Annotated in this window: 49 protein-coding genes and 1 pseudogene (2 of these 50 running past the window's edge); 28 read left to right on the forward strand and 22 right to left on the reverse strand. The window is 47.8% G+C overall.

Going from position 1 to position 57671, the window contains the following annotated elements; all coding sequences use genetic code 11:
* Nucleotides 1-595 carry the 5' portion of a putative monovalent cation/H+ antiporter subunit A gene (locus tag AB2U10_RS01270; protein WP_367914530.1) on the reverse strand. Its footprint begins 1715 nt before the window's first position, so 595 of the gene's 2310 nt are visible here — the first part of the coding sequence; the start codon lies at nucleotides 593-595; its stop codon lies off the left edge, out of view.
* Nucleotides 596-717: 122 nt separating this feature from the next.
* Nucleotides 718-1506, reverse strand: coding sequence for an enoyl-CoA hydratase/isomerase family protein (locus AB2U10_RS01275; protein WP_367914529.1), 789 nt, complete (start codon nucleotides 1504-1506; stop codon nucleotides 718-720).
* A 230-nt stretch (nucleotides 1507-1736) separates the two neighbouring features.
* Here AB2U10_RS01275 and AB2U10_RS01280 point away from each other — a divergent pair.
* The 11 genes and pseudogenes from AB2U10_RS01280 to AB2U10_RS01330 form a co-directional block, all read left to right on the forward strand.
* A pseudogene (locus AB2U10_RS01280) lies at nucleotides 1737-1880 on the forward strand (tyrosine-type recombinase/integrase); the annotation flags it as partial.
* 111 nt (nucleotides 1881-1991) lie between these two features.
* On the forward strand, nucleotides 1992-2750 hold the full coding sequence (locus AB2U10_RS01285; protein WP_367914528.1) for a class I SAM-dependent methyltransferase: 759 nt from the start codon (nucleotides 1992-1994) through the stop codon (nucleotides 2748-2750).
* Nucleotides 2751-3076: 326 nt separating this feature from the next.
* On the forward strand, nucleotides 3077-3559 hold the full coding sequence (locus AB2U10_RS01290) for a GNAT family N-acetyltransferase (protein WP_367914527.1): 483 nt from the start codon (nucleotides 3077-3079) through the stop codon (nucleotides 3557-3559).
* Nucleotides 3560-3796: 237 nt separating this feature from the next.
* Nucleotides 3797-3961 (forward strand): hypothetical protein, encoded by a 165-nt coding sequence (locus AB2U10_RS01295; RefSeq protein ID WP_367914526.1) that lies wholly within the window; start codon nucleotides 3797-3799, stop codon nucleotides 3959-3961.
* A gap of 228 nt (nucleotides 3962-4189) precedes the next feature.
* Nucleotides 4190-5170 carry a BtrH N-terminal domain-containing protein gene (locus tag AB2U10_RS01300; RefSeq protein ID WP_367914525.1) on the forward strand — a complete coding sequence of 327 codons (981 nt, stop codon included), beginning with the start codon at nucleotides 4190-4192 and terminating at the stop codon, nucleotides 5168-5170.
* A gap of 342 nt (nucleotides 5171-5512) precedes the next feature.
* Entirely contained in the window at nucleotides 5513-5779 is a 267-nt protein-coding gene (locus AB2U10_RS01305) for a hypothetical protein (protein WP_367914524.1), read from the forward strand.
* Between the two features lie 87 nt (nucleotides 5780-5866).
* Nucleotides 5867-6250 (forward strand): hypothetical protein, encoded by a 384-nt coding sequence (locus tag AB2U10_RS01310; protein ID WP_367914523.1) that lies wholly within the window; start codon nucleotides 5867-5869, stop codon nucleotides 6248-6250.
* Nucleotides 6250-6897, forward strand: coding sequence for a sigma-70 family RNA polymerase sigma factor (locus tag AB2U10_RS01315; RefSeq protein ID WP_367914522.1), 648 nt, complete (start codon nucleotides 6250-6252; stop codon nucleotides 6895-6897). The genes AB2U10_RS01310 and AB2U10_RS01315 overlap by 1 nt, the downstream gene beginning before the upstream one ends.
* Nucleotides 6898-6909: 12 nt before the next feature.
* On the forward strand, nucleotides 6910-7575 hold the full coding sequence (locus AB2U10_RS01320; RefSeq protein WP_367914521.1) for an FAD-binding oxidoreductase: 666 nt from the start codon (nucleotides 6910-6912) through the stop codon (nucleotides 7573-7575).
* Nucleotides 7576-7815: 240 nt separating this feature from the next.
* Nucleotides 7816-8391, forward strand: a complete 576-nt coding sequence (locus AB2U10_RS01325; protein WP_367914520.1) for a Crp/Fnr family transcriptional regulator — start codon at nucleotides 7816-7818, stop codon at nucleotides 8389-8391.
* 58 nt (nucleotides 8392-8449) lie between these two features.
* Complete coding sequence (locus AB2U10_RS01330; protein WP_367914519.1) at nucleotides 8450-9481, forward strand: NAD-dependent epimerase/dehydratase family protein; 1032 nt, start codon at nucleotides 8450-8452, stop codon at nucleotides 9479-9481.
* On the opposite strand, the gene AB2U10_RS01335 is transcribed toward AB2U10_RS01330, so the two are convergent.
* The gene (locus tag AB2U10_RS01335; protein WP_367914518.1) at nucleotides 9467-10306 is read right to left on the reverse strand and encodes a hydroxymethylglutaryl-CoA lyase; all 840 of its coding nucleotides are present in this window, start codon (nucleotides 10304-10306) and stop codon (nucleotides 9467-9469) included. The two genes, AB2U10_RS01330 and AB2U10_RS01335, sit on opposite strands and share 15 nt — an antisense overlap.
* Nucleotides 10299-11444, reverse strand: a complete 1146-nt coding sequence (locus AB2U10_RS01340) for an acyl-CoA dehydrogenase family protein (protein ID WP_367914517.1) — start codon at nucleotides 11442-11444, stop codon at nucleotides 10299-10301. Before AB2U10_RS01340 ends, AB2U10_RS01335 begins: the two co-directional genes overlap by 8 nt.
* 153 nt (nucleotides 11445-11597) lie before the next feature.
* On the opposite strand from AB2U10_RS01340, the gene AB2U10_RS01345 reads away from it, so the two are divergent.
* Nucleotides 11598-13205, forward strand: a complete 1608-nt coding sequence (locus tag AB2U10_RS01345; RefSeq protein WP_367914516.1) for an acyl-CoA carboxylase subunit beta — start codon at nucleotides 11598-11600, stop codon at nucleotides 13203-13205.
* A 29-nt stretch (nucleotides 13206-13234) separates the two neighbouring features.
* On the opposite strand, the gene AB2U10_RS01350 is transcribed toward AB2U10_RS01345, so the two are convergent.
* The 7 genes from AB2U10_RS01350 to AB2U10_RS01380 all read right to left on the reverse strand — a co-directional run bounded on the left by AB2U10_RS01350 (nucleotide 13235) and on the right by AB2U10_RS01380 (nucleotide 21902).
* Complete coding sequence (locus AB2U10_RS01350; RefSeq protein ID WP_367914515.1) at nucleotides 13235-13798, reverse strand: glycosyl hydrolase 108 family protein; 564 nt, start codon at nucleotides 13796-13798, stop codon at nucleotides 13235-13237.
* Between the two features lie 173 nt (nucleotides 13799-13971).
* A complete protein-coding gene (locus tag AB2U10_RS01355; RefSeq protein WP_367914514.1) occupies nucleotides 13972-15336 on the reverse strand; it encodes a cation:proton antiporter domain-containing protein in 1365 nt (454 codons plus the stop codon).
* 26 nt (nucleotides 15337-15362) lie between these two features.
* Complete coding sequence (glsB, locus tag AB2U10_RS01360) at nucleotides 15363-16322, reverse strand: glycine N(alpha)-acyltransferase GlsB (RefSeq protein ID WP_367914513.1); 960 nt, start codon at nucleotides 16320-16322, stop codon at nucleotides 15363-15365.
* Between the two features lie 11 nt (nucleotides 16323-16333).
* Nucleotides 16334-17155: a lyso-glycine lipid O-acyltransferase GlsA gene (gene glsA, locus AB2U10_RS01365; protein ID WP_367914512.1), complete on the reverse strand. Its 822-nt coding sequence runs from the start codon at nucleotides 17153-17155 to the stop codon at nucleotides 16334-16336.
* Between the two features lie 15 nt (nucleotides 17156-17170).
* The gene (locus AB2U10_RS01370) at nucleotides 17171-19429 is read right to left on the reverse strand and encodes a GH92 family glycosyl hydrolase (RefSeq protein WP_367914511.1); all 2259 of its coding nucleotides are present in this window, start codon (nucleotides 19427-19429) and stop codon (nucleotides 17171-17173) included.
* 68 nt (nucleotides 19430-19497) lie between these two features.
* Complete coding sequence (locus AB2U10_RS01375; protein ID WP_367914510.1) at nucleotides 19498-19920, reverse strand: hypothetical protein; 423 nt, start codon at nucleotides 19918-19920, stop codon at nucleotides 19498-19500.
* 89 nt (nucleotides 19921-20009) lie between these two features.
* Complete coding sequence (locus AB2U10_RS01380; RefSeq protein WP_367914509.1) at nucleotides 20010-21902, reverse strand: acetoacetate--CoA ligase; 1893 nt, start codon at nucleotides 21900-21902, stop codon at nucleotides 20010-20012.
* A 742-nt stretch (nucleotides 21903-22644) separates the two neighbouring features.
* On the opposite strand from AB2U10_RS01380, the gene AB2U10_RS01385 reads away from it, so the two are divergent.
* From AB2U10_RS01385 to AB2U10_RS01395, 3 genes are all read left to right on the forward strand, one after another.
* Complete coding sequence (locus AB2U10_RS01385; protein WP_367914508.1) at nucleotides 22645-22965, forward strand: hypothetical protein; 321 nt, start codon at nucleotides 22645-22647, stop codon at nucleotides 22963-22965.
* A 68-nt stretch (nucleotides 22966-23033) separates the two neighbouring features.
* Complete coding sequence (locus tag AB2U10_RS01390; protein WP_367914507.1) at nucleotides 23034-24269, forward strand: ATP-binding protein; 1236 nt, start codon at nucleotides 23034-23036, stop codon at nucleotides 24267-24269.
* An 11-nt stretch (nucleotides 24270-24280) separates the two neighbouring features.
* Nucleotides 24281-24610 carry a BRO family protein gene (locus AB2U10_RS01395; RefSeq protein ID WP_367914506.1) on the forward strand — a complete coding sequence of 110 codons (330 nt, stop codon included), beginning with the start codon at nucleotides 24281-24283 and terminating at the stop codon, nucleotides 24608-24610.
* A gap of 25 nt (nucleotides 24611-24635) precedes the next feature.
* On the opposite strand, the gene AB2U10_RS01400 is transcribed toward AB2U10_RS01395, so the two are convergent.
* Nucleotides 24636-25334 carry an MIP/aquaporin family protein gene (locus AB2U10_RS01400; RefSeq protein WP_367914505.1) on the reverse strand — a complete coding sequence of 233 codons (699 nt, stop codon included), beginning with the start codon at nucleotides 25332-25334 and terminating at the stop codon, nucleotides 24636-24638.
* A 69-nt stretch (nucleotides 25335-25403) separates the two neighbouring features.
* Between AB2U10_RS01400 and purB the strand changes: the two genes are divergently transcribed.
* From purB to AB2U10_RS01420, 4 genes are all read left to right on the forward strand, one after another.
* Nucleotides 25404-26747: an adenylosuccinate lyase gene (gene purB / locus AB2U10_RS01405; RefSeq protein WP_367914504.1), complete on the forward strand. Its 1344-nt coding sequence runs from the start codon at nucleotides 25404-25406 to the stop codon at nucleotides 26745-26747.
* Nucleotides 26748-26985: 238 nt separating this feature from the next.
* Nucleotides 26986-27690 (forward strand): LiaF transmembrane domain-containing protein, encoded by a 705-nt coding sequence (locus AB2U10_RS01410; RefSeq protein WP_367914503.1) that lies wholly within the window; start codon nucleotides 26986-26988, stop codon nucleotides 27688-27690.
* Nucleotides 27691-27692: 2 nt separating this feature from the next.
* The gene (locus tag AB2U10_RS01415) at nucleotides 27693-28739 is read left to right on the forward strand and encodes a sensor histidine kinase (RefSeq protein WP_367914502.1); all 1047 of its coding nucleotides are present in this window, start codon (nucleotides 27693-27695) and stop codon (nucleotides 28737-28739) included.
* A 16-nt stretch (nucleotides 28740-28755) separates the two neighbouring features.
* A complete protein-coding gene (locus AB2U10_RS01420; protein ID WP_367914501.1) occupies nucleotides 28756-29502 on the forward strand; it encodes a LytR/AlgR family response regulator transcription factor in 747 nt (248 codons plus the stop codon).
* 138 nt (nucleotides 29503-29640) lie between these two features.
* On the opposite strand, the gene AB2U10_RS01425 is transcribed toward AB2U10_RS01420, so the two are convergent.
* From AB2U10_RS01425 to AB2U10_RS01435, 3 genes are all read right to left on the reverse strand, one after another.
* On the reverse strand, nucleotides 29641-31875 hold the full coding sequence (locus AB2U10_RS01425; protein ID WP_367914500.1) for an FUSC family protein: 2235 nt from the start codon (nucleotides 31873-31875) through the stop codon (nucleotides 29641-29643).
* Between the two features lie 55 nt (nucleotides 31876-31930).
* On the reverse strand, nucleotides 31931-33961 hold the full coding sequence (locus AB2U10_RS01430; protein ID WP_367914499.1) for a protein-disulfide reductase DsbD family protein: 2031 nt from the start codon (nucleotides 33959-33961) through the stop codon (nucleotides 31931-31933).
* Between the two features lie 63 nt (nucleotides 33962-34024).
* Nucleotides 34025-35056, reverse strand: a complete 1032-nt coding sequence (locus AB2U10_RS01435) for a PorP/SprF family type IX secretion system membrane protein (RefSeq protein ID WP_367914498.1) — start codon at nucleotides 35054-35056, stop codon at nucleotides 34025-34027.
* 288 nt (nucleotides 35057-35344) lie between these two features.
* Between AB2U10_RS01435 and AB2U10_RS01440 the strand changes: the two genes are divergently transcribed.
* Nucleotides 35345-37951 carry a T9SS type B sorting domain-containing protein gene (locus AB2U10_RS01440; RefSeq protein WP_367914497.1) on the forward strand — a complete coding sequence of 869 codons (2607 nt, stop codon included), beginning with the start codon at nucleotides 35345-35347 and terminating at the stop codon, nucleotides 37949-37951.
* Between the two features lie 192 nt (nucleotides 37952-38143).
* A complete protein-coding gene (gene rocD, locus AB2U10_RS01445) occupies nucleotides 38144-39382 on the forward strand; it encodes an ornithine--oxo-acid transaminase (protein WP_367914496.1) in 1239 nt (412 codons plus the stop codon).
* On the opposite strand, the gene AB2U10_RS01450 is transcribed toward rocD, so the two are convergent.
* Nucleotides 39351-40832, reverse strand: coding sequence for a DUF6734 family protein (locus AB2U10_RS01450; RefSeq protein ID WP_367914495.1), 1482 nt, complete (start codon nucleotides 40830-40832; stop codon nucleotides 39351-39353). The genes rocD and AB2U10_RS01450 overlap by 32 nt on opposite strands.
* Nucleotides 40833-40970: 138 nt before the next feature.
* Here AB2U10_RS01450 and AB2U10_RS01455 point away from each other — a divergent pair, with 138 nt between their 5' ends.
* The 7 genes from AB2U10_RS01455 (at nucleotide 40971) to AB2U10_RS01485 (ending at nucleotide 45932) form a co-directional block, all read left to right on the forward strand.
* The gene (locus AB2U10_RS01455; RefSeq protein ID WP_367914494.1) at nucleotides 40971-41402 is read left to right on the forward strand and encodes a PqqD family protein; all 432 of its coding nucleotides are present in this window, start codon (nucleotides 40971-40973) and stop codon (nucleotides 41400-41402) included.
* Between the two features lies 1 nt (nucleotide 41403).
* On the forward strand, nucleotides 41404-42378 hold the full coding sequence (locus AB2U10_RS01460) for a hypothetical protein (protein ID WP_367914493.1): 975 nt from the start codon (nucleotides 41404-41406) through the stop codon (nucleotides 42376-42378).
* A 9-nt stretch (nucleotides 42379-42387) separates the two neighbouring features.
* Nucleotides 42388-43053, forward strand: coding sequence for a glycosyltransferase family 2 protein (locus AB2U10_RS01465; RefSeq protein WP_367914492.1), 666 nt, complete (start codon nucleotides 42388-42390; stop codon nucleotides 43051-43053).
* Nucleotides 43050-44174 carry a nucleotidyltransferase family protein gene (locus tag AB2U10_RS01470; RefSeq protein WP_367914491.1) on the forward strand — a complete coding sequence of 375 codons (1125 nt, stop codon included), beginning with the start codon at nucleotides 43050-43052 and terminating at the stop codon, nucleotides 44172-44174. The genes AB2U10_RS01465 and AB2U10_RS01470 overlap by 4 nt, the downstream gene beginning before the upstream one ends.
* 2 nt (nucleotides 44175-44176) lie before the next feature.
* On the forward strand, nucleotides 44177-44962 hold the full coding sequence (locus tag AB2U10_RS01475) for a lipid II flippase family protein (protein ID WP_367914490.1): 786 nt from the start codon (nucleotides 44177-44179) through the stop codon (nucleotides 44960-44962).
* A gap of 149 nt (nucleotides 44963-45111) precedes the next feature.
* On the forward strand, nucleotides 45112-45408 hold the full coding sequence (gene trxA, locus AB2U10_RS01480; RefSeq protein ID WP_367914489.1) for a thioredoxin: 297 nt from the start codon (nucleotides 45112-45114) through the stop codon (nucleotides 45406-45408).
* Entirely contained in the window at nucleotides 45408-45932 is a 525-nt protein-coding gene (locus AB2U10_RS01485) for a TlpA family protein disulfide reductase (protein ID WP_367914488.1), read from the forward strand. The genes trxA and AB2U10_RS01485 overlap by 1 nt, the downstream gene beginning before the upstream one ends.
* A 33-nt stretch (nucleotides 45933-45965) precedes the next feature.
* Here the strand turns inward: AB2U10_RS01485 and AB2U10_RS01490 are convergent, their stop codons facing one another.
* The 6 genes from AB2U10_RS01490 to AB2U10_RS01515 form a co-directional block, all read right to left on the reverse strand.
* Nucleotides 45966-47654 carry a cellulase family glycosylhydrolase gene (locus AB2U10_RS01490; protein ID WP_367914487.1) on the reverse strand — a complete coding sequence of 563 codons (1689 nt, stop codon included), beginning with the start codon at nucleotides 47652-47654 and terminating at the stop codon, nucleotides 45966-45968.
* Between the two features lie 153 nt (nucleotides 47655-47807).
* Nucleotides 47808-49766: a hypothetical protein gene (locus AB2U10_RS01495; protein WP_367914486.1), complete on the reverse strand. Its 1959-nt coding sequence runs from the start codon at nucleotides 49764-49766 to the stop codon at nucleotides 47808-47810.
* Nucleotides 49767-49786: 20 nt separating this feature from the next.
* A complete protein-coding gene (locus tag AB2U10_RS01500; RefSeq protein ID WP_367914485.1) occupies nucleotides 49787-51406 on the reverse strand; it encodes a RagB/SusD family nutrient uptake outer membrane protein in 1620 nt (539 codons plus the stop codon).
* A gap of 5 nt (nucleotides 51407-51411) precedes the next feature.
* Entirely contained in the window at nucleotides 51412-54555 is a 3144-nt protein-coding gene (locus tag AB2U10_RS01505) for a SusC/RagA family TonB-linked outer membrane protein (RefSeq protein ID WP_367914484.1), read from the reverse strand.
* A gap of 45 nt (nucleotides 54556-54600) precedes the next feature.
* Nucleotides 54601-57447 (reverse strand): glycoside hydrolase family 31 protein, encoded by a 2847-nt coding sequence (locus AB2U10_RS01510; RefSeq protein ID WP_367914483.1) that lies wholly within the window; start codon nucleotides 57445-57447, stop codon nucleotides 54601-54603.
* Between the two features lie 178 nt (nucleotides 57448-57625).
* On the reverse strand, nucleotides 57626-57671 hold the final stretch of the coding sequence (locus tag AB2U10_RS01515) for a two-component regulator propeller domain-containing protein (RefSeq protein WP_367914482.1). The gene runs 3992 nt beyond the window's last position; only the last 46 of its 4038 coding nucleotides appear in the window; the start codon falls outside the window, past its right edge — the gene reads right to left on this strand; the stop codon is at nucleotides 57626-57628.

Consider the following 57671-nt stretch of genomic DNA (forward strand, 5'->3'; position numbering starts at 1 on the left):
GGATAGTATCGGCGTGGTTCAGGATATCGCCCAGGCTGTAAGAATCCGCCAGGCTTCCGGCCCATACCAGGCCGGCCAGCAAAAATAACCCTCCCAGACCGGTCACCGACAGGGCCGTCAGGGCGCTCCTGCGCGACTCATCATCGGTATTGTTAAACCCGATCAGGAAAAACGAGCTGATACTGGTCAGCTCCCAGAAAATAAATAAAAGAATGATGTTATTTGACAGCACCAGGCCCAGCATAGACGACATGAAGAGCAGCAGGTAACCGAAAAAACGGTCGAGATACGCATGCCCTTTTAAATAGGCAGATGCGTAAATAAATATCAATGTACCTACGCCGGTGATCAGCAAAGCAAACAGGAGCGAGAGCCCGTCAAGCCTGAAGCCCAGGTTTACCCCTAAGGCCGGCACCCATGACGTACTTTCAAACAGCACCCGCCCTGAACTGATCTCGGGAATCTTTTGAAGAAAATAACAAAAGAGCATGAACGGCACCAACGCCAGTACGATACTTTTATTATTTCTGAAAAATTTTCCAAAGGGAACAAGAAGGCACGCAATAACTAAACCTATGGTAACAGTAAACAGCATTCCGTATGGTCTTGTGAAACCACTAAAATACGAAATCTTTACTTTTTATACAATAATAGGAAGGCCCACCGCCCAAAATTCTTTGAAAAATACAAAAAAAGAAAGGGTGGATCAGCCCTGCTTTATTCATTCTTCCATCCGGGTTCCCGCTTTTCAAAAAGTGCAGTGATCCCTTCACGGGCGTCGTGCGAGTCCCGCAAGCGCTCTAATGCACGCTTCAGGTAATGAAAACGGTCGGCTGCGGGTACCTCGTCCAGCGCTTTCAGCGCTTCAAATCCCCGTGTAACAGCCAGCGGGGCATTCTCTGCCAGCTGGCTAATCAGGCGCTCTGCAGCACCTTCTTCCAGCAGGCCGTCCACGATCCCGTACTCCATGGCCCGGATCGCTGAAAAAGGCTCGCCCGAAATACAGAGCTGCATGGCTTTCTTTTGCGGCATCACCCTCAGGAGCGAGGCCAGCACCTGGAAAGGGAAAATACCGATCTTTACCTCCGGCAATGAGAACTCCGCCTTCGGCAGAGCCAGCACGTAAGTGCACTCAGCCACCAGCAGGAAGCCCCCGGCTATCACATTGCCTTCTACCAGGGCTACGGAGGGCTTGTTCAGCTGCCCCATCACTTCTCCCAAAGAAAGATCCCGGTTTTGAATGGCCGGGTTAAGGCGGTCAGCAGAAGGGTCAGTAAAGGCTTTCAGGTCCATTCCCGCACAAAAAACCGGTCCTTCGGCATCTACCACCACCACACGCACTTCCTTATCGGTATTCGCAGCCTTCAGGGCATGATCTATCTCATTCACCATGGTGGGTGTAAACGCATTCCGCTTTTCGGGGCGGGCCAGGGTGAGGGTGAAAACGTAGCCCTCTTTTCGGATTCGGATAAAATTATAGGTCATCTTCACAAAACTACTTTTCAAAGCTATTCATTAATAGTTCATAAATCAAATGCAAGGGGCGGTTTCTCTTCTTGCCGTTTATTTTGAACGAACCGCAGAACTTATTGCCCGTTTCAAAAAACTGAAAGGTGCTAAATGGAGTAACACTCTTAAAACATGGCACCTGCCAGATTCAGCTGAATATCGTAAACGATTGGGCATTCAACCGGAAAGTGTGTCCATAGAAGTGCTACAGAAAACGGCACAGTTTTGCAACCCACTTACCCGAAGCGGGAACTGACATCAGTTACATCCAAAAACTATTGGGGCATAACGACATAAAAACCACACTAATTTACACAGAGGTAGGCAAAAAGAATTTGAAGAAAGTAAAAAGTCCTTTAGACCGTCTTTAAGTACTTGCGCATTAGGGATATTTTTTCTCAATTTCCTTAGTATTAAGTTTTTGAAATAATGAAACTTTCATATATTTCGGAGTTAGCAGCAAACAAAAACCGACAACCCCAATGAACGAATTTAAGGACAACTTTTCAAAACAAGCAGACGTTTATGTAAAATTCAGACCGACATATCCAAAAGAATTATTTGAGTTTTTGAGCGGTTTGACCTTGGAGCATAAATTCGCTTGGGACTGTGGAACAGGAAACGGACAATCGGCTTTAAAATTAGCCGATTACTATGAAAAAGTTTATGCAACCGACCCAAGTAAAGAACAAATAAAAAACGCTACTTTTCACGACAGAATAGTTTATAAAGTTGAAAATGCTGAAAACCCAAGCTCAATAGAAGACAATTCAATTGATTTAATCACGGTTGCACAAGCAGTTCATTGGTTTGACTTTGACAAATTTTACACGCAAGTAAAGAGAGTTCTAAAAACGAATGGAATAATTGCAGTTTGGGCATACGGTATTCCGACAATTGAGAAAAAATTGGACAACATCATCAAAGACTTTCACGACAATATCGTTGGCGAATTTTGGCTTCCCGAAAACAAACTGATAGAAAAAGAATATGCGACAATACCGTTTCCATTTGACGAAATTAAAACATCAGATTTTTTTATCAGAAAGCAAGTAACCCTTTCGGAAACATTAGGACATTTGAGAAGTTGGTCGGCAACTCAAAAATATATTGACAAGTATAACGAAAACCCAATGGACAACTTATCGAAAAAATTGCAAGAACATTGGGGAAACACAGACACAGAAAAAGAAATGACTTGGAAATTAATCTTGAAAGTCGGAAAAATTGTCAGCTGCTAACAAGGGTTTTGCGTCAGGCGGGTCGAACGTTCCCGTTCGACACTTTTTCGTAAATTTGAACTTTGTCGCTCGCTCGGAATTTTCTGCTGAAAATCCCGCCCGAACGCAAAGCCCCAAAACGTTACCAGCCATTTTAGGGTGTCAGTACAAAAACAAAACTTATCGGTATGAACAAAGAATTTTACTACTTAGACGAAAAGAAACAAAAAGGATTTTTCAGCATTGACCAACTTAAAACCTTACTCATTGGTGTGGACAGACGGATTTGAAAATTGGAAACTGTAAGAAAAACTTATTACAATGAAAAATTTAAAATCGGAGACTAAATGATAACTATATGCGAAGATGATTTATCTAATCAACAAACTCAAGAACTTATTGCCCTGCATTTAGCAGGGATGGAAACTGATGTTCCCGAAGGAGCAATCTTCCTTGGTTTATCAGACCTTCAACAGCCAGGAGTAACTGTATGGAGTGCTTGGGAAGATTTAAAAATAGCTGGTGTAGGTGCGTTGAAATTACTTCCTGACGGTCGAGGTGAGATTAAATCTATGCGAACCCATCCTGATTTCATAGGTCGTAAAGTAGGAGCTCTAATCCTTACGACTATAATTGATGCCGCAAGGGCGAGGGGAATACATCGCCTATCATTAGAAACTGGAAGCGGGTCTGTATTCGAAGCAGCCAGAGCGTTGTATGAAAAATTTGGCTTCAGAAAGGGTGAAGCCTATTCAAATTACGTTCAGACAGATTTTAATCATTTTTTACATTTGGATTTAAACCCAGAAAGTGATGGCTGTTCTGTCTGACAGAATAAAAAATGAAATTATATTTAACAGCTACATAGAAACAAGACAATTAACGAAATGAAAAAAAACGGCTGGTAACAAGGGTTTTGCAATAGTGGGGCGAAACTGCAAAGTTCAACAGTTGTGCTTCGTTTTAACTTTTGTGCAAAATTGAACTCTTGTACTTCGATTGCCCCACCATCGCAAAACCCCGAAACGTTGGGCGAAATTGTTATTACAAAATTCAAAAACCTAACTATGAGCGTATTTGTAAGCTATAATTCCAAGAATGAAGACTTTGCGGAGTTAGTAAAAATGAAGATTGAAAAAGAAGCATTACAGAAAGGTGCTCAAGGTTCTACAAATCGGTCATCTGAGCTTATTGACTTAATCACGACTTACGTAAAACCCGTGAAAGGATAACTTCGCCCAACATTCGGTTTGGCAATATGGCGGCGCGACGAATATATCCTCGGCTTCTGTTTACTAATCAGCTTCAATCCCGGCTGACAAATAACGCCGGGCAATAGAATAAACAATGAACATTTAGTTATATATTTAACAGCGGTACCGGGCAGACGAATCACAGATTTCCGCCACATCGCCAAGCCGTACCGTTAGCGGTCAGCTAAACAAACATCACGCTCAAAAATGAAAGTTGAGAGTTTAAAACCATTTGACGGACAACATTGTGAAACAACAGCGACAGGAACTTTGTTGCGACAACTCGGAATTGAACTTTCCGAACCAATGCTGTTTGGACTTGGGCAAGGACTTGGTTTTATTTTCTGGAATATGAAAACAATGGACTTTCCATTCATTGGCGGACGAGTGAAAACAGACTTGCTGACACAAAACATTGCCAAAAACCTAAATCTTGAATTAACGGTTAAAGAAACATCTTCAAAGCAAAAGGCTTGGGAAGGTGTAAAAGAACTTATTGACAACGGACAAGTGGTCGGGCTTAAATTAGACTGTTATCATTTGGAGTATTTCTCAAATCCGTTTCATTTCGCAGGACACTACGCAGCCATTTACGGTTACGACAATGACAATGCTTTTTTGGTTGACACTCGACAACAAGGGGGACAAGTAAAAACATCTCTAAATAGTTTGGCATTGGCAAGATCTGAAAAAGGTCCAATGTCTTCTAAAAACTTGTATTATACATTACGGCAAACCGATAAAAACTTTAACCTCAAAAAAGCAATTCTGACAGCAATCAAAAACAATGCAACCGAATATCTTAGTCCACCAATTACAAACATCGGATACAAAGGAATTTTAAAAACAAGTTCAGAAATCATAAAGTGGTTTAACAACAGCGGAAACATCGAAAGAGAGTTTAAACAATCCGCAAACATTATGGAAAAAGCAGGAACGGGCGGAGCATTATTTAGAAATTTGTATCGTGACTTTTTGAAAGAAAGCTACGATTTACTGCAACTTGACGAACTCAAAACAGGACACGAAAACTTCTCAGAAATCGCCAAACTATGGACAAACGTTGCTGACTTATTTATAAAGGTTAGTGAAACGAAAGACTTTAATTATATACAACAAGCATCAGACATTTTAAAAACTATATCAGACAAAGAAAAAAAGACAATGGAACTATTGGCAACCAAATAGCCGAACCGCTAACATCGTATTGGCAATAGGCGGGGCGAACGGCTTCGCATCAACGGAAGTGCAAAATTCAACTTCTGTTCTTTGTATCAACAGTAGTGCTAAAAATCCCGCCCATCGCCAATACGCGGCACGTAATATGGACATTCAGACAAGTTGGCCGGACATAAGAAAACATTTTAATAAATGCTTTAGAGCGAATTTCCATGTATCCATAGCTTCGGTTGACAAAGAAGGCAACCCGACTGTAACACCTATTGGTCCTTTATTTCTGAATAATGATCAGACAGGTTTTTACTTTGAAAAGTTTCCATCCATAGTAAAGGCAACAAAAATATCTGTATTTTGGGCGTGAACAGCAGCACTTTATTTTGGTTGACTTCACTTTTCAACGGAAAATTCAAAAGTTACCCTGCAATTAAACTCTACGGACAACTTGGTGATAAAAGAGAAGCTACTGACATTGAAATCCAACGGCTAAATAAAAGAACGAGTACAACAAAACGACTGAAAGGGAATAATTATTTATGGGGTAAAATCAAATCTGTAAGAGAAATAACTTTTATAAAAGTGGAGAAAATTAATTTGGGCAAAATGACAGAAAGTTTATAACACAAAAGCCCGAACCGCTAACATTACATATCTTTTGTAACCTTTCCTTTCTTTAGTTACTCTAAAAGACAGTAACTACTTAAAAAAATGGAAAGTAAAATCAAAAATCAGTCGCTGACACAAACGTTCAACCTGTTAAAGTACACCTTCGGAATTGTGCCAATTGTTGCAGGTGCAGACAAATTCACCAACCTGCTGACCAATTGGGAACAGTACGTTAATCCGACAATCGCAAGCCTGCTGCCCTTTTCCGCTTCGGTTTTTATGATGATTGTGGGCGTTATCGAAATCATAGCGGGTATCATTGTACTGAAAAAAACCGAAATTGGCGGTTACATTGTTGCAGGTTGGTTAACCGTTATAGCATTAACCTTGTTAATCAGTTTTAATTATGCAGATGTGGCAGTACGTGACCTTGTAATGGCTATTGCCGCCCTATCAATGGCAAGAATTTCTAAAATAATTGAATAATGATTCAAGTTGAAAAGTTTACCGAAGCAGAAATTATCTCACGAATTATTAACGGAGAAAAAGCACTCTATGAAATAATCGTCAGGCGGTTCAATCCTTATCTGTACAAAATTGGCAGGTCGTACAATTACACCCACGAAGATACGCAGGATTTAATGCAGGAAACCTTTATTGATGCATATAAAAACCTGTTACAGTTTGAAGGTCGTGCCGGTTTTAAAACGTGGATTATTCGAATAATGATGAACAACTGTTACAGAAAACGAGGGAAATCAAGTTTTAAAAACGAAATTATGCAAGACGTAAACGAACACTCAACGCCAATGTTCACCAATAGAAATAACGATACCGACAAGATAATTCAAAATCGTGAGTTGGGGCATATTATCGAGAACGCACTTGAAAAAATCCCTTTTGACTACCGAATAGTTTTTTCCTTAAGGGAAATAAACGGATTAAACGTAGCAGAAACCGTAGAAATGTTAAACATCAGCGAAGCAAACGTAAAAGTACGTTTGAACAGGGCAAAAACAATGTTGCGAAATGAAATAGAAAGCACTTATTCTGCCAGCGAGCTTTTTGAATTTAATTTGATTTATTGCGATGCAATGGTAGAAAATGTAATGGAAAAAATTAACGAACTTTAATCGCTTTTTACAATGGAACGAGTTAAAATAATAACCATTAACCATCTTACACCCGATGTACTTAAAATTGTTGCCGAAAAACCGGAAGCAATACACTATCAACCCGGACAAGCCGTTGATATATCCATTAACAAAAAAGGCTGGGAACAGGAATTAAGAGCATTTACATTTACTTCATTGCCTGACGATGAGTACATAGAATTTACCATTAAAACCTACCCTGCGCACAACGGCGTTACCCAACAGTTACTCTCACTCAATAAAGGAGATGAGTTGTTTATTCACGATGTTTTCGGAGACATAACTTACAAAGGCGAAGGTATTTTTATTGCCGGCGGAGCGGGCGTTACGCCTTTTATTCCCATTTTAAAACAACTCGAAAAGGAGAATAAAACAGGAAATAACAAACTCATTTTTGCCAACAAAACCAAAGCAGACATTATCCTTGAAGATAAGTTCTGCCAACTTTTAGGCGACAACTTTATCAATATACTATCTAACGAAAAAGTGGCAAATTATGAGTACGGATACATTTCAGCAGACCTGATAAAAAAACACATAAGCGAACGCACCGAATATTTTTATCTCTGCGGGCCAGAACCCATGATGCAGGCCGTAGAAAGACATCTATCCTCTTTGGGAATTGCAGAGGGCTTCATCGTGAAGGAAGCGTTTTAATCCACATACCGCCAACATTCGGTTTGGCCCGGGAAGTTTAATCTTCACTATTGTTCTATAAACCCTGACATTGTAAAAATCCAATTAATTTGCGGGACAGATTAGCAAAAGACGAGAATCTTCGGAGAGAATATGAAAAAATAAATTATGACGGTTAGATAAGCTAAGTAGGACAGACCATAACAATAACCCGGGGCAGAAAAATAGTGTGATGGAAAGTCATTTTTCTATCTTTACAAAATGCATAGACATCTAGTACAACTCATATCGCAAAACGTAACGCTTACCGACAGCGAAAAAACGCTATGCGAAACGTTTTTCGAGCCGGTGCTTTACCCGAAAAACCGTGTGATTGAAGAAGAAAATAAAATACCAAAATACCTGTATTTTGTGGTATCCGGCTTTGTTCGTTTATTTCATTATAACGACAAAGGCGATCAAGTTACGACACACATTAATTGTCCACCCGGTTTTATCACTTCGTATTTCAACTTCGTCAATCAAACCCGCTCAGGCGAGAACCTGGAATGCATTACCGAATGCGAATTATTACGAATAACAAAATCTGATTTGGATTTACTTACACAAAAAAGCCCGGCGCTCAAAGATTTCTACATTTTGGTTTTTCAGCAATCATTGGCCTACAACGAAACGCGCTCAAAAGAACTGGCGACGCTTACGGCCGAACAACGTTACCAAAACCTCATTAAAAACTATCCTGAAATCTTACACAATGTCCCGCTGCAATACATCGCCTCGTTTTTGGGAATGAATGCAAAAAGTTTAAGCCGGATACGCAGGGAAATCATTAAGTAGCATTTGCGAAGTGCTTTTGAAATCGCCCTGCTGAATTTTGTGCCAAAATATCAAAAATATGGCACAGAAAAATTTAGCATTTGTCACAGGTGCAAACGGGCATCTGGGTAACAATTTAGTGCGTTTGCTCATCAGCAAAGGCGTTCCTGTCCGGGCTTCGGTTCGCAACATCAGCCACAAAGAACCTTTTGCGGGTTTGGATTGTGAAGTTGTGCAGGCCGACATCACGAACAAACAATCTTTGATAAATGCTTTGCAAGGTGTTGAAACGTTTTATGCCGTTGGCGCCGCGTTCAAACTTTGGGCAAAAGACCCCAAAAAAGAGATTTATGACGTAAATTTAGACGGCACAAAAAACACCATTGAAGCAGCAGCCGAAGCCGGCGTAAAAAGAATTGTTTATGTAAGTTCAATCGCCGCACTCAATTATTCGCAACTGCCCACCCGCGAAAGCTACGGCTACAATCCCGACCGCAGAGATATGTATTACAACTCAAAAAATGACGGTGAAAAACTGGCGTTTGAGCTGGCAAAAAAACATGCTATTGAATTGGTTGCCGTGTTGCCTGCTGCAATGATCGGAAGCGAAGCATTTGCACCGCTAAACGTTTCCTACAACATTATCTGTGCCATTTTGAAAAAGGAAATTCCTGTTGAAACCAACATCACATTAAATTGGATTGACGTAAAAGACGTAGCCGAAGGCTGTTATCTGGCAGCAACAAAAGGCAGGAATGGGGAACGCTATATTCTGGCCAACGAAAAATGCACGTCTATCCAGGAAACGACCAAAATAGCGCAGGAACTTTTCCCCGAACTCAAAATAAAACTGCCGGTAGCCGTCCCGAAATCCATTTTATTCGCCATTGCGTGGTGTATGGAAATCATAAGCCAGATAAGGGGCAAAGAACCTTTACTAACTACCAAAGACATTTCAATGTTTTCGGGGCTTCAACAAGACTTTGACATTTCAAAAGCACGGACAGAATTAGGGTTCAACCCCAAAAATTCAACACAAGCCGTGAAAGAAGCCATGCAGTATTTGCGTGACCACGAAAACAGGTTTCGACCGGATTCATATCGCAATTAAACCCCGGAAACTCTCCTGCAGCGCACGGATCTGCTCCTGCCTCCCCCTCCCGAAATACGCCAGCAGATCCTCAGAAGCAATATTTCCCACCAACTCATTCTGCGCAAAAGGACAGCCGCCATAGCCCAGCAGCGCACCGTCAAATTTCCGGCAGCCGGCGGCATGAGCTGCCCGGATCTTTTCCAGCCCTGCCTGTCTTTCCGAATGAAAATGCGCGCCTATCCGGAGGTCCGGGAAAGCCGCACTGCAGGTTTCAAATAACTTCTGTATCCCGGCGGCATCCGCTTCACCCGTGGTATCGGCCAAAGAAAACTCCCGGATGCCGAGTGTGCTGATCTTCCCTACCCAGTCTACCACCAGCTGCTCGCTCCAGGGGTCGCCGTAAGGGTTACCGAATCCCATGGAGATATACACTTCCGTTTGGCGGCCGGCATCTGACACCGCGTCATTGATCCGGCGCAGTCGCTCATACGACTCTTCTACACTACTATTGGCGTTTCGCCGCTGAAACTCTTCCGAAATGGAGAAGGGGTAACCGAAAAAATCGATTTTGGCGTACCGGAGCCCGGTTTCCACACCCCGCTCATTCAACACGATAGCCAGGAGCCGGGTGCCGTGGTTATCACCGATGGCCTCCAGCACCGCTTCCGTATCCGCCATCTGGGGCACGGCCCGCGGTGAAACAAAGCTCCCGAAGTCGATCCGGTCAAACAAGCCACTCTCCAGCAGCCGGTTGATATGAGCCGCCTTCTTCTCTGCGGGAATCTGGGCGTGAATTCCCTGGATGGCGTCTCGCGGACAATCGGTCAGCAGCACTTCACGCATTTTTCTGAATATCTCTTGAAATAACGATCTTCTGGATTTCCGAAGTGCCTTCTCCGATGGTGCAGAGTTTGGAATCCCGGAAAAACTTCTCTGCCGGGTAATCTTTGGTGTAACCGTACCCCCCGTGGATCTGCACGCTGTCTGTAGCCACCTCTACCGCCGTTTCTGAAGCAAAAAGCTTGGCCATGGCCCCGGCACGGGTCACGTTCCCGCCGTGGTCTTTGTAGTACGCTGCCTGGCGGCAAAGCAGCTCTGCCGCCTCAATCTTGGTAGCCATTTCGGCCAGCTTAAAGCTCACGGCCTGGAAGTCGAAGATCTTTTTCCCGAATTGCTCCCGCTCATTGGCATAACGCAGGGCGCATTCGTAGGCACCTCGGGCAATGCCCAGCGAAAGGGCCGCAATAGAGATCCTGCCTCCGTCGAGAAGCTTCAGCGCCTGCTTAAAGCCTTCACCTTCCTCCCCTATGCGCTGGTCTTTGTGCACCCTGCAGTTATCAAAAAACAGGCAGGCGGTTTCTGAAGCCCGCATACCCAGCTTATTTTCTTTTTTCCCGGCTGAAAAACCGGGGGTATCTTTTTCAACAATAAAGGCTGACATCTCCCTGCTTCCCGAACCGTACCCTGAACGGGCGATGACCACGGCCACGTTTGAGCTGATAGCATGGGTAATAAAGTTCTTTGAGCCGTTCAAAACGTAATAATCGCCGTCTTTTTCGGCAAAAGTGGTCATCCCGCCGGCATCTGAGCCCGAGCTCGTTTCTGTGAGGCCCCACGCACCTATCCACTCGCCCGAAGCCAGCCGGGGCAGGTAAAAACGCTTCTGGTCTTCGTTAGCAAAACTATAAATATGATTCGTACACAGCGAATTATGTGCTGCCACAGACAGGCCGATAGACCCGCACACCTTGCTGATCTCGTCGAGGATAGTGATGTATTCCTGGTAAGACAATCCTGCCCCGCCGTATTCTTCCGGTATAACGATACCCATAAAGCCGTACTCTCCCAGTTTCCTGAAAAGATCTACAGGGAATACCTGGGCCTCATCCCACTCCATAACATGGGGACGGATATAGGTTTCGGCAAAATCGCGGGCGCTTTGCCGGATCAAACTCATATGGTCTGCATCGGTGATGAACATAGGCTGAATAGTTGTTTACTTGTTATGCTAATAATTTACATGTCAAATATCTTAAAAAAATTCCTATTTTCTTTAAAAAAAGTGATATTTTTAGGAATCAAAAATGAAACGAAAAAAATCCGTTCCCAAATAATATTCTGAAGAATTTAATAAATGAAAGATTTAATATCCATCTTAAACGCCAGGAAAGAAGCGCTGAAGCTGGGTGGCGGCCCTGACAAAATTAAGAAACATAAGAGCAAAGGCAAGCTTACCGCCTGGGAAAGGGTAGAATACCTGCTCGATGAAGGCCGCGATTACTTGGAAGTGGGCATGTTTGCCGGCGACGGCATGTACGAAGAAGAGGGCGGCTGCCCGAACGGCGGAGTAGTGGTGGTGATCGGGTATGTAAGGGAGAGGATGTGCGTGATCGTGTCGAATGACGCCACGGTGAAGGCAGGAGCCTGGTTTCCCATCTCCGGCAAGAAAAACCTGCGGGCGCAGGAAATTGCCATGGAGAATCACCTCCCCATTATCTACCTGGTAGACTCAGCCGGTGTTTACCTGCCTATGCAGGATGAGATTTTCCCGGACAAGGAGCATTTCGGGCGGATTTTCCGGAACAATGCCCGGATGTCGTCGATGGGTATTCCGCAGATCTCCGCCATTATGGGGAGCTGCGTAGCCGGTGGCGCCTACCTGCCCATTATGTCCGACTATGCATATATTGTCCAGGACTCCGGCTCGGTATTCCTGGCCGGCCCGTACCTCGTCAAATCGTCGATCGGCGAAAACGTGGATGCCGAAACCCTGGGCGGTGCCTCCACCCATTCCGTGATTTCGGGAGTCACCGATAACCGTTTCCCTACCGATGAGGCCTGCCTGGACGCCATAAAAGACGTGATCGACAAAATGGGAGGCTTTGCCCGGGCCGGCTTTAACCGCAAGACATCCCGCCCGCCCGCCGTTTCACCGGAAAAGGCCGGCGAATTGCTGCCCCAGGACCGTACCAGTCCCTACAATATGCATGCTATTTTAGATACCCTTGCAGATGAAGGCAGCCTGGAAGAATATAAGGCCGAATACGGCAAGACGCTGATCTGCGCCACCGCCCGGATAGACGGCTGGGCCGTGGGCATTGTAGCCAACCAGCGGGAAATTGTAAAAGCCAGGAAGCCGGGTGGCGGTACCGAGCTGCAAATGGGCGGGGTGATTTACAGCGACTCGGCCGACAAGGCTGCCCGTTTCATCATGAACTGCAACCAGCAGCGCATTCCGCTGGTTTTCCTGCAGGATGTCACCGGGTTTATGGTAGGCAGCCGCTCGGAGCAGGGCGGTATTATTAAAGACGGCGCCAAAATGGTGAATGCCATGGCCAATTCAGTGGTACCCAAATTCACCTTTATTATAGGCAACAGCTACGGCGCCGGCAATTACGCCATGTGCGGGAAAGCCTATGACCCGCGACTGATCTATGCCTGGCCCTCGGCCCAGATGGCGGTCATGAGCGGTGCTTCAGCCGGTAAAACCCTGCTGCAGATCCGGGAGGCCGCCCTGAAAAGCAAAGGAGTACAGCTGACCGAAGAAGAGAAAGCGGAGCTTCTCAACGAGATAGACCGGAAATACAGCGAACAGCTCAGTCCCTACTATGCAGCAGCCCGGCTGTGGGTAGACGGCATCATTGACCCCGCCGAAACCCGGAAGGTCATCAGCATGGGCATAGAAGCAGCAGATCACGCTCCCATTACCGAACGGTACAATGTAGGCGTGATCCAGACGTAACAATTGCCGTTTGTCACCTCCCTCTGATACTACCCTGCCAGCGCGATGTGCTCAAACTTTTCTTCCAGCTCAGCCGGCAGATCGTAATCGGCCACACTCAGGTCATTGTCTTCCGTGTTGATAAAGAAAGAACGGGCCCGCTTTTCCCAGCCGGGGTATTTATACGCCAGTTTCCGTGAACGGTAGTATAAAACCCGGTATTTCACAAAAGAATTCACCAGCTCATCCGGATACGGATAGGCATTGGCCGCCCGTACATCGGCACGCGACAAGACACCGTCCTGTTCAACTCCCAGGATAGCCTCAAATGCCTTGATATTCATGCGGTCTTTCCCTTCCCCTGCATTGATCAGGTGGTCAATCAGCACTTCAGCCAGATCCTGGCTTTTAAAATAATTACCGTGATATTTGTTCCAGTATTCGCGGCGGTAGATGTCTACGGCCTCCTGCCGTGAGAAGTTTTTGTCGCCCCAAAGTGGTTTGTGGATTCCGTAACCTGCTCCTTCAAATTTCAGAAGCTTAGGCACATATTTCTCGAAAGAGGCTGCGTTAGCGGAAAAAGATAAAAGAATTAAACCTAACCATTTGACCATTTCATTGTCTTTTGGTGGAAAAATACTGCAAAGTGCAGTTGGCCGACCGGCCGGAAATGACTGACTCTGAGATAGATTCAGGCCCATTTCCAAAAAAGAAACGCAAAGGTACGACTTTTTTATATAAAAACCTAAGATTTATTTATCCGGCCGGGGAAAGAGTGCAGGCCGGCTTAACGGAAGATTTTACGGATCAGGGTAAGAAGCGGGCCGGTCATAAACGTGGTAATGAGTGCCATAAACACCATCATTGCAAAAATCTCCGGGTTTAGCACCCCCAGGTCATACCCTATATTCAGCACTACCAGCTCCATCAGCCCCCGGGTATTCATCAATGCGCCGATAGATAGGCTTGTTTTCCAGTCCTGCCCCACAAATTTTGCAGCCAGCGCACTGCCCAGAAGCTTACCGGCTACCGCCACCAGCACAATAAAAAACAATGTGCCGTACATTTCAGGGTCAGATAACCCGCTGATCTGCGTTCTCAGGCCTGTAAAGGCAAAAAACAGGGGCAGCAGCAATACCACGGTCAGGTCTTCCACCTTATTCACCAGCAGCTGACGGAAGCCCGCCGGCATGATGATCCCGGCCAGGAAAGCCCCGAATAAGGCATGAATACCGATCACTTCGGATGTATACGCTGAAATCACCACGGTCAGGAAAATAACGGCTATTTTGCGCCGGGTCAGATCGCCTCCTTTTTCCGAAAGCCACCGCTGCAGCACAGGCCGGATCACCCGCATCATAACTATCACATAAACAAGGGCCAGTGCAAGGGTGTAGACGGCACTTATGGCTGACCCCGCTTTGGCAATGGCAATCACCGCAGCCAGAACACACCATGCCGTGATATCATCAACCGCTGCACAGGTAATCACCATAGTGCCTAAGGGCGTTTTATAGATCCCTCTTTCCTGCACGATACGGGCCAGCACCGGAAATGCCGTAATACTCATAGCCACCCCCATAAAAAGCGCAAAAGAGAGGAAATTAACTCCTTCAGCCGCAAAACGGTCATACAGGAAATAAGAAAGCCCGGTTCCTAAAGTAAACGGCACGATAATGCTGGCATGGCTGATGACCACTGCCTGATCTGTGCGGTTTTTCAAGGCGCCCAGGTCCAGTTCGAGACCTATGATAAACATATAGAACACTAGCCCTATCTGGCTTAAAAGCTGCAGGTTCACGAATGAAGCCGGCGGAAATAAGGTAGCCGACAGGCCGGGAAAATACATTCCGAAAAGAGAAGGACCAAGCAGGATACCGGCAATCATCTCTCCTACTACAGAAGGCTGCCCTATCTTTTTACAAATAAAGCCAAACAGCTTGGCTACCGCCACAATCACCACCATCTGGCTCAGCAGCACTGCCAGCGGATGGTGCAGGTTAAACAGCAGAGTATCCACGAAGCTGTCATCAGCCTTTGCCTCGTAAACTACCCGGTTTTGTTCGAGCAATTTACCGGCTTTAAGAATCCGGTAAATAATGAGCGAGAAAAATGCGGCAACCGCCGAATAGAAAAGCAGGTTTTTCTTCATGGCATTCCGGGCAGATTGTAAAAAAGCTACCTCTTTTCCCTGGGCCGGCCGTAATGCCGGTCTCTTTCAAATGAGCTCATGTGCCGTTCTTTCTTGCTGTCAAAGATATCGGCAATGGTGATGAGTATACCCGTTTCTTCCACTTCCCCGAAATCTTCATTCTGCGCCGTACCAAACGATTTCATCGTCGATGAAAGCCCCATATAGGTATTGATCAGGGGCGGGATATTTTCTCCCAGGGCCCGCACGCGCGTGTTCAGCACTTTATAGCCTTCTTTATAGCTCAGGCCGTCAAAAATACCTGCATACCCGGTGACATCGGTAAAATACCCCAAAGGCCGGATAGGCCACACCAGCCTCTCGGGATCCGGAAAATAATGATTCATGAAATAGAGCAGCAGATCGCGCGCCTCTTTGTTGTAGTGCGGGTACATGGTCACCTTCCCGAAAAGATACTTAATGTCAGGGTTCAGCATAATAATTGCACCCAGGCCGTCCCACAGGTTATCCAGTGAAAAAAGGCCTTTCCGGTTATCTTTCCCCGGCTGAAATTTGGGTTGAACAAAAGACCGCCCCAGCTCAATGGTATACGGCAGGTAATCGCTCTTGAATTTCTCCGAAAAATGAAAATAATGGGCTGTGGAAAGGTTGTGAACGCCGTGTTCGTTGGTACTTACATTGCCCCCCCTGATAAGCCGGTACCCGGCCACAATTTCTTCCTCTTCCGGATCCCAGGTGATCAGCTGGTCATACGCGTCTTCACAGATATCGTTTTCATCGATATCCACAGGCAACCCGGTACCTCCGCCGGCTGCCCTGAATGTCAGCTCCCGCAGCCGGCCTATTTCCTGGATCACATGAGGCTGCCGGTGATGATTCACCAGGTGAACCTCGATATGCCCGAAATTGGTATATCGTAAGAATGTGTTTTCGTTTAACTCTTTTTTTAAGATATCTCTATCTACCGGCTTTAATATTTCCTGCATAAATTTATTGATTATGCCATCGCATAAACTATCTCTTTAACCGTTTCGGCCCATTCCTGTTCGGTTTTGCCATTGTTCAGTTCCTGGTAGGGTATAGCTTTCCCAATACGTATGGTTACCTTTTTGTTTCGTTGGGCGAACATTTCATCGGCCAGGTAAAACATCTCAATATTGGCACCAATACCGATGTTCCTACGAAATCTCGCTAAATTATAAAAAAAGTCTGAATTCCGGCCTTCTATAAAAACAGGAATTATATCTTTTTTATATTTTTTTGCTTTTGCAATAAAGCTTTTCTTCCATTCCAGGTCTCTGATGACCCCGTTTTTGCGTTTCCTTGACACCAGGCCGGCCGGGAAAACCAGCATGGCCTGGTCACTGGCATAGGTCTCATCAATCAGTCTTGAAGCCTGCCGGGCCTGCTTTCCGTGCTTATTGATCGGGATAAAAAGCGGCCCCAGGTTTTTGATGTTCATCAGGATGTCGTTCACCAGGAACTTGATGTCTTTCCGGTATTTGCCCAGCGCATGCATAAAGGCTATGCCATCAAGGCCTCCCAGGGGGTGATTCGACGCAAACACCACCCCGCCCGTCAGCGGGATATTCTCTTCCCCTGTCAGCTCTACCTGCACGTTCAGCTCCTGTGTGATCAGGGCATCCACAAAATCCAGCCCTTCCAGGTGCCCGATATGCTCCATCACCGCATTGATGTCGTCTTCGTGCACAATACGCTCTATATACCGCAGCACAAAGCCCGGCAACCATTTCAGAAGCCCGGGGTTTTTCTTTCCGATCACTTCCCGGATCACTATAAATTTCTTACTATCGCTCATTTATCTGGGTGTTGTTCAGGGCTTATCAAAAGAAGGAGGAGCTGCGTTTTCGTCGGCTGCCCACGATTTATTGGGATATTCGCCCATATATAACGTGAGGGTCCCCCCTTTCAGGAGATCGCTGTGCAGGAACCACGACTTCTCCCAGGGTTTCCCGTTAAGAAGCGCCCGTTGGATATATTTGTTCCGCTCTGAATAATTAACGGCTTTTACCTGGAACCGTTTCCCGTTTTCCAGCTGAATTTCAGACTCTTCAAAGAAGGGAGAACCGATCACGTATACCGGCATGCCCGGAGTGGCCGGGTAAAAGCCCAGCATGGAAAATACCACGAAAGACGACATGCCGCCGCCGTCCTCATCGCCGGGCACACCCATGGCATCATTACGGAACCACTGCCGGATAAGCGAATGAATGCGTTTCTGGGTCATCCAGGGCTGGCCGGCATAGTTGTACAGGTAAGGAATATGGAGTGAGGGCTCATTGGCCATCGAAAACTGGCCAACATTGCCGGTATGATCGGGCATCTGGTAATAAAAATGGTACTTCGGCTTGCCCAGCGGCTCGCGAAAAGTCTGATCCAGGTTGTCAATAAATGCTTTTCGTCCGCCCATCAGCCCGATCAGGTCAGCCACGTTATGGGGCACGTCCCACCGGTACACCCAGCCGTTGTTTTCTCCGTAATATTCACGGGCGCCGGGTCCGCCCGGCCAGCGGTAGTCAAAAGGTTCTATGAACTTCCCATCTTTGTCTTTCGGATGAAAAAACCCGGTTTTCCCGTTGTAGATATTCCGGTAATTCAATGCATTTTTCCCGAACCGCCGGGCATCTTCTGTCTTACCCAGGTAAGCAGCCAGCTGGGCCAGGCACCATTCGTCATACGATGTACCCAGGGTAACAGCAACCGGCTGCCGCTTCTCAAAGCTGTTCACGTCAGCCACGGTTTCCTCTTCCCCATCAGCCAGGGCCGGTATATACCCGTTTTTCTTATAGAAATCATCGAGCCAGCCCGCAGGAGCGCCCGACCAGGGGATAAGTGTTTTTTCCAGGATAGCGCTTTTGGCGCTCCCGTATGCTTTTTCGATATCGAAATCACGTACGCCTTTGGCCACCGCATCCGCCACCACCGCTACGCCGTGATTGGAGTTCATCCGGCGCGAGTCGCCGGTCACTTCCGGGAAGGTGGGAAACCAGGGCTTTTCCATCTGGTCTGACATCCGGATATAAGAACGGATAATCTGCGTCTGTACTTTCGTATCGATGAGCAGCCGCAGAGGATGCGCCGCCCGGTAGCTGTCCCATATCCAGTCGTCGGTATAAAACGGCTCGGTGTCGGTATGTACCTTGCCGTCAAAGGCACTGAAATACCGGTTGTCTTCCGAAATATTCACCGGCCGTTCAAAACAGCGGTACAGCGACGTATAGAAAACGGCTTTATCGGATATTTCTTTCCCGTTTACCGTAATTCTCCCCAGCACTTCATTCCACAGGGCTTTGCCCTTTTCCGCCACCTCATCCAGGTTATAAGTGCTTATTTCTCTTCGCAGGTTAGCTTTGGCCTGCCCGGCATCAATAAAAGAGATGCCGTAGCGGAATTTTACCTTTTTCTTTCCCGCACCAAAATCCAGTACTGCGGTCACGTTTCTTCCTTCGGCCTGCCGGTCGGTTTCCCTGCCCAGGATACCCGCCTGCACAGGCTGCACGTCGGTTTCTCCGTAAATATATACTACCGTATTATTCCGGAGCACCTGGCTAGCCGTGATCGTATTGCCGCTCACGCTCACCTGCCCGTTGCCGGTGCTCAGCGTCAGGAAATTACGGGCTTTCGTTTCCCGGAAATCCAGCTCATACATGGCCGATTGATGCGAAGGGGCAAACCGTACGCCGGTCAGCTGCCGGTCAAGCGTTACCTCGTAATAATAAGGCCTGATCACCTCATGATCGTAGGTAAACCGGGTCACCGGGGCCAGTCCGGCTGTATTCTCGGCCTGCACCGGGCTGATCAGGAAAGCAGAGCTTCCCCGATGGCTGGTAATCATCAAAGGCAGACCCCGGAGCTCGTCACCCGTGAGATCGCCTCTTTCGGGATAAACCCGCAGCAGGCTGTTGGGCAGGTGTACCGTAGGAAAAGTGGGCACCAGCAAATGGCTGATATTACCCATATACGGATTTACGTAGTCTACCGGCGTCTGGGCAAAAACACCCAGTGCTGATAAAATAAACAAGGAAGAAAGTATTTTGCCCATAGAAGAGAATACCGGTTCTAAAAAACCCAAAAGTTACGGCAATTTTACGAAATTTTACCGTTACCTCCGAAATTATACGGGCCGTATGGCGATATACTTTACTTCAGCGGGGCACCCACCTCGAGGTCACAGGTATGCCAGGGCTCCCCGTGAGGCGGATTAAACTGTGGCTTGGGCCCGTTAAATACCACGGTATTCAGCGGCTGGCTAATGATAGAAGTAGCACCGGGGTCTATGGGCATTGGCCGGGCAGGGGCTGTTTCTACCGGAGCCGGCAATACGCCTTGTGCCGGCAGGGGGGCTCCTACGGCGATCTCGCAGAGGTGGCCGGATTCACCGTGCGGCGGGTTCAGCCTTACCTCTGCAACCGGTGCCGGTTGAACCGGTGAAGAGGCTGGAGCAGCCGGGGCAGTCTCCACTTCACCGGCAGCAGCCGGCCGGGTCACTTCTGCCGTTTCCTCTTTTTTATGGCAGGCTGCCAGTAACAGGGTCGCTAAAAATCCGTAAAGTACTTTGCGCATCGTATTGTCTTTTATTTTTCACTGCAAGCCAGGGGCAAATTACCCGCTACGCTGTAAGCAGGTAAGCCAAAACCGTTCCAAAATTACCACTAACCCTGTTTTTTCAGCCAGTAGTCGAGTGCCGCCGGGTTTTTGACGGCATCCATGCTCACGGCTTTTTCGGGAGAAGCGCCCATCAGCAACCGTTTCACAGGCAATTCGAGCTTCTTCCCGCTCAGGGTATAGGGGATGTCAGGCACGCGGAATATCTTGTCAGGCACGTGCCGGGGACTGCACCGGCTCTTCAGCCTTTCTCTGATCGCTTTCTCGGTTTTTGACGAAAGGGGTTCTTCCGTTTGCACATACAGGTACATCTCCGATGAGCCGTTAGGGTGGTCTATACAAACCACGAGGCTGTCCTGTACCATTTCTTCGATAGCGTTGTAAATCTCGGCCGTACCGATCCGCACGCCGCCCCGGTTCAGGGTAGCATCTGAACGCCCGTAAATAATGATGCCGTTATTCTCCGTGATCTTTATCCAGTCGCCGTGTTGCCACCGCCCCGGGTATTTCTCGAAATAGCTTTCCCTGTAGCGCACATTTCCTTCGTCGTTCCAGAAATACAGGGGCATGGAAGGCATGGGCTGATTGATCACCAGCTCGCCCAGCTCGTTTTTCACCGGCTCCCCGTTTTCATTCAGCGCTTCAATATCGGCGCCCAGGGCTATACACTGGATTTCCCCTGCGTAGACCGGTAGCCAGGGGCAGCCCGAAAGAAACGCCGAACATACATCGGTGCCCCCACTGAGCGAGATGATCTGGGTATCCGGGAACTTCAGCTGCAGCCATTCAAATGTATCGGCAGGCAGGGGTGATCCGGTAGAACCCAGGGTTTTAAAAGGAATATTCGGCAAAACGGGATTCCGTTTAGCGCAGGCAATGAAATAGGCAGCACCCGCCCCGAAGTGGTCGATCTTATGGTCGAAGGCAAACTTCCAGCCCACACTTAAAGCCGGGTAAGAGAGTGAGCCGTCATAGATACAGAGGGTAGCACCGGTCAGCAGGGCCCCCACGGCATAATTCCACATCATCCAGCCGGTGGTGCTGTACCACATAAAACGTTCTCCGGCCTGTACATTCTGGTGCAGCGCCAGCGCTTTGAAATGCTCCAGCAGGTTACCGCCCGTGCTGTGTGTAATGGCTTTGGGTTTCCCGGTGGTGCCTGAAGAATACAGGATCCAGACAGGGTGATCAAAGGCTACCCGATCAAAGGCCAGGGGCTGACCCTTTTTGGCCAGGGCAAAAATTGAACGCCATTTGAGGTCATTGACCACCACTACATCTTCTATCGAGTCGATCCGCTCGGCCAGCTCATTGATCAGCCGGCTTTTGCGGAAGGTCTTCCCGTTATAATGATACAGCTTATCGGCAAAAAGAATTTTGGGAGAAATCTGCTGAAACCGTTCCACCACGCTGTCACTGCCAAAATCAGGCGAACAGCAGGTCCAGATGGCCCCCAGTGAATTGACCGCCAGGAAAATGGCCAGGGTTTCCGGTGTATTGTTCAGCACACCCGCCACACGGTCGCCTTTGCCCACACCGCAGCGCAGCAGGTACTGTCTTAACGCACCGGTTCGTTCCTGCAATTCTTTCCAGCTTATTTCTCTTGTTTCGGCCTGCTCATTTTTATAAATAACGGCCGGGCGTTCATCGGTATAATTCCTGAAAATATGTTCGGCATAATTCAACGTGGCGCCTTCAAACCATTTTGAGCCGATAAACCCCTGTTCCGAGCGGTTCAGCACCTGGGAATACGGCGTATCTGACATCACCTGGAAATATAAAAAAATACTTTCCCAGAAGTCTTCCAGGTGAGTAACGGACCATTCCCGGAGCTGTTCATAATCTCCTATGCTGACCCTGAAGCGGTCTTCCGTAAATTCTTTAAAAGCAGTCATTTCAGACTTTTCTATGTAGTCTGCTGTGGGTGCCCAGAGTTTCATTTTTTTAGTATATTGAGTAGCTCTTAATTTGCAATGTTACGCAAAATTCCTGTTTTAGGACCTGTATGCGTACAATACAGATCAAGATACTGTATAATTTTGCTTTAAACGCCCGAGAAAAAGCGCAGGATTTATCCTACCTTGTTTCCACTCCAAATAAAGTTGTATCAATGCCGGAGACGGCTCAAACCCCTCGTGCATATTGGATCCAATAGCTTTCGTAGTAGCCTCAAGCGACACCAGATCAGGGAATTTCACACCCATTATGCTTATATTCTCCCGATCTGTTTTTAAAGGATTATACATGGGTTTTTACCTTATTGATGTATTACAAAGATACAAAAAAGTCAGTGGAATGGTAACATACGGCACAACATTTACCCTCCAAGATCACAAATTGTGACCTTGAACTGCGGCACCTATTTTCAGCGGTTTAAGTGAGTCCCAATCAGCAATATCAAAATTTAAAATAAATAACTAACCCTGCTAAGACAATATTCAGAAACCAAAGTCCAACTATATTAATAATAAGTCGTCCTTTGTCAATGGCAAAGGCACAATTTTCACAAACTGTTCTTAATCCTGTACTGGTTCTTGTAGTATAACTTAAACTTCTTTTTCCTTGTACTGTATTGCTTCTTTTTAATCAAAAAGGTTGCTATATATGCAAAAACTGGATTAGAATATTTGTGTAATTTTGTAGTATAAGTAAAATGACTCCCAACTAAAAAACTTTAAGAAAATGAGTAAAGAAAACGCCATAACAATATTTGAACAAAAGAAAGTCCGCACCCACTGGGACGAAGAAAAAGAACTTTGGTTTATTTCAGTCATTGACGTGATTGAAGTACTTACAGGAACAGACCGGCCAAGAAAATATTGGAATGACCTGAAAGCCAGGTTAAAAAAGGAAGGCAGTGAACTGTCCGAAAAAATCGGACAACTGAAAATGCAGAACAGTCAAGTAAAAAAATGTTCTACCTGTCGCGATTTGCGACTATTTCCAAAGAAGCGCATTTTCCCAATTAGAAGGAAAATTCATCGCTCTAACATCAATTTGTAACACTATCTAAAATTATCAAAACTTGCAAAATTTGCAAGTTTTGATAATTTATTTCATACTTTTGCTCAATGGCAAATTATACAAATCGTAAAGAATATATAGGTAAGCTGTTCTCCTACAAAGACAAAGACCTCATAAAAATTGTAAGTGGCTTACGCAGGTCGGGCAAAAGCACTTTGTTGGAAATTTACCGGGAACTGCTGCTAAAAAAAGGAGTTGGAAAACGGCAAATTCAGTTCTACAACTTTGAATTGCCCGAAAATTTTGTTAACAAAAACTGGGACGACATTTATTTTGACATCAAGAAAAAACTGCAAGCCGATAAACCCAACTATATTTTTTTAGACGAAGTGCAAAACATTCCACAATTTGAAAAATTGGTGGACGGACTTTTTGCTTCAAAAAATACAGACGTTTACATTACAGGTTCAAATGCGTTTTTGTTGAGTGGGGAATTAGCAACATTGTTGAGTGGTCGTTATATTGAAATTTCCATTTTACCCTTTTCGTTCAAAGAATATTTAACCGCACGAGAAATTGATACGAGCATAAAATACCTCAATTACGAAAATTTGTTTTTTGATTACATCAACGAAACCTCCTTACCCAAAGGTGTAGAATTACGAAAAAGCGGCTTTGATGAAATCTACGAATATTTGGAAGCCATTTATAATACAATTGTAGAAAAAGACATCACGCAACGCCATCAAATAAATAATAAACGAGCTTTTGGGAATATCGTGAAATTTGCAGCTTCAAACATTGGCAATGCACTTTCGCCTAGTAATATTTCTAAAGCCATAAAACAAGACGGACAAAGCATACATCACGCAACCGTTGAAAAGTATTTGGAATATTTGGTAGCGAGTTTTGTCTTTTACAAAGTAAACCGCTTTGACATAAAAGGCAAAAAGCAACTTGCTACACAAGAAAAATACTATTTGGTTGATGCTGGTTTGCTCAACATTTTGACAGGAAAAGAACGGACAACCGACAGAGGACATATTTTAGAAAATGTTGTTTATCTTGAACTACTTCGCAGGGGTAAGAAAATTTGGACAGGTACAAGCCGAAATAGCGAAGTGGATTTTGTTTGCAAAACAAAAACAGGCAACATTGAATATTACCAGGTAGCGTGGCAAATGACAAACGAAGCGACCATAGAACGAGAATTTGGAGCATTAGAAAAAATCAATGACCACTACCCTAAATATTTACTCACCACAGACGGATTTACACAAGACAGAAGTGGCGTAAGACATGTGAACGTTTTTAACTGGTTGCTTGAAACAAACGAGAAATAATCACCACTGGCTTGAACAAGGGTTGGCGGAATGGCAGGCTGAACGGCTTCGTCTTAGTCCTCACCCACTGGGACGAAGAAAAAGAACTTTGGTTTATTTCAGTCATTGACGTGATTGAAGTACTTACAGGAACAGACCGGCCAAGAAAATATTGGAATGACCTGAAAGCCAGGTTAAAAAAGGAAGGCAGTGAACTGTCCGAAAAAATCGGACAGTTGAAAATGATTGCACCCGATGGCAAAATGCGACTGACAGATGTTGCCGATACAGAACAAATTTTCAGGCTCATTCAATCTATTCCCTCACCCAAAGCAGAGCCGTTTAAAGACACTTTAAGGTAGATCCCAAAACCGGAGCAGAGAAACCTTAAAACAACAAAATCCCCAGCACTGCCCCTACCACCGGCGCTACCAGCGGTATCCACGCATATTCCCAGTGGCTGCTGCCCTTGCCTTTGATGGGCAGGATGGAATGGGCCAGCCGGGGCACCAGGTCACGAACGGGGTTAATGGCATACCCTGTGGTTCCTCCTAAAGCGTTACCGATCACAAACACCAGCATTCCTACCAGGAAGGGCCCCAGGCCTGAGCCTTCCATGGAATAAATGGACGAAGCCCCTACCATCAGTACGAATGTGCCGCTCATCTCGGCGAAGAAGTTGGAAGGCGTATGCTTAATAGCCGGCCCTGTAGCAAATACGGCCAGCTTATCGCCCGGGTCTTCCGTAACCGCCCAATGGGGATAATAGAAGAAATAGGTGGCTATAGCCCCCAGGAAGGCCCCACATACCTGGGCCAGCACGAAGGAGGGGACGGTTGACCAGTCGCCCGACTGCACCGCAAATCCTACCGTCAGCGCCGGGTTCAGGTGAGGGGAAGGGCTGCCGAATTTCTGTGCCACAAAAACGCCCGTCATCACCGCCAGCCCCCAGGCCGTAGTGATCACGATCAGTCCCGAATTGTTTCCTTTTGTTCCCTTAAGCAACACATTGGCTACCACGGATTCGCCCAGAAAAATCAAAAAAAACGTGCCCAGTAATTCACCCAGGAAAGGAGAAGGCTGCATAAATGTAATCGTAATTTTAAGGTTGTATTATGGAGCAATTTAGTAATTTTGCAACTTAATATCCAATTTATGTCTTCAAAATCGTTAAAAGCCGTTTCTCCGGTTGACGGAAGGTACAGCAGCCAGTCGGCCGAACTTGCAGAATACTTCTCTGAATTCGGACTGATCAAATACCGCGTACGGGTAGAAGTTGAGTACTTCATTGCCCTCTGCGAGCTGCCCCTGGAGCAACTGAAAGGCTTTGACAAGAAGATATATCCTGCTCTGAGAAAGCTGTATACCGGCTTTACTGAAGAAGATGCCGCCGCCATCAAGGAGATCGAAAAGACCACCAATCATGATGTTAAGGCCGTAGAATACTTCATCAAAGCGCGTTTTGAGGCACTGAATATTGCAGAGTTTTCAGAGTTTATACATTTCGGGCTTACCTCCCAGGACATCAACAATACCGCCATTCCCCTTTCTATGAAAGAGGCGCACGGACAGGTGATGGCTCCTGCTTATGTCGGCGTGCTCGAAAAGCTGAACGGCTTTGCCGCAGAATGGGCCGATGTACCCATGCTGGCCAAAACCCACGGACAGCCGGCCTCTCCTACCCGCCTGGGGAAGGAGATGAAAGTTTTTGCCGAACGACTCGAAAAGCAGTTGAATATGCTGGACCAGGTGCTGTATGCCGCTAAATTCGGTGGTGCTACCGGTAATTTCAACGCCCATCATGTGGCTTACCCAAAAACCGACTGGATAGCTTTCGGAAACCGTTTTGTCAACGACATCCTCGGGCTGAGCCGGAGCCAGACCACCACCCAGATAGAACATTACGATTACCTGGCTGCCTATTTTGATAACCTCAAACGGATCAATACCGTTCTGCTTGATTTCGCCCGTGATGTATGGCAGTACGTTTCCATGAATTATTTCAAGCAAAAGATCAAAGCCGGTGAAGTGGGCTCGTCTGCCATGCCACACAAGGTCAACCCTATTGATTTCGAAAACGCAGAAGGCAACCTGGGAATTGCCAACGCATTGTTTGAGCATTTTTCGGCGAAATTGCCGGTATCCCGCCTGCAGCGCGACCTTACCGACTCTACCGTGCTGAGAAACGTGGGCGTGCCGCTGGCACATACCCTGATTGCCCTGAAATCACTGCTGAAAGGAATGAACAAGCTGGAGCTGAACCCGGCCGCCATTCACCATGACCTGGAAGAGAACTGGGCTGTAGTGGCCGAGGCTATCCAAACCGTATTGCGCCGGGAGGGCTATCCGAAACCCTATGAGGCCCTCAAAGATCTCACCCGCAAAAACGAAAAAATCACCGAAAACTCGATCAAGGCCTTTATCGAAGACCTGAAGGTTTCTGAAAAAACCAAATACGAGCTCAAACAGATCACTCCGTTCAATTATACGGGCGTGTGATTTCTTGCGCAATTTTTACCACATAGAGATATAGATATATAGCTCAGATTGTATTTTGTTCAATGACAAAGAGTGATTCTTATTCATTCTTATATGACTATGTATCTATGTGGTTAAAAAAATCAATCCCATTCATCGGTAATTTTCGCCCACTAATCGGAAATTTCCTCTCCATCCGCCGATTTTCCATTTATTTTGGGGGATGGAAAGGGATAATTTTGAAGAAAAAAAGAATCAAATGAAAAACAATCAGAATAAAACATTCTTCTGGGCGCTCGTCTTCATAGCCGGCGGCGGACTCTTCCTGATGCGAAACTTCGGCATGCTTGATTTCGATGTCCCTCTCAAGCTGATCAGCTGGCGGCTTATCCCGTTAATCGTCGGCATCAATGCCCTTTTACGGAAAGATTACATTAACGGTATTATTGCCATATCTGTGGCCGTGATTTTCTATATCCCTGATTTTCTTACCCCCGTAGAAAAAACCCAATACTACAACCTCTGGCCGCTGCTGCTGGTAGGCGTGGGATTGACCATACTGGCCAAATATATGTTTCCCCAGCAATTTGACAACTACCGGACACAGCTACAGGCCGAAGACCGGAATTATGTCAGTGAAAGCAACATCATGGCAGGCTCTTCTTCCAAGTTTGTTACCAAAGACTTTACCGGAGGAAAAGTGAGTTGCGTGATGGGAGGCTCTGAGCTCAACCTCACCGAAGCCGACCTTCAGAACAATGCCACCCTGCGGGTATTTATCATGATGGGCGGTATGGAAATGCGGATACCCAAAGAATGGAATGTCAAGCTGGATGTATTTCCCATCATGGGCGGCGTGGAAGACAAGATCACCAAGTTCCCGGAAAACGTGGTAGACAAAAGCAAGGTGCTGGTGATCTCGGGCTACGTAATTATGGGGGGCATTGAAATCAAAAGGGTCTGACCATGAGGCATCCGATACTGAAAGATAAAAACCGGGTTTTAACCTACCTTTTTCTCTGGGTAATGGTGGCTCTCTTTCAGTATATTTTTGTCTACCGGGCATTTCCCGGCCACTCCCTGCGGGTGCTGGCCGTTACCCTGATCCAGAATTTCCTATTGGCTACTATGTATATCGGCGCCTGGTTCGGATTGCGGTACATCAACCTGGAGACCCAGAAAACGCTGCAGTTTGTGGCCAATCACCTGATTTACCTCGTTGTCATTACCCTGCTCTGGCTGAGTATGACCAACCTCTTTGACCAGGTGCTGCTGCGTGATATCCTGCCCGACTACCGGATCAGAACCGGGCCTCTGAAAAGCATGCTGGGTATTTTCTCTTACCTGCTGTTTGTTTCCTATATGTATCTCGACGCCTACTACACTTCGTATATGGATAAGATCGAAAACGAACGAAAACTGTACGAGATCCTTAAAGAATCGGAGCTGAACCTGCTGAAGTCGCAAATGAACCCTCATTTTATCTTCAACAGCCTGAATTCTATCAGCTCCCTGACCATGCTTGATCCCGTACGGGCCCAGGAGATGATCATCCGGCTGTCTGACTTTCTGCGGTATACCGTTACGGCAACGCGTGACCAGCTGGTGACCCTCGAAAAAGAGATTGACATGTGCCGGGCCTACCTCGACATCGAGAAAGTACGTTTCGGCAGCAAGATCAGCTTTACATTTGCGGTAGATCCGGCCTCATTGCCCCTCAAAGTACCGGGGATGATCCTGCAAACCCTGTTTGAAAATGCCATCAAGCACGGGGTGTATAACTCGCTGGGAAAAGAATGCATTCATTTTGAATCGCGGCTCGAGAAAGATCGGCTGATCCTGTGTATAGAAAACAGCTTCGATCCGGCTTCCCGGCCTAAAGTGGGCACCGGTACCGGCCTGAAAAACGTTCGGAACCGGCTGGATCTCATCTACGACCGGGCAGCGCTGCTGTCTACCGATATGCAGGAAAACCGGTTCACGGCAACAATGAATTTACCTTTACAGCCGTAAGCTAAAACGTATACTCATGAAAATAAGAACCATATTAATCGATGACGAAGAGCTGGCCCGGGAGCTGGTTAAAAAATTCCTGGAAACCGAAACCGAAATAGAGATCATCGGTGAAGCTTCTGACGGCTTTGAGGGTATAAAGCTGATCAACAACCTCCAACCCGACCTGGTCTTCCTGGATATCCAGATGCCCAAGCTCACCGGCCTCGAAATGCTGGAACTGCTGTCAGAGCCGCCGCTGGTTGTCTTTTCTACGGCCTATGATCAATACGCTATTGACGCCTTTGAGAAAAATGCGATCGATTACCTCCTGAAGCCCTTCTCGCGTGAGCGGCTCCTGAAAACCCTGGATAAGGTAAAAGAGAAATTCCTGGCGCGCCAGGATTCTGCAGCGGAGATCAGGGCCCTGTCGGCCCTGCCGGGTCTGAAAGATAAAAACCAGCGCCGGATAGTGATCAAGAACGGTTCAAAAATAGAAATGATTCCCTACGAAGAGATTCATTATATCGAATCGTACGGCGATTACGTCCGTATTCACGCTACCCAGGGCAAATTTCTCAAGCAAAAAACCATGAAAGAGCTGGAAGACTCGCTGGGCAACGACTTCCTGCGCATCCACCGGTCTTTCCTGGTCAATACCACCTGCATTCACAAGCTTGAGCTGTACGAAAAAACCAGCTACCTGGTTCTCCTGAAAAACGGGGAGAAGCTGGCGGTGAGCAAAAGCGGCTATAAGTTGCTGAAAGACACGCTGGGGTGGTAGGGTTAAGTGAAAAACTAAAAGCGGCCGCCGCTGCGGTGAAAAACTAAAAATTATGGAACATCAGTATTTTAATTATGAAAGAATGTTCCGCAACTTTTCACCGCAGCGGCGGCCGCTTTTAGTTTTTCACTTTTAACTTTACTTTAGTTGCTTCAGCACTCCGCACATCTGGTACGTATTCTCTGCCAGGCTCTTGATGGCCTTGACCTGATCCAGGATCATGCGCCCTTCCTGCAGCTTTAAACTGGTTTCATAGCTCATCTGGGCCACGCCTGATTCCAGCTCCAGCTCCCGCAGCTGCGAAAGGCCGTAATAGTATTTATCCAGGCTTTCCAGGGCGTTCAGCGGGTTACTGACCGTAGGCCGGGCATTAGCCGATCCCTCCATCACCCGGGCCGCCACCTGCAGCTGGTCTGTAATATACCGCATTACTGCCCTGAAGTCTTCAGAAACCATGGTGGTCTGGTGATTCTGGATATAGGTAGAGTAGGCCGCCACTCCTTTCAGCAGCGAATGGCTCAGGAGTACCACGGCGTAGCTGTTGCTGAGCTGGCTCCGCTTCGACTTGGGGTCGTCTTTCAACCGCTGGAAAGCCTCGTACAGATTGCCGTTCTTCACAAAGGCCTCCTTTCTCAGCAGCTTGAAATCGGTATCCACGGGCTGCTTGGTTTCATAGAGGTGATTAACGGCCTCCAGGTAGCGTCGGTTGGCATCAATCGCATTGCCGATGGCGGTAAAAATACTTTCCTTCTCCCATGCCGGGAAGATAAAATAAATCACAAACAGGGCAATGGCCGAACCCACAGACGTATAAAAAACCCGGTAAAGCACCAATTCAAACGACCGCCCCGTAAATGCCACATACAACAGCATAATGGCCAGGGTAATATAGGTGGAAGCCAGCAGGTAACGGGTAGATACATACGAGAAACCCAGCATCAGGCTGATCCCTGCCAGCCCCAGCAGCATCGGCTTATAGTCGGTGATATACACAATGGCCAGGGTAATCACCCCGCCCAGCAGGGTTCCGCCAATGCGGTTGAATGCCCGTGACCGGGTAAGGCCGTAATTGGGGCGGAGCACCACAATACAGGTGGCAATGATCCACGAGGTATTTCCCGCGCTGATCACGTCCTGGAGCAAAAAGCAAATGGCTATAGCTACACACAACCTGACCGAATGCCTGAAGATAGAAGAGTCAAAATTCAGGTTGCTTAACAGGATCTTGTAGGAATAATCCTGGGCCGTGATAAATCTCGGGTCTCCCTGCGTCCGGATCTTTTCCGTATAAAACAGGTTTTCATAGTGCTTGCTGATCACGTTCAGGCAATTCAGCTGCTTGTTTTTCAGGTCAACCAGGTTTCGCAGGAGAAGCATGCGCTCGTGGGCCTCCCTTGACCGGCTTCTGAGCAGGGGCTTCAGGTTTTCTTCCGCTTCCAGCAGCTTGGCCTGCAGCCGCGGGCTGACCGCGTATTTCCGGTTCAGCCGCAGCAGCTCACCGAAACGCTCCAGCTCTTCTACCAGCAGGTGGGTAAACGCACGGTACGGTTGTACCAGCGGCTCTGTCCCGTCAAAATGTTCACGGGCCTGTTCCAGGTCGTGGTTAGCCGCCAGCGTCATCTCGTACAGGTCAACGATCTCCTTAAAGATCAGGTACAGTCGCCGGGTTTTATTGGAAGGAAGCAGCCGGCCCGGCTTATTCAGCAGAGCCGAACGCAATACCTCGTGGTAGGTGTTAATCCGGCTTTCTATATGCAGGATATCCGCCTCCAGGTCTTTGCTGTCCCACACCTGCTGCTCCTGCTTCCGGTAATATTCTGCAGTAAGTTCCACGCAGTCGGCCAGCATGCTCCTGATGTGGTGCCCCTGGTAGAAAAACTGGCTGATGGCCGAGAGCAGGATATACGTGCCTCCTCCCACCAGCGCGTGCAGGAGACTGTCGGCATGCGAAAGCCCCATTGCGTGAATACCGTAGCTCGATACAATGGCAAACAATCCGCCGAAAGAGACACTCCCGCCGCGCAGGCCGTATACCGCCACCATGGAAGTGATGAAAACAAAAACCAGCATCACTGAAAAGTGAAGCCATTTTGGGGTATCAAACAGGGATAGCTGCACGGCCAGCATCAGGAAGCTCCAGGCAAAGCCCAGCACGATACCGATGATCCGGTGGCGCTGGCTGCCCTCTGTATTAGGAAAATAGGCCAGCATGGCCCCGATGGTAAACGGGAAAACCGCCTTGTAATTATGCGTATAATAGCCCCATAGCAGCGCCCCGCCGAGGATGAAGCACAGGACGGCCGATTTGAAAAAATCAAACGACAGGATATGTTTATTGGCTCTGTGCAGCACAGCAGTAAAAATTAGCTGCAAAAATATTGCTATTTTACCACGCAGTAACTAATCCGGCCTTAAAAAAACCTTAATTCTATGGCCTGAATGCCGTTTTTCCTTTTTCCAGGAAGGCCTTGAACTCCTCATACGACGTATAGGCCACCGGATCGGTAACTTTCTCCCCGCCGGCATCCACTATTATGTAATATGGCTGGGCATTGCTGTTGTATTTGCTCATCTGGTAATCCAGGTTCTTGGCACCGATGGTTGTTTTCAGCTTATTGTCGAACGAAGATACATAATGCCTGTCCTGCGGCAGCTCTTTCTTGTCATCCACGTAAAGAGACGCAATCACAAAATCATCTTTCAGGCTCTGCAGCACATCGGGCTTTGACCAGACATTCTCTTCCATTTTCCGGCAATTGGCACAGGCATATCCCGTGAAATCAATCAGCACCGGCTTGCCCGTTTCTTTCGATTGCAGCAGGGCATCGTCCATCTCGTTAAATCCCCACAGACCGTGCGGCAGGGCCCGCATAAGATCAGGCTTAGGGGCGGCCGAAGCCATAGCCTGGGTAGGAAGCGGAGGCAGAATACCTGACAGCGCACTTAAAGGTTTATTGGTTACCCCGGGAACCATATAAGCGGCAATAGCCAGGAAGATAACCGCAAAACCAATTCTCAACGGGCTGTAACGCGTTACCTTCTCGTCTTTCGGCAGGCGCATAAACCCTAAAATATACAGGCCGATGATGACGGCCACTACAATCCAGATCACCAGGAAAACGTTACGGTGAATCAGGTTCCAGTGATACGCCAGGTCAATATTGCTCAGGAATTTCAGCGCCAGGGCAAACTCCAGGAAGCCGAACACCGCTTTCAGCTCATTCAGCCAGCCTCCTGATTTAGGCAGGCTCTTCAGGTATTGCGGGAACATGGCCAGCCCGCTGAACACCAGCGCAAACGGCAACCCGAACGCCAGCATTCCGTACAGGGGCTTCAGCACCTCGCCACCCGCGGCTCCGATCAGCAATGAACCTACAAAAGGTACGGTACAGCTGAATGACACCACCACCAGGGTCAGCGCCATAAAGAAAATACCGATCAGCCCGCCTTTATCTCCCAGCCGGTCAATTTTGTTGACCGCTCCGTGGGGCAGCACAATCTCAAACGCGCCCAGCAGCGAAAACCCGAAAACAATAAAAAGAGTAAAGAAAATAAGATTGGGCAGCCAGTGCGTACTCAGCGCATTCAGGAAAGATGCGCCCAGGGCCATGGTGATCAGCCCCATCACGGCAAAAATCAGCATGATGCATATCCCGTAGAAAACCGCTTTGAACTTGCCGTCTTTTTGCTTGGTAAAGTAGCTCACCGTCATGGGCATGATGGGATAAATGCACGGCATAAATATAGAAGCAAAACCCGCTCCGAAAGCCACCAGGAGGAATTTCCACATGCCGCCGCTTTCTTTTACGGGCGGAACCTCCGCAGAAGCCTCTACAGCTGTAGCAAGGCTATCGCCGGGCACAGCCGCCTGAGTCACCTCGGCCGGAGCTTCTTTTGTTGAATCCGGGCTCTCCGCCAGGTCCTGCCGGCCGGTTGTTGTATTCTCCGGCGTCTTATTGAGCTCGTCTTGTTTTACCTCACTGCCCGGAGCAGCTTTGACAAGGATATCAAAATCATCATCTCCCGGTACACACTGGCCGTCATCCTGGCAGGTCTGGTAATTCAGCTTTACCTTTCCCCCGGGGTTTACCCCTGTAATCCGGGCTTTTTGTGTATACTTTGCCTCTTTATAGTAAACCAGCACATCGGCTTCCCAGACCTCTTCATAAAATTTCTTGGCCGGCTTGGCAGGTCTGGGTTTCCCCATCAGCTGGATATCTTTGAGCCCTGAATACTTAAATTCAAGAATCATGGGTCCGGCATCCGGGTCAGATTCGGCCGCATATATTTTCCAGCCATCGTTAATTTTAGCGGAGAAAACAATTTCTACTTCGTCGCCTACCTTAGCGGTTGAAGGGTTAACAGAAACGGTCCAGGTGGTAGGGCTGACCAGGCCGCCCGGGAACGACTGCCCGAACGTTACAAAAGATGTGAAAAGAAGAAAAACAAAAAGTCTCATTAATTTTATGAAGTACATAATGTATATAACAGCACTTTAGAAAAAAAGATTGCCGGAAAGTCCTTAAAATTTAGGGCAGGCCAGCGCTTTGCGCCGCACCTTGTTACGGGGTGTCCGTTCTATCTCCACCTGGGGCAGCTGGTAGGCAATAGATATCTCGTGCGAACCGCCTGACCGGGCACCCAGGCCCGAAACGGTCAGGTCATAGCTGTACCCGAACGAAAAATTCTCATACCGGATACCTATCACCCCGGAAATGGCATCCTGGTTCGGAAAATTATTAAATACTTTGGTCAGCGGAATTCCCCGGTATTGAAGCCCCAGGGTAAACGGGGTGTAGGTGACATACCCGCCCAGGTCAAGCTGGGAATAGGGGCCCTGCTTCTTGTACAAAAATGTGGGTGTAAGGGTAAACTCGCGCTCTGAATAGCTGTCGGTAATCAGGTGGCTGAGGTCTACGTTATAGCCCCCGTGCACCACCAGCAGGCGGGGAAGAGCCGGCACATCGCCCGATTGCCCGTTAAAAAAGCTTAGCCGGGGCTCGGTCAGGTGATTTACGGAAGCCCCCACAAAATACCGGGGATTAAAATACAGGAGCCCGGCCCCTACGTCCAGTGTGTTAACCGACTGCACGCGGGTATTGACCACCGGATCCTGCGAACCCGGTCTGACGGTACCGTTATTCTCCAGCTGATCGCCCATGATCAGGCCGCCGGGCTGTAAGCCCCGGAAAGAATAACCGCCGTTTAAGCCGAATCTCAAGCCATTGTTCCTGTCAATCTTCAACTCGTAAGCATACAAGAGCCGAAGCTCGGTGTTGGACAGGTTATACCCCTGCTTATCGTTCAGAAACATCACACCTATACCGCTGTTGGCACGCTCAATATAATGATCCAGGGTAAACAGGGTGGTTACAAAATTAGCATTCAGCGAAGGCCACTGGTTGCGGTAGTTCATCATGACACGGGGCGCATAGCCCGAGCCCGTAAATGCAGGATTATGGTACATGGGGGCCGCGTAGAACTGGGTAAACTGGGGGTCCTGTCCCATTACCGAATGTGTCACCCATACTAAAACAAATATAAATCTCTTCATTAGCCTTCCTGCAATACCTGTATACAGGACTTATTTTTATCAGAAAACGTTGCAACCTCCTGTTTGGTATGACCTGAAACAGGTTTTAAAATTAACAGGATATACGGAGATCCCCCGCATTTCGCTTCCGGTTTATTTTGCATGGGTCTGCACGCAAAGGTAATTCATACGATTAAAAAAAATGAAAAAACGTAACTTTGTAAATTCTTCCCTGTGTACATTTATGTCTTTTTCTGCGTTTAGGTAAGTGTGAAGTATTGGTATATGGAAAAACGGCTGCTTTTATTTTTGGGTTTATTATTTTTCGGAGCCACCGTATCCAACGCCCAGCTCTACGTGGGCAAAGCGTGCCTGGTTGATCCCTCAGCCCCGGTGACTCCCCCTGCTACGGGCTCTCCTGCCGCGAGCACGCCCACATCGTGCGATGAAAAGACCTATTTCTTTGAAGCTACTGAGAATAATTTCGGCAACTGGACCTGGGACTTCGGCGACGGTACCGTTCTTACAGGAACAACGCGAAACCCCTTACATGCCTATACCACTCCGGGCCCCTACACGGTAAAAGTTACCCCGGTAGATAATGGCGGGGCCACATTGGCCGGACCGTATACCCGCCTGATAAACGTGGGCTATTACCCTTATCAGCCGCTCTTCAGAGACAAAACCGAACAGGATTCTACCATTTGCAAAGGAAAAACCATCACCCTCGACCCTTATAAAGGACAGTCGGCGCCCGCCAATGTAAGCTATAAGTGGTTCCCGGAAGGGCAAACCACCCGTACCATTGATGTAAGTGAAGCCGGCTGCTACTCGGTAGAGGTCATTGACAATACTACGGGCTGCTCCCGCTCAGCTAAGATCAACGTAAAATTATGCTATGAGGAATCGAGCTCCGGCGGCGGTTCCGAAAAATGGTATTTCGGACACGGTTCCGGCCTGGAGTTTACCCTCACGGGAAACGAAATGGTACAGGACTCCCTCGACGAAGACGGCAGCCTGGATCCCCAGCCGGAAATTGTGAACCCGTCTTTTGATCCTTCAGACCCAGGTGTAAACAAAATGCAGGCCGATGAGGCTGCTGCTATGGTCTTTGATCAGCATAATAAGCTGGTGCTGTATACCGACGGAAAAAAACTGTATTCCGGTGACGATGATTCGGAAATCCCGGTAGCCGGCGGGGGCTCTTTTGCCATCAGCAAAGCTACAGGTGCCCAGGGTGTAGCCCTGATACCCAAACCGGTCTGCAGCGCCTGCGACTTTATCAATTATTACCTTTTTACCGTAGATGAAAATACGGGCCTGCTCACGTATTCAGTCATTGATATGCGGGAAAGGGGGGGCAAGGGCGCCGTGGTGGAAGCCGATGTGCCCGTGGCCGTCAATGTGAAGGGAAAAATCACGGCCGAACGCGGCAGTGATGATGAGCATGAGTCGTATTTCATCACCGCGTACAATGCACTCTCCGGGAGTTTCCAGTCGATAACCGTTGACGCCCTGGGCACGGTCAGTGTTGAGCAGACCATGCCCCCACTCCAGCCGGGAACTGTCTCGGAAGGCTATGTAGCGGTTTCAGCCGATGGAAATCAACTGGCCCACGGCCTGGTCATTAACGGGAATAATTTTGTGCAGATTACCGGCCGCAATCCGGAAAACAATACCTTGTCAGCCCCCCGCCTGGTTGACCTTGGATACGCAGCCCCTCCTACCGTTTACGGGCTGGCTTTCAGCCCGAATGGCGCTTACCTCTACGTAACGCTCAAAGGTGATGGCAGCACGGTAGAATCCAGGCTTTTGCAGGTAGATATTGCCAACGGGGGAGTCACCGAAATCGCTTCGTCCATGCAGGAATTCGGAGCGCTGGGCTTAGGTCCAAAATACGGTGCGGGCTCGAAATATGTGTATGTAACGATCAATAACAGCAGCACCATTCACTACCTGCAGGCGCCGGATGAGGCCGGCAGAGACGCCGTAGGATTTACGCTCAATTCCAGTAACCCGGGAACAGCGGTGGCCGGGACAACTAAGCTGGGTTTTCCGAATGTGGTAGCGGCTGCACCTGCACAAGACGGGCAGGGACTTGGCGCCAACTACAGCGGAAACTGTATGAACGCACCTACCCTGTTTACCAGCCAGGAAATATGCAGTCCCATGAAAAATGACGTAGACTGGGTGATTGACGGAGAAACGTTTAAAAACAACCCCAATCCTTCAAAAACGTTTACTTCGCCCGGCTGGAAGACAGTAAAGATGACCGTTCGTCCTTACAAAGAAATCGCCAGCGTATCGGTTGTTAAGATAAAAGATTACTGCGGCAGCCCTATTGAATTTGAGGGCAGGGTATACATCAAGCCCGCACCGGAGCTGACCATCCCTGATCCGCTTTATGTATGTGACGAGTATCCTTACCAGGGGTTGACGGTAGATCCCAAACCCACAGGAGGATCGTCTTTTGAATTTGAATGGCTGACCCGTTACGATGCTCCCATAGACAACAACTACCGTAACCCGGTATTTACGTTCCAGACGGCTCAGACTTTTAAGGTTAAAGTGACCAATAATTTTAATTGCACTACCGAACGGCAGCTTGACCTCCAGGAGGGCTGCGAGCCCATTGTCAATGTTCCAACGGCATTTACCCCCAACGGTGACGGGCTCAACGAGACGTTCAAGGTGGTTCATTATTTTATCCAGCAACCCAGGCTGGAAATCTATAACCGCTGGGGCGAGCAGGTCTTCCAGACCGATGACCTGGATAACCGGTGGGATGGCCGCTACAAAGGCCAGGTACTAAGCAATCAGCTTTTCGCGTATGTGCTGCGTTATTACATGCGGGATTTCCCGCAGCTCGGCGAACAAAAGAAAGTAGGCTCAATTCTCGTACTGACAGAGAAGTAATATCCCGGAAAAAAATCCTGAGCTTATCTGTGTAATCCGTACGAAAAAAAGCAGACGTTAATTTTAGCTCACAGGCAACACAGATCTCCACAGAAAAAATTCTGTACCCATCTGTATCATCAGAGAGAAAGCGTAAGCATTTTTTGCTTTTCCACCCTGAAAATAGTACCTTGTCAAAAATCACTTTCGATCATGGCACATTCTACCTCTTACTACATTGACCTGGAAGAAAAGTACGGCGCTCATAACTATCACCCGCTGCCCGTGGTGCTGGAAAAAGGGGAAGGCGTTTTCCTTTGGGATGTAGACGGTAAGCGGTATTTCGATTTTCTCTCTGCCTACTCGGCTGTGAACCAGGGGCATTGCCATCCCCGCATTATCCGCGCCCTCACCCAACAGGCGCAGAAGCTGACACTCACCTCCCGTGCGTTTCACAGTGCACCGCTGGGAGAGTTTGAGAAATACATTACTAAGCTTTTCGGCTACGATAAGGTATTGATGATGAATACCGGCGTAGAAGCGGTAGAAACGGCCCTGAAACTTTGCCGCAAATGGGGCTACGAAAAGAAAGGTATCCCGGAGGGAAAAGCCCGCGTGCTTTTTGCCCGTGAAAACTTCCACGGACGAACCACCGGCATTATTTCGGCTTCTACCGATCCGTCAAGCACCACCGGTTTCGGGCCCTTTCTGCCCGGCGTGGAAACCGTGGAGTACGACAACGTGGAGGCGCTGGAAAATGCGCTTATCTCCGACCCCTTCATAGCAGGCTTCATTGTAGAGCCGATCCAGGGAGAAGCAGGAGTAAAAGTGCCCAAAGACGGCTATCTCTCCAAAGTAGCCCGCCTGTGTAAAGCAGCGCGGGTGCTCTTTATTGCCGATGAAATACAAACGGGCATTGCCCGCACCGGTAAAATGCTGTGTGTAGATCATGAAGATCTGCGACCGGATATCCTGATCCTGGGAAAAGCGCTCTCCGGGGGAACCCTCCCGGTATCTGCCGTACTCACCGATGACGAGGTCATGCTGACCATCCGGCCGGGGGAACACGGTTCTACTTACGGGGGCAACCCCCTGGCATGCCGGGTGGCACAAGAGGCCCTGCAGGTAGTGCTGGATGAAAACCTGGCGGAACGCGCCCACGTCCTAGGTCAGTTATTCCGGGACAAGCTGAACGAATACATTGCCGGAAGCCGGATCGTAAAGCTGGTACGCGGCAAAGGCCTGCTCAACGCCGTTGAGCTCAACAGCGACGAAGAGTCGGAGCTGGGTTGGGAGATCTGCATGGCCCTGATGAAAAACGGCCTGCTGGCCAAGCCTACCCACGGCAACAAAATCCGCTTTGCGCCGCCATTAGTGATTAGCGAGGAGCAACTACTGGAATGTATGGAAATTATTATTTCTACATTAAGTGCGTTTGAGGTGAAACTTTAATTACCCCCTCTCCAAATAGTGACTTGAGTATTTCGTGCAGGTTAACCCTGGGGTCCGTTTTCTCTTCTGCCATATATTTCAGGTCATTTATGGTTATGGGATGGCTCATTAAATCCAGTATTTTACAATCTGGTTCGCTGAAAAGAAACTCCTGGAAACACGTTTTCTTTGTGTCGACAATTAAATGATACCAGTAGTTTTTGCTTTTATATTCTAAATTATTAAACCAGTTATTCCTGCTTTTGACAAGTTTAGACTCGTTTAACTCAACCGTTAAATCCCTGATTTCTTCAAAGGGTTTTGAACAGAAGCGATTGTGCGATTCAAAATGCTGAAAAACAGCATCTTCCTTCTCATCCAACAAAACTTCTAACACTTGTTTTCTTTTACTTTCAAAATCTAAACAATCCCGGTATTTCTGAAACTCAGCAGAGTCTTCATCCCCCAACTGGTTGTACAGGGCTGAAGACCTTTGGTTTAAATCGGAGAAGACTTCTTCAGGGCTATTGTATATCCATTTTGAAAAAGGCAATCTTTTTTCATTTTCCGGGTTTAAACGTAGGAAAGCCCCCCCGGTTATTTCAGCATTGAAACAGGCATCAATCTTTTGTAATTGAGCCGGCCACAACTTTTTTAACCAGAACTCCATTTTATTACAATAGTTCAGCCGGTATTTGTAAGACCCTAATAAGTGTAAAAAATCAGGCTCACCGGTGGAGGGTAAAACTTTGTTAAAGTTCAGAACTTCGCTAAAATCATTTTTGAATGCCGTTTTTTTGAGAAGTTTTATACTCGCATTGTTTTCCCTGGCCAGAACAGAAAAAAAGAATTGCTCAATAAAAATATACAAATATTTCAATGAGCCTGAGCTATGCTTTCTAAACAGCTTGAGATTTTCGTGGTAAAAATTTAAAGCCTCGTCATAAAACTTTTTAAACAATTGCACATGATGTCCTCCCAGGATACCCATATTTATGGCAAAAACAGAATTCAGGTTTATTTTATCCCAGTAAGCGGGTAAACTACCGTGATTTTCCCGGATGGTTTTCAAAACATCGTGATAAAAGGGGTCACCTATTTCCAGGCACTGAGCTACTACTTCTGAAGAAAGGAAATCTTTCGGGGGAAAATTAAACCAGAAAACATCACCGTCTACATGAACAAAAGGGGTTTCCTGTAAAGAATACACATAGATTTTAGCCATTGTCCATAAGTCACTGATTTGTTCTTCTGTTGTATCTAAACAGGTAAAAACCTTGTCATACTTCAAACCCAGCTCTTCAGAAAGAGTCAAAACTCCCGGAGTATTACCATAGAGATGGACCTGAGCGAAGTTTCTTTTTAAGAGAAAGAAGCTTAAAGACCAGCTTATATATTCAAATCGCCTGTTGATCCAACCTCCGGCGGGTACAGAATTTCCGGATATCCAATACGTTTGTATGGCATTCATAGCATAGAATAATTACATCCAAAAATATGTAAAATGGAGAAAAATAACCAAATTTACGGTGATAAAGACGGGCATCTTTGTGAAAAAGCAGCGAGGCATGCCCATTTTCCTTTAATGAATAAAACTATAAACTATTAGATGAGAGCTTTTAAATTAAATGAATCAAATATTGCTATGGAGGTATTTGATAATGAAGCTGTTTTAATAAATATTTCTTTAGGTAAATATTACAGTGTGAGGGGGAGTACCGGCGTTTTTGTGCTTGGATTATTACAAGATTCTGTTCATAAAGATTTTATAATTTCTTCGTTGCTATTGAAGTATAGTGAGCAAAAGGAAATTATAGAGCGCGAAGTGCAAATGTTTATAGATGTACTGCTTCAGGAAGAAATTATAGTAGAAACAGGCTTAGATAGTAGCACGGTAGCGACTGACGGCAAAACAGAGATGTTGCCTTATGAGCATCTTGCCATAGAGGTTTTTGATGATATGCAGGAACTGATTATGCTTGACCCCATTCATGATGTAGATTCAGGGAAAGGCTGGCCTAAACGAAAAGAAGATATCTGAGATGAAAAACGCTTCAGATTTTAAATGGCGGTTTAATCTTGGTAACTATACATTTAAAGTTTTGGGCTATGGAGACTATGACTTCAGCAGATATCTGAGAGCTTTAATGCATTTAGAAACGCCTGGCTTATTAAATGAACAAGTCACTATTCATCTTATTGATACCAGAACCACCGGTTTTTCTCCTCCGAAAGAAGGGTTAAAATGGGAAAAAGTAAACCCTTATAACGGAGAGCTTCTGAATTTTGGAGAACAGAAAGCGGTCTATAATACAGGGGAGCTTTCTTTTACGCTGGTTGACTATAAACAGAAAGAAATATACTATTGGGTAAGTGATTTCAACCGCCTCCCTCCTAATGAGACCGCAGCTCCTTTAAGGTCGCTGTTTCATCACTGGTTTGAAACCACTTCTATGTTTTTATGCCATGCCGGGGGCTTGGGATTGGCAGGTAAAGGCGTTTTACTTACGGGGAAGAGCGGCGCCGGGAAATCTACATCGACTTTAGCCTGCTTAGAGAGTAGTTTAAGCTACGGCGGAGATGATTTTATTCTGGTGGATTCAGAAAACTGCCGGGCATACAGTCTTTATGGAGTAGCCAAATTAAATACGGAACAGTTCTCCCGTTTCCCGCATTTAAAAAAGCACATTTCAAACCGGGAGCAATTACCTCATGAAAAAGGCCATGTGTATATTGATGATATTGCCAAAAATAAGATGATCAATAATTTCAGAATTGAGGCCTTACTGCTTCCAACCATAACCGGGAAAACACACACATTTATTCAGGAATGTTCAAAAGCAGATGCGGTCATGGCATTGGTCCCCTCATCGGTTTGGATATTGCGTAGTTCCGTCAGCACGGCAGAAAAAATGAAAGTGTTTATTTCAAAAGTACCTACCTACCGGTTAATGGCAGGTACGGAGCTTCGCCAGATTCCGGAAGTGCTGATTCATAAGCTAAATCATGATAATTAAAATTTCGTTATGAAAATAAGTATAATTATTACCCTATATAATTTGGAGAGCTACATAGAGGAGGCCGTTACGTCTGCCTTAAACCAAACCTACCCGAACACCGAGATCATCGTAGTAAATGACGGTTCTACCGATAATTCTTTGGATATTCTGAAAACCTTTGGGAATAAGATTAAAGTAATCACCCAGGAAAATGGAGGGTTGGGGAAGGCCATGAATACAGGAATAAAGGCAGCAAGTGGCGAAATGCTGGCATTTTTAGACGGTGACGATATTATGGCATCGGACAGGCTAAGCCTTCAGGTGTCAGAGTTTCATAAAAACCCGGAACTGGAAGTCACTTTTGGGAGGGTTAAACAGTTTCTGAGCCCTGAACTTGAACCAAAGAAAGAGCGGTTCAGATTTCAGGAAGGCAGTTTGGATTTTAAATCCAAAATCTCTATCCTGTTTAAAAAAGAGGTATTTGAAAAATACGGGCTGTTACACGAAGTCGAGATGCACGAATTTATCGACTGGTTTGAAAGAGCCAAAGTAAAAGGCCTGAATTATAATAATACCGAACACCTCGTGGCTTACCGAAGAGTTCGTGAAAATTCGCTTTCGCAGAGAGCGGATTATTATCCTACACTTTTGGCATTATTAAGAAATAAGATAAACCAGCAAAAGGAATTATGAGAGGTATTGGAGGGCATTTTCCTACAGAAATACAAACGTTACTTTTAAAATCTGCCCTTAATGAAAATAATAAGGCTCATGTTTCTTTCTCGAAATGGCTGGTCAGGAAAAACTTAGAAGCTCTTAACCCTGATTCTCCAACTTTCCTTTCCGATTTTATGGATAGCTTAGACCTGGAAAGCCAGCGGCTTTTGCCTTTGGTAATCCAGAATTTAGGAGAAAACAGTCACCCTTATTTTAAACTTTTAAGGGGGATCCGCAAAAATTTCTGGGTGAGAAATAAACAAATTGAATATCGGGCCGGTCAGATTCAAAAATCTCTTACTCTTCTAAAAATCCCCAGCATGAAAATTAAGGGGTTGGATTATGCCCAAAATTATTACGACAGCATGGCTTTAAGGCCTATGAACGACGGAGGTATTCTTATTCCTTTTAATTACCGTGAAAAGGTAGTTAAACTAATGGAACAGGGATATTTCGGAAATAAACAAAACACCTTTAGCTTAAGAATGAAAGATAATACCCATGCTGTACACCTGGAATTTGAAGCGGGCATTGACATAGGCTTACACTGGAACATCTTTGCCGAATATTCAAATAAAATCAATGTATCAGATTTTATTTGGGAGAAAGCACGGAAAGAAGAGCATAACGGGGAGGTAATGTATAAAATGCACGACACGCATGCGTTTTTTTTGAGTATCATACATGACAGAAACTTTGACTTTGTCCCCCCTTTCAGGTGGGTGGCTGATACCCATAAAATACGGCAAAAAGCAGAAATAGACTGGGAAGAAGTATATACGCTGGCCCGGAAGTTTCCGTATAAGCCGTTTTTGAAAGACTCGTTTACTTACCTGGATAATGTGTTTCATGCAGATTTTCCCCCGGGGTTTGTTTCTAAGATAAATAACTTGAAAACGACCCACTTAGAGAACGCCTATTACAGAAACACTACACGGAATATAAGGAATTTTGGTTTCATTAGCCTGGCCTGGTACGGTACTATCCGAAGATTTATACATTATTTTCTTTTTTTACGCGAATCAGACACTTCCCTTTTCAAGTATCTCACCTCGTGGTATTATAACAGGATACAAGGCGAACTCATAAAAGATTAAGCATGGCCGTTTTAATCCTTACATTCCTGATTCATTTTTTTGGTACGGCGGTACTATCTGTAAGGTTAGTAGGTGTCCGAACAGGCAAAATGGCCGCTTCTTATGCTGTATATAATATTATTTTCCTTGCTATGCGGTTCTTAACCACATTTCAGGCACCCTTACTTACCCATACTGTAGAAACATCTATTTTAAACAGAACCGGGCCTGACTATTGGTTATTCATAAACCTCTGTATAGTGTCTTTCTCCGGAAGTATCTTAGGAGGATTATTCATTCCTACTTTGCATCGGTTTATGCATGATGCCGTAGAGAAAGCATATAAAAATAATTCTTTAGTCAGGCTTTTCAAAAGTGTATTTAGTTTAAGCATATATTGTAAATTTTACCGCTCTCTTACAATTCCTAAAGCCTCCAACTTTAATCAACTGAGAGAGTTTAAAAAAATGCCCGTAAATATAATCATCATGAATGTGGTAATAGGGTCACTTACTACCATAAGTGTATTATCATGTTTATATGCCGGTTACCTGGAGCCCGACTTAAGAACCACTTCTTTATCTCTGAATGGGGTTATTATCGGTTTGTCCACTATCCTGGTGATGATTCTTGTTGAGCCCCATTTGGGTATTACTGCAGACAAGGTAGTTAACGGAGAATACTCTGAGGTTTATTTCAGAAAATACTTATTCTTTGTGGTATTGGCAAGAATTACAGGTACCGGCATGGCTATAGCTTTATTGATTCCTTTGGCTTATATAGTAGTATTTTTGGCCAGGTTACTCTGATGGTTTTTTATTGAATTTTAATGCAGAATCACAGGCCTGTTTCGTAACTTTACACAACAGAGTTATGAAAATATCAATTAGTAACAGAAGTTACCTATAAACTCCGATTTTATACGGACCTTTGAGGTGCTTTGAAAATACAAAATAAGATGAACTCTTTTCAGAAAAAGATAAACAGCGATACACTGACCCTCGTAGATTTTTTTGCTACCTGGTGTGGCCCGTGCAAAACCATGGCGCCCATGCTAAACGAGCTCAAACAGAAAGTAGGTGATGACGCCTCCATTCTGAAAGTAGATGTGGATATCAACCCCGCCATTGCCCAGCAATACAAAATACAGGGTGTACCTACCTTAATATTGTTCAAAAACGGGCAACCCCTCTGGCGTCAGTCAGGCGTAGTACCCGTTCACCAGTTAGAGCAAATTATCCATCAGTATAAATAATGAAACGAATTCTTGTCCTGGCCCTTATTGCGGGCCTAAGCTCCTGCATCAGCAAAAACGATCAAAATACCGAAGAGCAGGTAGCTCTTACCGAAGCCCCTGCAGCGCAAGCCGCTTCAGGCGTAGCCTTTACCCGCCTCGACGGACAAAACACAGACCTTGCCGACCTGTCAGGAAAAGTGGTGGTACTGAATTTCTGGGCTACCTGGTGTCCGCCCTGCATTAAGGAAATGCCTTCTTTGCAGGCTTTTTACAATGACTACGGGAAAAACCCTGACGTAGAATTCCTGGTAGTGGAAGTGGACAACAAGCCCGATCTGGCCAAAAGCTTTGTAGAAAAAAACAACTTCACCTTTCCGGTGTATAGCCCGGCCGGGATGATTCCCGAGGCCTTCCTCGGACAAGCCATTCCTACCACGGTTATCCTCAACAAAAAAGGTGAAATCAGCTACCGCCACGAAGGCATGTCAGACTTCACGGCCCAGGATTTTCGTAACCAGTTTGAAGGGATATTGAAGCAATAAACGGGCAACAAAAAACAGTCCGTTAACTAATTTCTAAAAATCCGCTGCACTCAGCAGTGCCTCCAGGGCGTCAGCATGCACTACGGTCAGGTTAGGCCTGTCAAAAATGCCGGAAGCATTATTGCCTGTACCGCCGTTATCCCAATAGAAAGGAATCAGCCCGTAACGCTTTGCCGTTTTTGTCACGTAATTCAGGTAATAGTTCCGGGCTTTTTTGTGGTCTTCCAGTACATTCGCCGGGAGTGAAGCCCGGTAGGTAGCGGCGTATTCGCCCAGGATGACGGGGATACCTTTGGAGGTAAATTTCTCTTTCATCAGGCCAAAAGCCTCATTCACCCAATCTTCCTGCCCCCAGGCAGATACCCCTGTGCTCCCTTTGAAATCTTTGCCCCAAAGGTATTTGGCCGAAGCGCCGCTTTCGAGGGTAAAATCATAGGGGTCATAGTAATGTACCTCCGCCATCATCCGGTTAACGGCCGGGTCTTTGGGCAGCACCAGCGACTCATAGGTATACTGGATATTGGTATTATAGCCCTGGGCTACCAATACCCGCCAGGCATTCCTGCCCCCTGTAGAACGTACGGCGTCTACAAAGGTCTGGTTATACGACATCTGTACCTGGAGATGCTCTGCCGTGGGCCGGTTGTAGTCGGCGTGCACTTCATTGGCGCCCGCAAAGAGCAGGTGTTCGTCATAATCCCGGAAAGCCACCGCTATCTGTTCCCAAAGCGCCTTTTGCTTTTTGTTGACCTCTGCCTGCCGGGCATAGGTGGGGTTATTTTCCAGCCAGCCGCCATCCCAGTGAATATTGATGATGGCGTACATACCGTTAGCCACGCAATAGTCCACCACCTCCCTTACGCGCATCATCCATTCATCCTTAATTTTGTATGTATTCCGGTCCTCGATATAACCGCTCCAGGCGGTGGGAATACGGACCGCATTAAAACCCGAGCGTTTCACCAGGTCTATGAGCTCTTTAGACGTCGCCGGGTTACCCCACAGGGTTTCACTTGCCGTATTTTCATCTGCACAGGCTTCCAGGCTGTTGCCCAGGTTCCAGCCGATCTTTATTTTCGCAGCCAGTTCAGCGGCATTGCTTTCCATACCCGTTTTATCGGCATCCACCATAAGTTTCTTACCTTTCTGGTGAATAGTAACTACCCGTTGGATATTTCCCGATCCCAGCGTAATCGTACCCGTTCTGGGGAAATGAGCGGGGTTTTCACCGATGGTAAAATAGTAGCTGTTTCCAGACACCGGCTTTTGCTCTATCCAGAAAAGTGTTTTACCCAATGTAATTGCAGAAGACGCCTCCGCCTCAAAAGAAATTTCACCTCCCGAAGCGGGCAGATCAAACTGGTTTTTACTGATGTTCAGCATCTCTGCCTCTTTCTGAATCACCCTTACCTGGCCGCCGGCTGTACCGGCACTGACCGTGATCACCGCTTCCCGGCTTTGTGAAGTGGTATTGGCTTGCACCGCCACTTCTATACGGGTGGTGCCTGCACTACCGCTGCGTACGCTGAGCACTGCCCAGTCAGGCGATACGCTCGCTGTCCATTCCGTATTACACTTCACATGAAAAACGTAAGTCCCGGCCTCCGCTTCTGCCGCGATTCCGGTGGTGGATAAAACTATTTCAGGAGTAACAGAAGGCGCACCTTCCTTACATGCTATGCCCAGGAGGCAGGCCAGGAAAAAAGTTATAAATCTGTTCATCTGTTGATAAAAGCTCTGAAAAGAAAAATATCGAAAATTAAAAGATACCCTTCAATAGGGCTCAGGGCGCATCAGTTTGAAAACACCTGCGATCGTTCAGGAAATATTGAGGAGCCCCAATCCCAGAGGCTCCCCAAATATGCTTAAAACCAATCAATTTTTCACAAAATGGTAAACCAGCACCTCATCTTTTGTATCCCCTCCCGCAATAGAGTTGGAAACTACACCTAACCATAACCCCTGTGTATCCACATTATTCAGGTTGGCCCCTCCGTGCGATACAAAATACCAGTCGTTCTTACTTCCTGAAACGGACTTCGTATTGGTGGTGGGTAACCATTCTGCCGCTGTACCCTTATAATCTACCAGCGGAATGCTTATCTTCAGGATGTTCTTATCCGGATCTATCGTCACTGTCCCCGTGGCTTCATAAGGCTTACCGTCCAGGGTTTGCTTCAGGTCTGCTTTAATATCGTTACCGTCCTGCCGGAAACTCAGGCTGGCGCTTTCTGCAACGGCCTTCACTTTGGCATCCCACACCCAGCCATTGGAGGTAAAATCATTTCCGAAGGTGGAAGCGCTGGTCCAGCCCCCGGCAAAGTTGGGCGGAAATTCCACCCAGTCGGCAAACCAGTTGACATCCGGCTTAAAGGTTTTCCCTACCAGCGCCGTTTTCCATGCAGCCATCGGATCAGCTGCCACCGTACCTCCCGGCACAAAATGATAAGCTGCATATTCTGCCTTCACCGGGTCTCGGGCTCCCAGCCATATGCCGGAAATCGCACCGGAGGCATCTGTTTCGGTCTTCAGCAACCTCAGGGTTTTGTCAGCCGTGGTACTGAGCGAAACCCAGTCGGCTATGACAAAGGAGATGGCCTTATCAAACTGGATATTATTCTTGTCATCAATGGTGTAGGTGCCGCTGATGGCATGGGCCGAACCGTCCGTAAACGTGTAGGTCCCCGCCCTGGCTCCGGTTTTGGCCAGGCTAAGTGAAATATTTTTAATGGTGGCCGCATTGTAGGGCGCCCATCCGCTATTGATATAATCCTGGGCACTGTTCCAGGGATTCAGCAGTCCCCCGGCCAGGTCGGTCCAGTTATAGGGCGTGGCTGCAGACATCACCCACTTCCGGGTGGTAGTAACCGAGGTGGTCAGGTCATTGTTCGCATCACCGGTGTAGGGTGGTTCGGGTTCTGCCACTTCTCCGGGGGTCCAGTTGTCTTTGTATTCCTTTGAAATATAATTATAGACCAGCAAACAGGCTCCTTCTCCTGATAAAACCGCATCTCTCAGCACCGCCAGCTGCATGTGATCTTTGGTCAGTGACAGGATACGGATATTCCCCCAGTCGATCACCACCCCGTCCCGGCCGCTGTCATGGAGGGGCGCAGCATCGGTCATCCGCATGGTCTTATTATCGGTGTCCAGCAGGTACGTTCCACTCTCCTGCCCCCTGCCCGGAATGGTCGCATGATTTACCTTCACATGGGCACCTCCTTTCAGATCAAACGTCATGCTTCCGAAGTCAGCTGCATCCATCAGCCATGAGTTTCCCTTGTAATCCGGGTTCCAGTTCCAGCAGTCGCCGCCTTCTTTGAGGCAATCTCCCAGCCACCCGTTATCTGTACCATAGAAATAAAGGGGGCCCAGGAAATTCCGGCTCACCGCCTCCGCATCGAGGTCCAGGTACCAGGTTTTTTCCTGGTCTACACCGCCGGTGAGCATCTCCCACATTTCATCTTCCACAAAGGGTGCATAAAAACTTTCCACTTTGAAAGTGGTTGCCTCACCGTATACTATACCGCCCCGGGTCTGCACGCCGAATTTCACCGTGTAGGTTCCCGGGAACGGGATACGCAATGTAACCGACTGGCTCTGGCTTCGGCCCTGGGGGTGATCCCACAACGGGGTATATTTCTTATCCATCAGGCTGGTCAGGTGAATAATATTCGGATTCTGGGCATCGGCCTCAATCTTATAGGCAATTCCCGGCACCAGGTCTCCCGGCTTCACATCCACACTCCCCAGGCCAAACTCTTCCGGCGAACAGGACATCAACGCCCAGGTTCCGGCAAAGATGGATATCATTATTTTAAATATACTTTTCATCGTACTTCATTTTTAAGGTTTTAATTCCATCCGGGATTTTGCACCAGCACTCCTTTTGATAAAGTGATCTGCGTATTGGGAATCTGCATAAAGCCCCGTGTTTTGCTGATATTTTCGGCTTTGATCACTACCTGGTCCGCCGCATTTCCGCTTAAAACATTCTGGGTCTGGGCGATGGCCGAAGCCGCCGTGCTCAGGCCCTGGCGCAGCAGGTCCCAGTACCGGATGCCCTCAAAAGCAAATTCCAGCTTCCGTTCTTCCAGGAGGTTTTCCCGGGTTACAGCCCGGGATCCTAACCCGGCCCGTGCGCGAACGGCGTCAAAATAGGCCTGCGCGTTGGCCGAGCCCAGCTCTGCCGCCATCAGGAGCACATCTGCATAACGGATCACGATAAAATCCTGGTCCTGCGAAATCTGGAAGTCGTTACTCCCTCCTGTATCTGAGGTACCGTCAGGAAGCGCCACAGGCGTATATTTTTTATTGGTGTAGCCCGTGTACTCCCGCTGGTCTTTGATATCAAAGCTGCCTGCAATCCCTTCTCTTTCCAGGTCAATCACCGAGGCTGTTCTGCGCTTGTCAGCGGCCTCAAATGAGTTCACCAGCCGCGGGTTCACCGTACAGGCACCCCAGCCCTTTCCGTATGGAGCATAGTTGGTATTCCGCATGCCCATCATCACCAGCCAGCGGTTCCCGTCCAACATACCGTCATAGTTCTGGGTATTGTTGAATTTCTGGGCAAATACCGTTTCTCTGTTACCCATGCCGGCGTACCCCGACTTGTCCAGCGTATTATCGGCAGCATTGGGCACATAGCTGGCGGCGGGCCACAGGGCTTTGTACTCTTCTACCAGCCCGTATTCCCCGCTGCTGATCACGTCTTCCAGCCCCTGGAGCACTTCTGCTTTACTTACACCCAGGTCATCTTTGGCATAATAGCCGGTATAGAACAAGTATACCCGGGCCAGCAGAGCTTTTGCAGCAAACGGTGTTACGCGGCCGTCATTGGTAGCCGCATCGGCTTTGGGGTATGCCGTGGCTGCAATATTCGCTGCGGCAAATTTCAGATCTCCGGCTATCTGCTTATACACCTGCAGAGGGTCAGCCTGAGGTACATTATCGGTAGTAGGTTCCGTGAGCAAAGGAATTTTCTCAAAGAGCCTCACCAGGTCAAAATACATCAGGGCTCTCAGAAAGCGGGCTTCCCCTTCGATCCGGTTCCGCGTAGCTGCACCGCTTCCGAAATCAATGCCGTCCAGCTTATTGATGAGGGTATTGCAGCGGAAGATCCCCGCATAGTAGTCCGCCCAGGTGCCGTTGAATATATTATTATCCGAAGGGCTCTGTGCTATATCAAAGCGGTCCAGCGCCTGGTAGGCCCGGCCGTCTGTATTGCCCGTGGCGCCGAAGGTATTGTCAGACAATACTTCGGAAGTAACGTAAAACGACATGTTTCCGTTAGAGGAGGTGCGTTGAAAGCCGTCATAACAGCCAATCAGCGCCATCTCGGCATCGGCCACTGTTTTGTAAAAATTATTGTCGAGCACACTGGTCATGGGGTTCACGTCCAGGAAGCTTTCTGAACAGCCCGCCAGCCCGGTGAGCACTCCGAGGGTGAGGAGGTAGGTTTTTATCTTCTTCATCTTCATTAGAATTTAACATTGAGTCCTACAAGATAGATTTTAGGGCGCGGGTAATACCCCAGGTCTATTCCGGATACCCATCCGCTGGTACCGTACCCGATCTCCGGATCCATGCCGTCATAGCGGGTAAAGGTGAACACATTCTGGGCCTGAACGTACAGCCGTAACTGGCTGAGGTATTCCCATTTGATCAGCTTAGACAGGTCATAGCCCAGGGTCACGTTGCTGATTCTCAGGAAATCTCCTTTTTGCAGGTACAGGTCTGAAAACTGCCAGTTCACATTGGTTTCAGTAACCCGCGGAATACGGTCAGATGTGCCTTCGCCTGTCCACCGCTGCAGGATAGCCGTAGTATAATTGGCCTGCTTGTTAGCGTGGTTCCGGTACGACTGCACAATCTTGTTCCCGGCCACTCCGTTAGCCACTACCGAGAAATCAAAATTCTTATAGTCCAGGCCCATATTAAAGCCGAAAACAAATTTCGGCATGCCTACCCCCAGGTTAACCTTGTCGGAAGCATCGATCTTTCCGTCGCCGTTGACATCTGCATAGCGTACATCACCGGGTTTTACTTCGGGCTGAAGAATTCCCTTGCCGGCGCTTTTCCAGGCTTCTATCTCTGCCGTATTCTGGAAAATCCCGTCTGTTTTATAGCCCCAGAAGTAGCCTATAGGCAGGCCGTTCTGCGCGCGGTAGAACTCGTCAGAGTTATCAAACAGCTGACCGGTAGGTCCGTGAATAATCCCGTCTTCGGTAGGAATATTCCCTACCTCATTCTTATTATAGGCACCGTTAGCGCCTACCCGGTAGCCCAGATCGCCTGATTTGTCTTTCCAGAGAAGGGAAAGCTCCAGTCCGGTGTTCTTCACATCGCCGCCGTTAATATACGGTGCCCCTGCTCCGGCCGTGGCCAGTATCGGTGCCTGCACCAGCCAGTCTTTGGTGGTTTTCACATAATAGTCAGCGTATACTTCCAGGCGGCTGTTCAGGAAGTGGGCATCCACACCCAGGTTGGTTTGCTCGGAAGTTTCCCAACGTACATCCGGGTTGGAAAGCCGGCTGGGGTAAGCTCCGGGCACATTGGTTTTCGAAGTTCCGAAAACATAGAAGGCGGCCGGATCACTGCTGCTGAAGCCGGTAGAGGTATTGATGGGTGAAGCAAACTGGAAATCATCAATGCTCTGGTTACCCACCTGCCCCCAGCTGAGTCTCAGCTTCAGGAAATCAAGGCCGCTGATGCCGTTACCGGCCAGGAAATCTTCATTGGTCAGCACCCATCCGGCCGAAAATGAGGGAAAATAGCCCCAGCGGTTGCCCCGGGCAAATTTCGACGACCCGTCGGCCCGCAGCGTGGCATTGAACATGTATTTTTCCTGGTAATTGTATCCTACCCTGCCGAAATAAGACGCCCGCCGGTAAAGATTTTCAGGACCACCGCCTATACCCCGGGTTTCCACCACGTTGCCGTCGGCATCCAGGTGGGCCTTGCCCGTGGTATTGTCGAGATAAGCATATGCAAAATCATCAAACTGCGATAGCAGGTTCCAGTTGGAAGCCGAAAGGTAGGTTCCCTGGTACCGCTGCGACTCCATCCCCAGCAGGACATCAAAATGATGATGAGTGCCTACACTGAAGTCATAGGAGGCCGTATTGGTCCAGGTAAGGGTATGGCCCTTGCTCATGCTCTGACCGGTGGTAGTATGGTTCTCATTAAAGCTGTAAACCGAAAACCGGTACAGCGGCTGGAAGCTCCGGTATTCACCGGCATAATAATTGATCCCGAAAACCGACTTAATCCGTAAGTTCCTGATGGGTTGCAACTCCCCGTACAGGTCGGCCATGAGCCGCTGGCTGTCGTTCCGGTTATTGGAGTTGGTCATCATCTGGCCGTACGGGTTGCCGTCACCGTTGTACCAGGGCGAGTCGCTGGTATCGTTATACGGGCTGTTGTATTTATTGTTGTCACTGAATACCGGTGAAAGCGGTGAGGTAATGAAGGCGCCTCTCAGGGTATTGTTATACTGGTTGCCCACGCTGATCCCGTTATTCCGGATATAATTGAAATTGAGATGCTCGCCTACTTTCAATACTTCTTTATAGAGCTTATGCTCGGTATTGACCCGGAAACCGTAGCGCTGGTAATTGGAAATAGCTTTCCCGCCAACCACCCCTTCCTGGTCGATCCGGTTAAAGGAGATCGCATAAGACGATACATCACTTCCTCCTGAAATATTCAGGGAATGATTTTGGGTAGCTGCATTTTTCACAAACATCTGTGCCAGCCAGTCGGTATCGGCCAGTCCGCTCATTCCGTCAAAATCAATCAGTGCCGCCCCGGAGTTAAGCGCCTGCTCATTCATGATCGTCCTGTACTCCTGTGCGTTCAGCATGGGCGCCAGGCGGATGGGGTTCTGCACCCCTACATACGAATCAAAAGATACCTGGCCCCGGCCTTTACCGCCTGAGCGGGTGGTCACCAGTACCACGCCGTTAGCCGCCTGCGCCCCGTAAATGGCCGCGGAGGCCGCATCTTTCAATACATCAATCGACTGGATATCGGCCGGGTTCAGCACGCTGATATCTCCACCGGGTATCCCGTCAATCACATACAGCGGATCAGAATTACCAATGGTTCCCAGCCCCCGGATATTCACTTTCATGCCTGCTCCCGGCTGTCCGGAAGTAGAGAGAATAGTTACCCCTGCAGCCTGCCCCTGCAAAGCCTGTAAGGGGTTCACCTGGTTCTGTTTCTGTACCAGGTCACCCGATACATTCAGGTTGGCGCCGGTCACCAGCTTCTTTTTCTGCACACCATAGCCTACTACCACTACCTCATCCAGCACCGACTGCTCTGAAAGCATCCGGATCACAATGCCCGTAGTAGCATTCACCGTATGCTCAGCGGTTTTCAGGCCTACAAAGGTCACTTCCAGCACATCACCGGTTACGGCTTTGATATCAAATTTCCCGGCGGCATCGGTCAGGGCCGCCACCCCGCTTGCCCTGACCCTGACGGTAGCACCGGGCACGGGCTCACCGTCATCGTCAAACACTACCGTACCCGATACCGACTGGGCGTAGGCCACCTGGGCCGCTATTGTCAGTAAGAGAATACAGCAAAACTTTTTTAAAGGTTGAGTTATACGCATTTTACATAAAAATTAAAGGTTAAATAACAGACCCTCTTTCAGGTTTTATTTCAGTTTTATCTTCATTTCATTGCCTTTGTAAGTGATGGTTTTAAACCGGGTTTTCTGAGAATCAAACCCCACCGTATTTTCAGGAGAAACCCGCACTACCCTGAAGACCCGTTCTTTCAGCATGCCGTCAAAGCTGCCCTGCTGTTTTCCCAGCGTCAGCTCACCGGTTTGGTCGTTATAGGTGATATCGAGGGTAGTGTATTGCCCCTTTTCGTAATTATTATTGGTTCCTTCATCTTCATACAGCCGGAAGGCGCCGTCTGCCCCGGCATATACCCACAGCCAGATTTCGGCAGGCTTCTTTTCAGCAGTGTACTGCAGCTCCGGTCCCAGCGGAACAATGCTTCCGGCCCGCACATACAGCGGGATACGCTCATAAGGGGCATCGGCCTCTATCTCGCGGCCACCGGCCTCCCGCCGGCCTGAATAGAAATCATACCAGGCGGTTCCAGCCGGAAGGTACATCTTGCGGCTCAGCGCGCCCTTTTCCGTCACCGGGTTCACCAGGAGCGAATGCCCCAGGAGAAACTGGTCATTCAGAGGGAATACGTTTTTATCCTGCGGAAAATCCATGGCCAGCCCGCGGATCATCGAACCGTCTTCGAGGTGCACTTTTCCTGCCAGCGAGTAGATATAAGGCAGCAGCCGGTACCTCAGGCGGATGTAATAGGTCATGCTGCTATAGGCCGGATGCCCTTCTGCCGCTATATTAAACGGCTCACGGAACGGGAACTGCCCGTGTGCCCTGAAGAGGGGCAAAAAGGCCCCGTACTGGTACCAGCGGGTATTCATTTCCCGCCACTCTTCAAGGTGGGCGGAGTCGGGCCGGTGAAAACGCTTCTCTACCAGGAAGCCGCCGGCATCCATGGTCCAGTAAGGCGTACCTGACATGGAAAAATTCACCCCCGCCGATATCTGGTCTTTCATATCGTGCCAGCGGCTGGAAATGTCGCCGCTCCAGGCTACGGCAGCATAGCGCTGCTGGCCGGCAAAAAACGAACGTGTCAGGATAAACACCCGGTTATCCGGGTCGGTGGCCCGCTGGCCTTCGTAAATACCGCGGGCATTTTCCAGCGGAAAGGCATTGTAATACCGTACCGATGAGCCTATGGCAGGCTGCATCACGGCCTTCCGCTCTTCCAGGTTGGTATTCGAGTGGATATCCGGCTCACTGGCGTCCATCCACCAGGCATCTATGCCCAGCTTATACAGCTTTTTATCCATCAGCTCCCAGAAGCCCTTGCGGGCATCCGCGTTAAAGGGATCATAAAAAGTAGAAGTGTAACCTTTGCCTATCCAGTCTTTCCGGGCATCATAAATGTTACGCATATACAGCCAGCCCTTTTCTTTAAACCGGCGATACACCGAAGACTCCTCGTTTATCTTGGGCCATACCGAGATCATCAGGCGAAAATTATCCTGATGAAGCCGTTTCACCATGCCCTCCGGGTCTGGGAAACGGGTTTTGTCAAAATCATGGCTGCCCCAGTCGTGCTCGGGCCAGTACGACCAGTCCTGCACCATGTTGTCAATGGGTATCCTGCGTTTTCTGAATTCCTTTGCCACATCTTCCAGCTCCTGCTGGGTTTTGTATCTCTCGCGGCTTTGCCAGTAACCGAAAGACCACCGCGGCAGCACCTGGGCCTTGCCAGTGAGCTCCCGGTATCCTCTGATCACCTCATCGCCGTCAGCTCCGGCTATGAAATAGTAATCTACCCCGTCACCGGCTTCCGAATCAAAAGAGAAGGTATTTTTCAGGTCCTCCGGTATAGGGCTCTGCCATTTCAGGCCCAGGTAAGCCTGCCCGCCATCGGGCATCCATTCCATTTTCAGATCGTACTTCTGCCCTTTTTTCATCTCCAGGTCTGTCTCGAAAGAGCCGGCATTCCACGATTCCCGCCAGCGGTCTTCTCTCAGCACACCGTCTACCCATACCTTCAGGTAACCGGAGTAATTAAAGTGAAGGCGGTGCAGGCCTTCATAGGGCGACTCGATCTTTCCCTCGTATACGGCCACACTTGCCGCCAGGTTTACCTCTTTGGGCAAGCGGTCCTGGTCATTCAGGTAGAGGTAGGAGATCTCTGATTCCGGCCGGCTGAAAATGACTTTTCCGGGAGCCGCCTTATCATAATATTTCACAGTCAGCCAGCCTTCGTAACCCTCCGGAGAATGAAGCCGGAACGCCGACAACGGCAGCAGCGGGCGCGTATCACCGGCCTGGGTAATCGAATAGTTATGCCAGAGTAAGCCGTAATTCCGGGTGGAATACAGGAATGGAATACCGATCATGGTATTATACTGCAGCAGGGTCACCTGCCGGCCCGTATTGTAGTTCATTACCCCGCTCTGGTGCTGCCCCAGGCCATAAAGGCCCTCATCTGCACTGACATTAAAGGTTTGACGAACCCGGTAAAAGCTGTCACCGCCATAGGCATCAGGCGTAAACGTAATGTTGCTGCGCGAACGCTCCGAAAGCAATGTAGTACCGGCGGCATCCTCAAAATGCACGGTTCCGTTCAGCCGGGAGATCCGGGCTGTGGCCCTCGCTGTGCCGACCAGGAGCTCCGTTCCGGCTTCCGTTACTTTCCAGGAACCTGAAAAGCGCTCTTCCGGCACCACCAGGTTATGTGTTTTATTCACCGCAGTACCGGCCGGCTGCGCGGTCACGTGAAAAATATTATCCTGAATCACCTCTACCTGCAGGTCTGTAGCCGGCCGGTTGTCTGCCGGAGGAACGGCAAGGCGTATTCCCCGCTCCGTTTTGGTATAGGAACCGGGGCTCTGACTATAGGCTGGCTGCAACCCGTAAAGCAAAATAAAAATCAGGCTATATTTTCTCATTACTTCTTAACGGGCGCCTCCGGCCCCTTCTGAATTAGGATTAAACAAAGAAATTGTTAGACAAAAGTACAGAGTCTCACCAAGACCGAAGGGACGGAAATGTTAATAAATAGGGGTGATTTTGTAAACAAAAAGGGCCTTTCGGGCCCTTTTATACAGGAAATTCATGTAAACCGGCTCAGTTTCCTTTCCGGTAATCCGAAGGAAGCTTACCGAAAATATCC

It is taken from the genome of Leadbetterella sp. DM7 (genome assembly GCF_040829825.2).
Taxonomy (GTDB): Bacteria; Bacteroidota; Bacteroidia; order Cytophagales; family Spirosomataceae; genus Leadbetterella.

Bases quoted from the DNA above. Each gene is read 5' to 3' on its own strand.
- AB2U10_RS01285 (WP_367914528.1), top strand. From the start codon at position 1,992: ATGAACGAATTTAAGGACAACTTTTCAAAACAAGCAGACGTTTATGTA.
- AB2U10_RS01290 (WP_367914527.1), top strand. From the start codon at position 3,077: ATGATAACTATATGCGAAGATGATTTATCTAATCAACAAACTCAAGAA.
- AB2U10_RS01295 (WP_367914526.1), top strand. From the start codon at position 3,797: ATGAGCGTATTTGTAAGCTATAATTCCAAGAATGAAGACTTTGCGGAG.
- AB2U10_RS01300 (WP_367914525.1), top strand. From the start codon at position 4,190: ATGAAAGTTGAGAGTTTAAAACCATTTGACGGACAACATTGTGAAACA.
- AB2U10_RS01310 (WP_367914523.1), top strand. From the start codon at position 5,867: ATGGAAAGTAAAATCAAAAATCAGTCGCTGACACAAACGTTCAACCTG.
- AB2U10_RS01315 (WP_367914522.1), top strand. From the start codon at position 6,250: ATGATTCAAGTTGAAAAGTTTACCGAAGCAGAAATTATCTCACGAATT.
- AB2U10_RS01320 (WP_367914521.1), top strand. From the start codon at position 6,910: ATGGAACGAGTTAAAATAATAACCATTAACCATCTTACACCCGATGTA.
- AB2U10_RS01325 (WP_367914520.1), top strand. From the start codon at position 7,816: ATGCATAGACATCTAGTACAACTCATATCGCAAAACGTAACGCTTACC.
- AB2U10_RS01330 (WP_367914519.1), top strand. From the start codon at position 8,450: ATGGCACAGAAAAATTTAGCATTTGTCACAGGTGCAAACGGGCATCTG.
- AB2U10_RS01335 (WP_367914518.1), bottom strand. From the start codon at position 10,306: ATGCGTGAAGTGCTGCTGACCGATTGTCCGCGAGACGCCATCCAGGGA.
- AB2U10_RS01340 (WP_367914517.1), bottom strand. From the start codon at position 11,444: ATGTTCATCACCGATGCAGACCATATGAGTTTGATCCGGCAAAGCGCC.
- AB2U10_RS01345 (WP_367914516.1), top strand. From the start codon at position 11,598: ATGAAAGATTTAATATCCATCTTAAACGCCAGGAAAGAAGCGCTGAAG.
- AB2U10_RS01350 (WP_367914515.1), bottom strand. From the start codon at position 13,798: ATGGTCAAATGGTTAGGTTTAATTCTTTTATCTTTTTCCGCTAACGCA.
- AB2U10_RS01355 (WP_367914514.1), bottom strand. From the start codon at position 15,336: ATGAAGAAAAACCTGCTTTTCTATTCGGCGGTTGCCGCATTTTTCTCG.
- glsB (WP_367914513.1), bottom strand. From the start codon at position 16,322: ATGCAGGAAATATTAAAGCCGGTAGATAGAGATATCTTAAAAAAAGAG.
- glsA (WP_367914512.1), bottom strand. From the start codon at position 17,155: ATGAGCGATAGTAAGAAATTTATAGTGATCCGGGAAGTGATCGGAAAG.
- AB2U10_RS01375 (WP_367914510.1), bottom strand. From the start codon at position 19,920: ATGCGCAAAGTACTTTACGGATTTTTAGCGACCCTGTTACTGGCAGCC.
- AB2U10_RS01380 (WP_367914509.1), bottom strand. From the start codon at position 21,902: ATGAAACTCTGGGCACCCACAGCAGACTACATAGAAAAGTCTGAAATG.
- AB2U10_RS01385 (WP_367914508.1), top strand. From the start codon at position 22,645: ATGAGTAAAGAAAACGCCATAACAATATTTGAACAAAAGAAAGTCCGC.
- AB2U10_RS01390 (WP_367914507.1), top strand. From the start codon at position 23,034: ATGGCAAATTATACAAATCGTAAAGAATATATAGGTAAGCTGTTCTCC.
- AB2U10_RS01400 (WP_367914505.1), bottom strand. From the start codon at position 25,334: ATGCAGCCTTCTCCTTTCCTGGGTGAATTACTGGGCACGTTTTTTTTG.
- purB (WP_367914504.1), top strand. From the start codon at position 25,404: ATGTCTTCAAAATCGTTAAAAGCCGTTTCTCCGGTTGACGGAAGGTAC.
- AB2U10_RS01410 (WP_367914503.1), top strand. From the start codon at position 26,986: ATGAAAAACAATCAGAATAAAACATTCTTCTGGGCGCTCGTCTTCATA.
- AB2U10_RS01415 (WP_367914502.1), top strand. From the start codon at position 27,693: ATGAGGCATCCGATACTGAAAGATAAAAACCGGGTTTTAACCTACCTT.
- AB2U10_RS01420 (WP_367914501.1), top strand. From the start codon at position 28,756: ATGAAAATAAGAACCATATTAATCGATGACGAAGAGCTGGCCCGGGAG.
- AB2U10_RS01430 (WP_367914499.1), bottom strand. From the start codon at position 33,961: ATGAGACTTTTTGTTTTTCTTCTTTTCACATCTTTTGTAACGTTCGGG.
- AB2U10_RS01435 (WP_367914498.1), bottom strand. From the start codon at position 35,056: ATGAAGAGATTTATATTTGTTTTAGTATGGGTGACACATTCGGTAATG.
- rocD (WP_367914496.1), top strand. From the start codon at position 38,144: ATGGCACATTCTACCTCTTACTACATTGACCTGGAAGAAAAGTACGGC.
- AB2U10_RS01450 (WP_367914495.1), bottom strand. From the start codon at position 40,832: ATGAATGCCATACAAACGTATTGGATATCCGGAAATTCTGTACCCGCC.
- AB2U10_RS01455 (WP_367914494.1), top strand. From the start codon at position 40,971: ATGAGAGCTTTTAAATTAAATGAATCAAATATTGCTATGGAGGTATTT.
- AB2U10_RS01460 (WP_367914493.1), top strand. From the start codon at position 41,404: ATGAAAAACGCTTCAGATTTTAAATGGCGGTTTAATCTTGGTAACTAT.
- AB2U10_RS01465 (WP_367914492.1), top strand. From the start codon at position 42,388: ATGAAAATAAGTATAATTATTACCCTATATAATTTGGAGAGCTACATA.
- AB2U10_RS01470 (WP_367914491.1), top strand. From the start codon at position 43,050: ATGAGAGGTATTGGAGGGCATTTTCCTACAGAAATACAAACGTTACTT.
- AB2U10_RS01475 (WP_367914490.1), top strand. From the start codon at position 44,177: ATGGCCGTTTTAATCCTTACATTCCTGATTCATTTTTTTGGTACGGCG.
- trxA (WP_367914489.1), top strand. From the start codon at position 45,112: ATGAACTCTTTTCAGAAAAAGATAAACAGCGATACACTGACCCTCGTA.
- AB2U10_RS01485 (WP_367914488.1), top strand. From the start codon at position 45,408: ATGAAACGAATTCTTGTCCTGGCCCTTATTGCGGGCCTAAGCTCCTGC.
- AB2U10_RS01490 (WP_367914487.1), bottom strand. From the start codon at position 47,654: ATGAACAGATTTATAACTTTTTTCCTGGCCTGCCTCCTGGGCATAGCA.
- AB2U10_RS01495 (WP_367914486.1), bottom strand. From the start codon at position 49,766: ATGAAAAGTATATTTAAAATAATGATATCCATCTTTGCCGGAACCTGG.
- AB2U10_RS01500 (WP_367914485.1), bottom strand. From the start codon at position 51,406: ATGAAGAAGATAAAAACCTACCTCCTCACCCTCGGAGTGCTCACCGGG.
- AB2U10_RS01505 (WP_367914484.1), bottom strand. From the start codon at position 54,555: ATGCGTATAACTCAACCTTTAAAAAAGTTTTGCTGTATTCTCTTACTG.
- AB2U10_RS01510 (WP_367914483.1), bottom strand. From the start codon at position 57,447: ATGAGAAAATATAGCCTGATTTTTATTTTGCTTTACGGGTTGCAGCCA.